Below are 57671 nucleotides of genomic sequence, written 5' to 3' on the forward strand. Positions count from 1 at the left end.
AATACCAGCACACCTTAATAAAATAGTAATGAAAACGCTTAAAAAATCAATTTTATTGACCAAAACCGTTCTTAATTTTTTTGGATTTTTATTCAATCAATCCCTAAACAGAGATAAACTAAGTAAAAAGTCAGGATAAAATTACCCTAACTAAATAACGGAGAGATATTAAAAATCGTGATAGATATTTCTAAACGAACTTCTTAACCCTATTGTGATTAATCCTGTTTTATTCAATCCCAGTTCATTACTTTCTCTTCTATAGGTACCCGCAACTTCTAACCTTAAATTATACTTAGGGTTTAGTAAATAAGCAACCTGCCCTTTCAAATAATATAGGTCTGTACCTATACCTTGCCCGATATGGCTTCCATATTGAACAGATCTGGTATCGTAGCTTTTAAAGACATCTCCACCATAATTCATCCCATCAGGATCTAGACCATATCTGGAGTATAGTGCTTGTCCTTGCAAATCGAACCGCTTATAGCTATAATTTAAAATCCCTAAAAATTCCCTGAAATTTGCCCCACGCGGGTGAGCTAAAGATTGATTGTAATTGGCATAGTTCGAAATACGATCGAAGTGTGCATAGGTATATGGTCGTGCAGTATTAAATTCGGCAAGATAGTTTAATCCCTGTACTTTAAAAAGATCAGATCCCCGTACACCAAACTGAACAGCAAATTTATTTGCCCAATAACCGTTTCCTTTAAAAAATTCTTTTGCAGTAAACTCATCAAACATGAATTGTCCATATAATGCTGTTTTTTCTAACAGTTCATATTTTAGGTTAATTCCTAAACGCATTTTATCTGGCGAGGTCGTATTTGTGCTCTCAATCGGGCGCAAAAACATAAATGGGTGGATATAGTTAAAATCAAATCCACGTTTGCCTTCCGGTTCTGCATCAGCCCAAGTAACCGCCTGAAAGAAACCAACAGAAAAGCGTTTAGTAGCATTCCAATCCACATAATGTGCGGCCATCCATTTCCCACGATCTCCTAATCTTCTGTCGCTAGCTAACTTAGGTGCTCCTGGATCTAACATATAGGCAAAAATGGTTTGATATTGAACGCTCCCTACTGTTGCTCTTAACCTAAAGAAAGAGTAGTTAGAGGAAACGTCTGATAATAACATCGATCGATAACCATCACCAATAAAGTTTTTATCGTAACCTAAGGCAAAATTTAAATATTTACTCGGCGTGTAAGACAATAGGGCAGTAACATAAGACCAATCTTGTTTATCTGCTCCCAATTTTCCATATCCTTGCCCAGGCACTACCTGGTTGGCTACGACAAAGTTATTTACATAGTTTACAAATTTGCCCTGATTTTCAAAACCATTTAAATAGAACGAAAATTGTTTCCCAACATTGCCACCTACCTGAAAACCTCTGGTATTTAGCCATGTTGATCGATCTGAACCAAAGTCTCTACCGATTTGAAAATCCGGTAGAAAATCGGCATAAATATTATAGTCCTCATTTTTAAATTCCAGAAGATGCTCCTGGAATAATTTACGATGTACCCAGCTTCTTTTATTTAAACTGTCTGTCCCTACATTCATCAAGGAATCAAAATGCATTTGCAAGGCACTATCATCCGCATAAAAGCCCTTAATGGCAGAATGGAATTTCAATTGTTGATCGTAAACCGAAGGATTTAGCTTTTGATAAAACTGATAATCATAAGGAATGTTGCAATTAGGGGTAGGATTTTGTGCATCAGCAGTTAAAGCAAAAATGGCCATTAAGGCCATTAAAAAGATTTTTCTCATCATTTTCTATTCGTTAATTAGCTTATCCAGTTCTTCAAATATTGAATTTTTACTCTTAAATTCTGGAACCAGTTTTTTCATATTCATTACCACTTGTCTATTACTATCAGATTTTGCAGATGAAATTAGTTCATAAATCTGTTTTTCTACATCAGCAAATACATACTCCCTTACTTTACCAATCATAATTTTTTCATGATGGGTAGGCATAGTATTTTCATTGTCGTTCAGTAATTCTTCATATAATTTTTCTCCCGGACGTAAGCCAGAATATTCTATTTTAACATCAACGTTGGGTTCCAAACCTGCAAGTCTGATCATCTTTTTGGCTAACTCAACAATTTTAACCGACTTACCCATATCAAAAACAAAAATCTCGCCACCTTTGCCCATACAGCCAGCTTCCAATACCAAACGACATGCTTCTGGTATAGTCATGAAATAACGTGTAATTTCTGGATGAGTTACCGTAACTGGCCCTCCCTTTTCTATCTGTTGCCTAAACCTTGGTATAACAGAGCCATTCGAACCAAGAACATTTCCAAAGCGAGTAGTAATGAATTTAGTAATCGGTTTAACATTCAGCTCGTTTATATATTGCAGACCATTTGTAAAAATAAATCCATCCGTACTTAATGAATTGTTGAGTGACTGAACATAAATCTCCGCAATCCTTTTTGACGCACCCATAATATTGGTCGGATTAACCGCCTTGTCAGTAGAAATCATTACGAACTTCTGAACCCCGTACTTAACAGATTTATCGGCAATGGTTTTAGTCCCCAGTACATTTGCTTTTATGGCTTCTGCTGGATTATCCTCCATCAAGGGCACATGCTTGTATGCTGCTGCGTGATATACATAGTGCGGTTTATAGGTTTCAAACAATTTATCCATGCGCTGCTCATCACGAACATCACCAATAAAAGCGTGAAAGTTCTTAGTCTTATTGGTCTCTTCCAATTCCAGAAAAAGCTCATGAAGGGCAGTCTCAGATTGGTCACATAGAATGATCAGACCCACATTAAATTTAGAAAGTTGACGAACAATCTCACTCCCGATTGAACCAGCGGCTCCAGTAATCAAGATTCTTTTTTTATCTAGCATCTGGCCGATACCGTCAATATCGATTTTGATGGATTTGCGGTTTAATAAGTCTTCGATATTTAACTTTTGAATCTGGGCGGGCTTTAACTGTCCATTGGTCCAAACATCAAGAGGTGGAATATTTAGAACTTTAATGTCATTCTCTAAACACAGATCAACAATTTCGTCCTTTTTCTCATCTGGTATGGTATAGGAGGCAAAAATAATCTCATCTAATTCATGCTCACCGATGAGATATGCAAGATTAGCTGCATCCAAAATTTTCACACCATCAATTGTTTTACCTACTTTTCGTTGATCATCATCAACAAAAGCAACAATATTCTTATTTACGCTTCCATCATGGTCAAAAGTTCTTTTCGTGGCCAAGCCCGCCTCACCGGCACCATAAATGATCACCTTCTTTTTATCAAGATTAAGGTTTTTCACATAGATAAAAAAATACTTAATTAGCACACGATAGGTCATTAATAACAAAAAGCTCGTTAAACCATTTGTAATTAATATTGCAAAAGAAATTAATGGGTACTGAAAAAAAGTTATGGCGATTAGATTCAGTACAAAGAAAGTACCGTTAGAAATAATAACAGATATTAAAATACGAAACGAATCTTGCGCACTAGTATAACGGATAATACCGGTATATGTCTTAATATGTAGGAAAACCCCAATATTAATGGCGCCAATAATCAAGAGATTCCTGGCCAATTCGGGTAAATCGATCGCAGTTAAATCTAAATTATGCTTAAGGGAATAAGCAAATATTAAAGAACATGTGCAAATGATCAGATCCAATAAGAAAATGACCCAGCGAGGAACAATATTAATTTGTGTAAACAAAATACAATAGGCTAAATTTTAGTAAAGATAAGCATTACAATAAGATTAATACAATTCTAATTCAACAACATCATCCCTTTCGAATGCATCTAAAATCTTTGTAAATCTTGCCACGGTAGAGCATGCATCAATACTTACTCCTGTACCAATTACAGCGCCACCACCGATATATGAATTTGGATATATACTACAGAAATCTCCAATTATTGCATCATGATCGATGGTTACATTCGCATTAATCACAACATGTTTACCAATGAGGGCTCCAGATTGAATTACTGCACCTGCTAAAATAACACTGCCTTCACCAATAATCACATCATTGGCAACTATAGCTTTCGAATGGATAACGATTCCAAATTCATGTACAATATACCTAGAAATATTTCTTCTTACTTCATTGTTACCAATGCCAATGACCATTTTGGCCTCCTGCTCTACACTCTCATGATAAGGAAAAACAGGAATATCATTAATGGAGGCTAAATCTTTATTATCATCAAAATAAGTAATTAACCGATCACCCCTCAATTTAATAGCATCGCCAATTACTCTTGCGTGGCCTCCGCCACCGTAAATTACCCAATCACTCATTACTTAACTTTAAGTTAAACAAATGTTCTTTACCCTCAATTCTAAACCGTAGAGTAACAAAAACAACCAGACACACCATCAACAATAATAATGCCGATAACAAATTGCCCTGAATAATGAAAAGAATTAAAAGATTAATTAAAAGCTGTACCACTAGGTAAAGTGCGACCACAGCTAATTGTGGCCATTTTTTTTCATTGGCCAAAAACTGATAAAAATGTGAGCGATGTGCCTTAAAAATGTTCTCCTTTCTTACTACTCTGAAGAAAATAGTGGTCACTGTATCGAGGCCATACATAAGAAGAAATAAAATATAGGCTGGATTCTGGGTTTTAAAAATAAGTTGCCCTAAAACAAATACAATGATAAAAGCTATGCTTACACTGCCTACATCTCCGGCAAAACATTTAGCTTTCTTCCTGAAGTTGAAGAAATTAAAAACAACTAAAGATATGATAACCGTTAGAAGCAGTTCGATAGAAGTAAAATCAATTATATATTGATCAATGTAATAGAGAGTAGCTAGTAATAAAAGGCTGTATCCCCCTGTAATCCCATTGATTCCGTCCATAAAATTATAGGCGTTTATGGTCCCTATCACTACGATCACCCCAATGGCTGTAAAATACCATGGAAAATAAATTACGTCTAATTGCGTAAATAGCAACAATACTGATAAACCATGAACCACTAAACGTACTTTATTGTTTAGTGTATGCATATCATCTAAAAAGCTGATTAAAGCAATCAGAAATAATCCGATAGTGAAAAATAAATACTGAAAACCAAAAAGAAAAAAGGCAAGCAGCCCTGCAATCCCAAAAAGAATCCCACCCCCACGGATGGTAACTGCGGAGTGCGAACTTCGATGGTTGGGTTGATCAATTATATTATATCGATCGGCGATTTTGAAATAAATTATTTCAATAATAAAAAGACCGATAAGGATGATTATTGCAAGTATAGCTGTCATAAATCTTAATATTGGCGAAGATAAAGAAAATTAAGAGGGGCTGCATAAAAAAGAAAAAACAGACTTGAATTCAGTCTGTTTACATTAGTATTAACCTGTTTAACTATAAATAGTCGTTTCCAAAAATGCTTACCATGCCAGCGGCAACCTGCTTAATTTCTTGCTCATCTGATTTTGGGTAAATCAGCAACACTTTCCCATCATCCACAATAATATAATTTTCCATTCCTTTAATAACAGCGGCCTTATTATCTGGTAACTGTATTATACAATTAGAGGTTTTATCTAAATGTAAAAAAGCACAATTTACAGCATTCGCATTAACATCCTTGTTGGCTACAGTATGTAAGGATGCCCAGGTACCTAAATCAGACCAACCAATATCAGCAGGAATGGTATATACGTTATCGGCTTTCTCTAATATAGCGTAGTCAATAGAAATATTTGGCGCTGTGGGATAGTTTTCTATAATATAATTCGTTTCTTCTTTGGTATTATAGAAATTATCACCTCGTGTAAAAATCTTGTCTATATCAGTTGCATACTTATTAAATGCTTTTTTTATTGCTTTAACCGACCAAATAAAAATGCCAGCATTCCAAACGTAATCGCCATTGGCTAAGTATTCTTCTGCTTTCTCCAGAGAAGGCTTTTCCATAAAAGCTTCAACTTTTTTTACTTCCGATAATCCATCTTGATATCTAATATAGCCATAGCCTGTATCTGGTCTTGTTGGGCTAATACCGAGTGTAAGTAATGCATCGTGTTCAGCAGCAAAAGTTAAGGCTTGATCCACTTTAGTTAAAAATTCTTGCTCTTTTAAAATAAGGTGATCTGATGGTGCAACAACTATATTTGCATCTGGATTGATTTGAAAGATTTTATAACTGGCATAAGCGATACAAGGCGCAGTATTATTGCGACTAGGTTCCAACAATATATTATTAGCTAAAAGGTTTGGTAACTGATCCGCCACCAAACCAGAATAACTTTCATTCGTGAGAATATAAATTTGTTCTTTAGGACAGATGTTTAAAAACCGCTCATATGTCAGTTGTAATAAGGATTTACCTAATCCCAATATGTCTATAAATTGCTTAGGAAAGTGGTTTCGACTTTTTGGCCAAAAGCGGGAGCCAACACCTCCCGCCATGATTAACACATAAGTATTATTGTTAGTTCCAATCATTATCTTTAATTTCTTGGTATACTTTGGAAACCCCTTCTTCCAATTTTATTTTTGCTTTCCAACCCAGCCCGTTAATTTTATCAACACTCATTAACTTCCTAGGAGTACCATCAGGTTTTGAAATGTCTGTCAAAATATTACCTTGAAAGCCTACCGTTTTTTTAACCAATTCGGCTAAAGCTAAAATGGAGATATCTTCTCCAACACCAATATTAATTAAACCTGGTTCATCATATTTTTCCATTAGAAAAACACAAGCTTCAGCTAAATCATCAGCATGCAAAAATTCTCTTTGAGGCGTTCCACTACCCCAAATAGTAACTGACTTTTCTGCATTTTTCTTAGCAATAATAAACTTGCGAAGCATGGCGGGCAATACATGCGAGTTATTTAAATCATAATTATCATTTGGTCCATATAGATTTGTTGGCATAACTGAAATAAAGTTACAGCCATACTGCTTACGATAAGCATCGCACATTTTAATGCCCGCAATTTTTGCTATTGCATATGGTTCATTGGTAGATTCTAATTCACCTGTTAACAAGTATTCCTCCTTTAGTGGTTGAGGTGCTAATTTAGGGTAAATACAAGACGAGCCTAAAAACATCAGTTTTCTAACTTTATTTACATAAGCTTGGTGGATTACATTATTCTGGATCATCAAATTCTCATAAATAAAATCAGCTCGATAAGTATTATTTGCAACTATTCCACCAACCTTAGCTGCTGCTAAAAAAACATAGTCAGGCTGCTCGTTTTGAAAAAAACTCGATACAGCCAAGGTATCTCTCAAATCTAAGACGGAGGATGTTGCAGTTAATATATTGTCAAAACCGTTGCGTTCTAAATTTCGAAGTATTGCTGAACCGACCATTCCTCTATGTCCAGCAATGTAAATTTTATCGTTCTTATTCATTTTATATTGATGATGGCAGCCTACAAAGCCTCTTAATACATTATTTTGTTACTAATGTTACTCAAATTGGTTTTTAACACTGTATCCTGCGGCCTTTAACATCAACTCTTTTTTGAAGTGGTCCACATCAGAAACCATCATTTCACTAACTAGAGCAGGTAAATCATATTTAGGTATCCAACCTAACTTAGTTTTCGATTTTGTTGGATCTCCAATTAATAAATCAACTTCTGTAGGCCTAAAATAGGCAGCATCAACAGAAACAACTTCTTTTCCAATTTCTAATTGGTAATCTGGATTAATACACGATACAACGTACGCTTTCTCATCAGCTCCTTTCCCCTTAAATTCAAGTTCAATTCCCACTTCTTTGAAAGACATCTTTACAAAATCTCTTACTGTTGTTGTAACCCCGGTTGCAATTACATAATCTTCTGGAGTATCTTGTTGCAGAATTAACCACATTGCTTCAACATAATCCTTTGCGTGCCCCCAGTCACGTTGCGCATCCAAATTGCCTAAATATAGCTTATCCTGTAGCCCTAATGCAATTTTAGCAGTACCTCTTGTAATCTTTCTGGTAACAAAAGTTTCTCCCCGTAAAGGGCTTTCGTGGTTAAATAAAATTCCATTACAGGCAAACATACCATATGCTTCGCGATAGTTAACGGTAATCCAATAAGCATACATTTTTGCAACTGCATATGGAGATCTTGGATAAAATGGTGTGGTTTCGCTTTGAGGTACAGCTTGAACCAGACCATATAATTCTGAGGTAGATGCTTGGTAGATTTTAGTTTTTTTCTCTAAACCAAGTATGCGTAATGCTTCTAACAACCTTAAAGTTCCTATCCCATCTGCATTAGCTGTATATTCTGGTGTATCGAAACTTACTTTCACGTGGCTCATTGCACCTAAATTATAGATCTCGTCTGGTTGAACTTCTTGTACAATACGGATAAGGTTGGTAGAGTCGCTAAGATCTCCATAATGTAACTTAAACCTTACATTACTTTCATGTGGATCCTGATATAAATGATCTATACGATCTGTATTAAATAAAGAACTTCTTCTTTTTATACCATGTACTTCATATCCTTTTTTCAAAAGTAAATCGGCAAGATATGCTCCATCTTGACCTGTAATACCTGTTATTAGAGCTTTTTTCATTTTATAAATATTATTCATTAACATCAAATGAGGTTGCTGTTTTTACCAATCCTTCATCACTTTTAAGTGGTAAGTTATCTTTAATTACCTCTTTTATTTTTTTATTATTTACTATATAATTTTCTGTTAGTTTATTTAAACGTTCACTATTTAGGGGCATTTTAGTATAATCTCCAATTTTAGCCAAGAATTTAACCAAATTTATATTAACTCTCCATAAAACGGCCTTTTTATCTAAAGCGCCTGCAAGTATTTCAACAACTTGATTGGTTGATAAAGCTTCATCATCAGCTACATTATATATACCTGAAGGCACATTTTTTTCTAGCAGGTTGCTAATTACAAAACAAAGATTATCAACTGAAAGGAATGATCGTTTATTTTTAAAAGCGGCTAAAGGATATGGGATTCCTCTTTTAACGAATTGAAACAATAGATTCAAATTACCTTTATTTCCTGGACCATGTATCATACAAGGCCTTAGGATATAATAAGATTTTCCTGCTGGCAATTGTTGGTTCATTATATATTGTTCAGCCAGAAGTTTGGATTTGCCATAGTGTGTTTTTGGCGAAGGAATAGCATTTTCAGTTAGTTCTCCATCTACTATATCAGCAACAGCCTTTACTGAACTTATAAAAATAAATTTCTGAGCGTCAGACTTTATAAATGCATCATACAGTTTTTTTGTAAGCTCAAAATTTACTTCATAATATTCATTTGCGCCGCTCACATTCTTTAAATCATGTGCTTTACCAGCTAAATGAACAATTGCTTCTGTTCCATCTGGAAACTCGATATTAACGTTTTTCAAATATACACGATCCAATGATGTAATTTTGTAATTAACATGTTTTGTTAAGTAATTAGTCAAATTTTGACCTACAAAACCAGATGATCCAGTCAATATTAAATTATGTATCATGTTAAAAATTACTTAGATCTCATTTGGTGAGCTTGTGTTATTAAAGAAGTTATCCGATTTATTTGTTTCTATTCCTAATTTTTCTTTTCTCTTGCCAGTAAAGCCTTGGTATTATTTTCAGATATGGCATTATTCTGGAAAGCTGTTTTTTCGGTTCACTAAAAATCCGACTGATCCATATAAATTTAAGGGCTCCAACATTTGCATCAGGCAAAGCAATTTTTCCTATATAAAAATTAAATGCTGCTCCGATTGCAAACAATATTCCACTATTTAAATAAGGAATTAAATTTGCTATAAATAACTCCTGTTTAGGTGCACCTAGTGATACCCAAATAATTTCAGGCTTTAATATGTTAATTTTTTCTGCAATTTCGGCATAGTTGAAATCTTCAACTTTTTCAAATGGTAATGGCATTACATCTAAATGCGAATTGTCTACACCGTTTTTCTGGAGCGTAGCTTTTATTTGATTGGAAGTTTCTTCATCACTACCTAATAAAAGTTGTTTGTATTTTTTCTCTATATAATAAGCAAAAATTTCGGGGCCATTTAATGCTCTTAATCTCTGTTTATGCACCATGCCCGCCAGCATAGCAATTGAACTTCCGTCACAGGTATTAATTAATGCTCCATTTAACACATTCCTAAATTGCTCATCTTTTTGAGCAATTGTAAGCACATTTGCATCTACCACACACACATACCCTTTTTGCGAATTTGTTATTGCTTCTTCAATGGTACTTTTCAGTAAATGATGATCAAACTCAAGGAAAACATTGAAATATTTTTGCATTTTATATGCCATTCTAAATCCAATTAACTATTTATTGCTCCAATAAGGAAAGAAAGGTTTACCCTCGGTTTTGATCCAGCTAATAGTTTCTTTAACATTTTCATCCAAATTAGGATTAGATAAACCAAAGTTATCGATTGTTTTCTGCATTGGAGTTGGATAGTTATCAATCATATTGTTAAATCTCTCAGAATGTAAAGGGAACGGAATTCCTATTTTTTTAAGAATATCTCCACCATAAGAAACTAATTGCAGTAAAAATTTTGGGAAAGTCCTTAATTTTTTATTGGTCAGTTCCTGACTAAATGCACTTATCCACTGGACCGAGTTCATTGGATTATCTCCTACATAATATACCTGTTTATCAACAAGTTCTATTGGAGAAATTATAATCCCATAAATCTGATGTACAACATTTTTCACATACGCATACGATTTAACAGGATCCACGCCTTTTGGATGAAAATATAAACCTTTATCTATAATTTTAAAAAATTCGTTTGGATAGCGCATATTCCAAGGCCCCCATACATTGGTAGGTCTTATTATGGTCCAAGCACACTGCATAGATGAGTTAGCGGTTGCCTCTTCACTGATTTTTTTACTAACACCGTATGCAGTATGGGGCTTAAAATCTTTATCGTTTGAAGGCAATGGTAACTCGTTCGACTTGTAAACATACTGGGTTGAAGTAATCACGACGTGCTTAATTGACTCGCAGCTCTCAATTACTTTAATCAAATTTGCCGTTCCCTCTGTATTTTCATAATAATCTTCCAATTTATCACTTGCAGTATCAGTTCTGGCTGCAAGGTGCACCACATGAGTCGGTTTAAATTCATTAAAAATTTTAGCCAGTTTATCTTCATCCATGATATTGCCCTCTACCCAAAATTTATTATGTATTGAGTTTAGGGGTTTTTGTTTATCAAGGTTTATAAAATTATCTATTTCATTACTCAACAACAAGTCAATAAAATTTGATCCAATAAATCCTGAGCCACCGGTTATTAATAATTTTATATTCTTCATATTTCACCAAAAACGTTATCCATATTTTTTAAAAATGTATTTATCGAGTAATTATCGACATATTTTGCCCTGCCATTATCGCCTAATGTTTTACGCAACTCTTTGTCATTAATGAGTAGTTCCAATTTAGCGGCAAGATCACTTGCATTATTTGGTTCAACCAGGATTCCATTAACTTTATCATCTACTACATATGGAATTCCATTCCATCTGGTAGCAATAATTGGCACCTTAAATTGCATTGATTCTACCAGCACAATTCCAAATGTTTCAGAAGGAACTCTCGTTGGAAAGCAAAAAATATCCGCTTCTCCAAAAACCTTCCATTTTTCTGCCTCTATTTTTGTACCTAAAAAAAATACATCGCTTGTTAAATTATACTTTTCAATAAGCTGTTCTATCTGAACCTTAAATTCTGCTGAGATAAAAATCCCCACAAGTTGAAGACAAAATGGAATGCTTTTTTCCTTCAGTATCCTAACTGCCTCTATAAGCTCAAGCATTCCTCTTTCTTCATACATTGCCCCAACATAGAGTAAGTTTGGTATTTCGTTTTTTACCGATCCAAACTTGGCGTGATATGATGGGTACTCATCTTCAATACCATTAGGTACTACAAACAACTTTTTAGCTTTTAAAACCACTTCATCTCCATGACTGTAGTTCGTAAGTGTGATTAAAATATCAGGTTTGAAAAATGCAATTCTATAAAAGAATTTTGCCACTGGATTCAAGTTGGCATAAAGCCTAGAAGAGCCACCTGCATGAGTATGAAGTATTGTTTTTTTAAAGATAAACCGGATAGGCGCAAGCAATAACATATCTCTATACATCCCGAGCTTATTTGGCCCAGCCGGACCATAATACAGGATATTTGCATTATAATAGAAACGGTAAACCCAAGTTAATATAATTGCTTTGAATAAGCCCCAAAACTTATATAACTTGAAACTTCCCATATCATCAAAATCTCTTGAAAATTCAAGCCTTACATGAAATAGTTCTGCATTTTTATATTCTCCATCCAAAAGTGTTTGAAGCATTAAAGCTTGTCCACCATAAGGAGGAGGGGTCTGTCCTAAAACCAAGATCCTTTTCTTTCTTAACATATATTATTACTTAAATGATTGTTGGCTGGCGTGAGGCTTGTCTGTAATTGCGATTTTGTACTTATAAGCGAATCACTATAGGAATAAATGGCAAAGAAAAACAGAAACATTAAGTAATAACTAAAAACCATATCTGCATAAAATCCGTAGCCTAGAAAAATTGCGAAAAAATAATAGTTCTTCTTATTAACTTTTGGTCTTAAAAAAAAGAACAAAAAATATAGCCCCCCGAAAACTCCAAAGTGGGCGGTAAGCATAAAGTAGAAATTATCAAAAGTAGGCTCAAGCCCCATACTCTTTATATCTACCCCGGTAAATAAGTAAGAAGCCGAGCTCGTTTCGAGTACTCTATTAAGAAGTTCTACCCTACCATTAAACGTACCGTATGCCAACATCCTGGTTGTCTCTTCCTGAGAATTAAATATTATAGGGAAGACAAACACCAAACACAGAAAAATTGTGAGAGAAGCTAAAAAGGCAAGAAATAAATACCAAGAACTGTACCTTTTAACAAAAAAGGTAAAGAAATAAGCAATTAAAGTTGAAATAAACACCCCCCTTGAACCCGCAATATATAACATTATAACAGCAAATATTATATACCATCGTTTCTTTTCTATGGTAAAATAATATAAAAAAATAGCAATAAAAAGCGTAAATTCAGGCATGCTGGCAAAGGTTGAAAAGGGCCTAACATCACCTCCGCCAATAAATTCTCTTTCATCAGCAAAACTTAAACCAGATTGAATCCAATTGATTTCTACAGGGGAATAGCCAAATATCTTCTGTGAAATTCCGTACAAGCAAACTACAATAAAAAAAGGGATAGATTTATTAACAAGTTCGTCAAAATTCGCTCTCTTAAACATTGGAATGGCCAGAAGCAACAAAAAATACATTATAAAATTTCCGTATGAATTAATATTTCCGGTAAAAAAAAGTATTATGGAAATAATCAGCACAAATAAAATAGAGTTTTTTGATATACGAGGTGTTAAAACTGTTAATAATGGAATAAAAACAATTGTATTGTATATGCCTGCATTGAAAGCAAAAAATCTCTTGATAAATGAAAAAACATTAACTAAAATAAATCTGAAAAACATTTTTTATTATTGGTTAAGGTTTTAAACAATTTATTGAGGCACAAAAGTAAGGTTTTCGTTTTAATAATTCCATGCGAAATGAAAACTAGTATTGATACAAAAAATTGTAAGTTTAGCGTACAAATTCTGTTACCAAAAAAAGGTTTATGTAATCAATTACTAAATACTCCTTATTAATTTCGCCGGATTACCAGCATATATGCTTTTATTTTCAACGGCTTTCACCACTACGCTACCTGCTCCAATTACACATCTTGTTCCGATATTAGCTGTTATCACAGCATTACTCCCAATCCAAACATCAGAACCAATCGTTATTGTTGATCTGCCAGCTGCCTTTTGGGCACTAATTGTTTGATTGGGATCGTCGAATGCATGTTGACTTGTTCCACTGATAAAATTTACGAAGCCACCAATTATAACATCGTCTCCCATATTCACCTCACCAATAGCATTATATAATCCGATCAATACACGGTTTCCAATTCTAGCTGTTGGATATTGACAAAAACTCCCATACTTAAAAACTACATCGGTACCTAAATGGGCTAGAGTGGCCTTATAATAGAAATATCTTAATTTTTGCCCAAATAAAAACGGAAACTTTGACACTACTATAGATACTTCTGTATAGGCTCCCGCATAGATAGCCAATTTACCAAAAATTATAAAAAGCAATGAAAAAGGTAGCGCCATCAGCGAAATAACTCCGAAATATGTGTTTTTAAGAATTTTAAAAATAACATTCATAGTCAAATATTAAATCCTAATTATTTTTCATTGATTACCTCTTCAAATACTGAGGTCAACCTGCCTGCTAGGCTAGTTCTAAGATATTTTGAGATATTTAATCTTTCTATTGGGACGTTATCCTGATGTCTTTTATAAATTTCTAAAATAACATCAGCAATCTTTTCCGGATCCTCATTCTCGGTTAGGATTATTTCTTCAATTCCATTAACAACATCCGCTATCCCTCCTTTTTTAGCAGCTAAAGCTAAAATTGGCCTTTTGCAGCCTAGGTAATCGAAAATTTTCCCAGTCTGCTCTGTCTCCTGACCACTACCAATAAGAATTAATGCATTAGAGCCCTTCATGTAAGAAACGGTATCATAATAAGAAAGATATCCTACCGAAACAAAATGATCGGAAAGTTCAAGATCGGCTACAATTTTGTTAATTTCAGGATTAATCTCGCCAACGTAATTGAATATAATATCAATACCCTTTTGCTTTAGTATTTTTATTGCCTTTAGAAAATAGGTTGGGTTGCGGAAAGATTTACCACTTAGAAATTTGCCAGCGTAGGTAATTGTAAATTTGCTAAATGGTTTTGCAGGGATCGGGTCATAATCATCAGGATCATAACCATTCGGAATAACAATAAAGTCTGTAGCTGGCCTATTTGGATAGGCTTCGCGATATTGTTGCGCCATTTTTTCTGAAACGACAATTACACGCGATGCCTTATTGAGCACTATTGGCTCCAGAAAATTATTTAGTGGTCCAAATATCTTACCCTTTAAACCTTTCAGTGGATTATCGACTACTGCCAATTTCCAGGGATCGCGTAAATCTATCACATACTTTATACCATACCGTGATTTAGCAAAAGGCGCTACAAGTAATGGAAAAAATGGATCACCAGTAGCAAAAAGCAAATCAGGCTTCTCTTTTTTTATGATCGATCCAATCGTTGTAAACAATGGTTTTAACCATCTGGTTGGTAATCCTTTCCGCAAGCCTTTTAAAAAAATAGGTTCAGTAGAAATCCCTGTTCTGTATATTATTAAGTCGTTAGGAACATCTTTTAATAAGCTCGTATCAATTAAGAAATTGCTTTCTTTATAACATTCTTCTTTTACAGTTACCACTACAGGTTTCCAATTAAAATTCGGAATGTATTTTACAAATTTAGTTATACGAAAAGTACTTATTCCACCAGCAGGAGGGAAATAAGTAGCAAGCATTATCACTTTTTTCATATCAACTATCCCCTATGTTTTACTGCCCTGTACAACTTTCTGAGCACTCTGTAAAGTAAAGTTCTGTATACTCTACCATAAGGAGCGTAATCCCAATATGATTTTCTTGGTGCATTTAAAATGCTGTCTAACTGCTCCTGAGTAAGATCGAATTTTTTCAAAACATAAGCAGTATCTTCCTTTTGCAGGTCTTCAGGATAGGTAGATTTTTTAAGCTCTTCTAATGCTGAATCTCTTGAAATTTCTCCGGCACAAATAAGACTTGAAAGATGGGATCGTCTTTTATCATAACCAAATTTTGTAGGTAACCAATATCCCTGAAACCAACGGGTATAAATAGATTCGTAGTGCTTACCTCCATAATAACGCCATCCAATCTCTTTTTCTAAAATAGGCATCGCATCTTTCTTAGAAAAATCTATATAATCCAGAATGTTAATAAATTTTTTACTATAAGGTGGAAACAGAAAATTAGCCAGATTTAAGTGTGGGAATGTTTTCAACTTCACTTTCCCAAATTTCTTATGGATATTTTTTATATATCCCCAGTCGAAATGCCCCTGAGACCATTCTGCAGGTAGATGCGTTTCTGTTTTAACATTATATCCTGTTAAAATATTATCCACATTTATCATTTTCGCTGTTCTAAGCATCGAAACCACAATAGCGTGATCACTTGGAATTTCGGAATCGGGAGTTGAGGCTTTTAAGAAAGCCAATTGCAGATCTCTAAATTCATTCCAATCTAAAACAATAGTATGTAAATCAATTTCTAATTTACGGCATATATTTTCTACATTTTTAATTGCTAATTCCGAATCCCAGCCATTATCGAGGTGTACAGCTAAAGGCCTTAAGCCAAGCTGTTTTACCTTATAGGCAACGTAAGTACTATCTACACCACCACTAACACCTATTACGCAGTCGTAATCATTATTCTTATTTTTATCTTTTATTCTATCTACAATTTCCTTAAGTTTTTTTTCACCTTCTTCACCAGAAAAAACTTTTCGCTTTATCTGCAAATCGTGGGTATGGCAATGATTACATACTCCTTGTTCATCAAATACAATATCCGGATCTGATGTATCCATTACACACTTCGTACATATTTCGTATGGTCTTGTCATAATTTACTTGGTATTAAATAAGGTTAATAATTCTTGGTATTGCGGATAGGTAATCAAAACAGCACGATGAGGACCATGAAAAACAAAAAAAGCACCCGCAGCAACTGCACTAGCACCGGCATCTACAGCATCTTTAATATCCTTTAAACTGCCAATTCCTCCTAATGCGATAAGGGGAGCAGATATTTCTCCACTGGCCTGTTTTATTAATGTTAAATCAGATCCTTGTAAGGTACCGTCTTTATCTACAGCATTTAACAAAATTTCCCCTGCACCTGCATCAACTGCCTGTTTTATATAACTTATCCAATTTTCATTAGCATTTTTTCCTTCACTTGACTTAAAAAGCTTAGGTCTTTGAAGCCAGTCTTTTTTAACATCTACTGAAACAACAATAGCAGAGCTGCCAAATCTTGCGACCAAATCCCTTACCAAATCGAGGTCTTCTAAAACTGCTGTCTGCAGGCAGATTTTTTCAACTCCTAATTTGAAAATTTTATAGGCTTGGTCAATTGTTTTAATCCCACCACCATAACACAATGGCATAAAACATTCACCTGCAAATTGCTCTATAAGACCGTAATTTGGCTCGCGTTTTAGTTTGCTTGCATCAATATCGAGCACCATCAACTCATCTACTTCTTTTGTATTGAAAATACGCATTGCATTCAATGGATCACCAATGTATTTCGGAGCAGCGAATTTGGTTGTTTTTACAAGACCACCATGTTGATTTAGTAACAGGGCAGGTATAACTCTATGTTTAAGCATTTATATTGATAAAAAATTTTTCAATAATTCCATTCCAAATCGATGACTCTTCTCCGGATGAAATTGAAAACCATAAATATTGTCTTTTTGTACCGAAGCAGTAACATCAGAACCATGATAGGCTGTTGCTACAACATGATTAGCATCTTCACAGACAGCATGATACGAATGAACAAAATAATAACGTAGTTCTTCATCCTGAATAGGAAATAACCCATTAGATTTATACACCTTTATAGCATTCCAACCCATATGAGGAACCTTGATTGGGTTTTCGGGTTGTGATACAAACTTTATTAGCTTTCCAGGAATCCATCCGAGTCCTGGCAGTACTCCTTCTTCACTTTCATCAAAAAAGAACTGCATACCCAGGCAAATTCCCAAAACCGGTATTTTTTTTTCGAGTGCTACAATATTTAAAGCCTCAACCCAACCGTGTTCGTTCAACTCCTTCATGCCCACATCAAAAGACCCCACACCTGGCAATATTACTTTTTTTGCCTGAAGTAAATCCTCAGGTGAATTAGCAATAATTACTTCACCACCCAAACGATTAATCATATTTACCACCGATTTAGTATTCCCTAACGATAAGTTCGGTATGTATATCTTGTTATTATCCATTGCACTGAATCTAATATTTCTTTTCTATCTAGATGAAATTACCTCAAGAATGCGTTGACCTGTTCTACCATCACCGTAAAGACTTAAACCAGAATCTATTGTTTTTCCATGCATTGCTTTAAAAGCACTTACAATATCAGCATCTACTGGAGAGGCTAACATATTTACGCCAGCTTCAATGAGTTCAACCCACTCCGTTTCATCGCGAAGCGTTAAACATGGCTTTAAATGGAAAAATGCTTCTTTTTGTACGCCGCCACTATCCGTCATTACCAGCGAACAATTTTGCAACAACCAGTTCATCTCTAAAAATCCAACAGGTTCAATTATTTTAATGTTTTGATGTAATTTTATACCATCTATTTTTTTAATCACACCTGCAGTCCGCGGATGAATTGGAAGTATAATTTGATGATTTGCAGCAATTATATTTAAAGCATCGATTATATTTCCAAGTCTTGATAAATCGTTTGTATTATCTGCTCTATGAATGGTACATAGTACAAACTCTGATTCAATATTATCAACTTGAGGTCGTTTCGCTCTTTCCTTGTAAAATAGGGTTGCATCGTACATTACATCTCCAACCTGATAAACTTTATTATCAGTAACCCCTTCATTTTTGAGATTATGAATAGCTGTGATTGTTGGAGCAAATAAAAGATCAGACGCATGATCCGTCAGAATTCTATTAATCTCTTCGGGCATCTTACGGTTAAACGACCTTAGGCCAGCCTCAACATGGGCAACAGGAATATGTATTTTTACGGCCGCCAGCGCACCAGCTAAAGTCGAATCAGTATCTCCATAAACCAATACCCAATCTGGTTTTTCGGCTAAAAGCACTTCTTCAATTGCCTCTAACATTCTACCCGTATTCTGTCCATGGCTGCCACCACCAATTTTCAATTGAAAATCAGGCTTACGAATATCTAGTTCTTCAAAAAACACATCAGACATATTAGCATCAAAATGTTGCCCGGTATGGATCATAATCTCTTCTACACCTTCTATGTCTCTTATTACCCTTGATATTACCGCAGCTTTTATAAATTGTGGCCTAGCGCCAATGATTGTACAAATTTTCATATTTTTCAAATTAAACTAACAAAAAGTTAAATTAACCTCTATTAATCATTAATTTTTAATTTCTGTTGTTTAAACTTTTCAAACTTATTATTAGGAATATATCCATTATATTTATAAAGACTCTCGTAACCAATGCACTTTTCTTTATCTAAAAACTTAATGATTTTTGCTGGATTGCCACCAATAACACAATAACCATCAGCAAAAGACTTTGTCACTACTGATCCCGCACCAACAATGGTAAAATCTCCCAGTTCTACATTAGGTAAAATGACTGAATTCATACCCACCCAACAATATTTTCCAATCTTTACAGTACCTTCCAAATGCTTAGTTGTATCATAAATATCATGATTACTGCTAATAATCCCAACATTCGCAGCAATTTGAGAATAGTCTCCTATAATTATCTTTCCCATGCCCTGAATATAACATCCAGGCATCATCCCAGGTGATGTTTCAATTCCTGCTTCAATATTTTTAGGATAAGTAACAATACTTGTAAAGTGAACCTGCCAATAGGCAGATCGGTTGAATCCTAATATTTTTTGAAAAAAGAAATACCTAAAATTAATAGGGGTCTGTGTATTTCTTGTTTCATAGATACACCTTGTAAATGGGAGGGTTTTGATTATACCCCAATATATATTCTTTATTATCCTTTTCATATATCTGATACCAAAGCTCTTTTTTTGGAAAGTTGAAATGACCGCACTAAATAGATGATATATATTATCGAAAAATTGATCGCATAAAGTTTCACTGTAAGTAATATATCTTTATAAATAACTGCTCCAGTATATAAAACTAAAGCAGTGCTAAATAAGATATAAATATGCCAAATAAAGTCTTCTTTCTGTTTGTGTACAATATAAAATATAAAGCTTAGCGGGCTTGATATGAATTTGAAGAAAAACATGAAAAGTAGGATGTCTAGGAATTTCCCCGCTGGAGCCCATTGATTTCCAAATAGCAAAACTATGAAATGATCTCCAAATAAGTATAATAAAATAAAAGGAAATACTGAAATCGCTAACATCTTTTTCAAAGTACTCAGATACGCCTCCTGGCAACTACCAGTCTCTCTATAATCTTTAGCAGCTCTTTCTTTAAACACATCAAGAATAGCTCCTGCCAATAATGAGATTGGAATATTCAAGAGTGTAAGAATAAATGAAAAATATCCTGAATCTTTTGGATTAAACAACCATAGAAAAACAAAAACTGGCATTTGTGCACAAAGTACATTCATCAATTCAGCAGGTAATATATACATTGGGAACTTAGCATATTTTTTTCCAACATTCTGATACTGCGCCCTCTGTTCTGTGCTTATCGACAATGATGATTTCATCTCGATAGTCTTTATCTTGTATCTTAAAAAAAGATTTGAAAACAAATGGCTCAAAGTTAACGCCGAGGCTAAGAAAATTGCTGTTGGAAAGAAGAAACCTATCGATACGGCAAATGCCCCAAATAACACGCTCCTCAAAATCTTATTGAGAGAAAGTACTGTAAACTTCTTTTCCCTAACAAGCCAATAGTTTAATATCTGAAATGAGCTTAATAAATATGTTGCGATTGGGATAATCAGAAATATCCATCTGTGCTTATCTTTAATCCCAAATATTGAATTCAAAAAATCAAGTGGCAAGGCGATCATAAAGATTGCTATGATACCGCAAACAGCAAGATTAATCCAATTACAGAGATGCATCAGGTCGATAACTTCATTCTCTGTATCCGGAAGCATTATTGCAAGTTCGTACTTACCTGTTGATAAAATGCTCAAAATGCTAATGGATGCCAAAAAGCCAGCATAAATACCATATTCTGCCGGTCCAAATTGTTTTGCGATGACTGGAATAATCAGAAAAGATATGGCCTGTGCCATTGCTGTGCCAGAAAATAATTTAAGAATATTTTTGTCATATTCTCCAAGTCGTAATCGCATTTGATTTAGCTTAGTTTCCAGCCTTATATATTCTTTCGATAATATCTACAACCTTTAATCCTTCTAAGGCATTTGTAGTTATATTCCCATTTCCATTAATCACATCTACAATATTTTCATAAATATAGTGGTGATTTGCCGCCGAACCTTTATAAGGGCCGTAATCATTTGGTGGATTACTTTCTTTTAATACAGGCATTTCATAATCCTTAATATGGCAATACTCTACTTCATTCATATATTGCCCGCCTACTTTAAGCGAACCGTTTTCAGCGATAACAGTGATTGAGCTTTCCAAATTCTTATTCCACACTGCTGTTGAATAGTTTAAAGAACCCATTCCACCATCTACAAAGTCGAAACTAACAAAGCCCGAGTCCTCAAAATCTGTACTTGTATGGTGACTAAAATCATTGAGTTTTCCTTGAATATTATGTATATCGCCAAAGTACCAATACATTAAGTCAATAAAATGAGAAAATTGTGTAAACAAGGTACCTCCATCTAATTCTTTCGTTCCATGCCATGAGCCTGGTTTGCCCGTTTTAGGATCTGGTTTATAATATCGATCATCTCTATTCCAATAACAGTTGATCTGAACCATAAATATTTTGCCCAGTATGCCCGCTTCTAAAATGCCTTTTAACCATTCTGATGGAGGCGAGTAGCGATTTTGCATTACGCAAAAAACTTGCTTATGTTTATGTAATGCCTTAAATATAACGCGTTCACAACCAGCTTTAGTTAAAGCCATTGGTTTTTCAACTACGATGTGGCAATTACGATCTAATGCTTTAATTGCCTGTTCTTCGTGAAATCCGTTTGGCGTAGCAATAGAGATTACATCAATCTCTAAATTAGATTTTATTAATTCATCAATCGAAGAGAAAAATTTAGCTTCTTTATATGCTTCAATGCCAAGCTCTTGTGATGATTTGGTATCACATAATGCAACTAGTTCACAATTTTCATTGCCTTGAATCATACTTGCATGACGTTTCCCAATATGCCCACAGCCTATTACTGCAAATTTTATTTTTTTGTCAGTTTTCATTCTATTTAACTCTGATTACTAAATTATTTTCTAACTTATATTCTTGTCCACTCTCTTCACATATTGCGATGCCACTATTATCGAAATTTAATCGATGTCCGTACTCGCTTACCCAACCTATTTGTTTAGCAGGATTACCTACAACTAATGCATATGGAACTATCGTTTTGGTAACAACAGCACCAGCCCCTATAAAAGCAAACGCGCCAATATCGTGGCCACAAACAATAGTTGCATTCGCACCAATTGAGGCACCTTTTCCAACATGAGTTTTTGAGTATTGCCCTCTTCTATTTACTGCACTTCTGGGGTTAATCACATTTGTAAAAACCATTGATGGCCCTAAAAAAACATCATCATCACAAGTAACGCCCTCATAAATTGAAACATTATTTTGAATCTTGACGTTTTTACCTAACTCAACCCCTGGAGAAATCACCACATTTTGACCTATATTACAATTTTCACCAATTATACAGTTTGACATCACATGCGAAAAATGCCAAATTTTAACTCCTTCTGAAATATTTGCCCCCTCATCTATCACAGCTGTTTCATGTGCGAAAAATTTACTATCCATCTATTTAAAAAAGTTAATTATATTTTCAATAATGTAGTCTTGAACTTCAGTTTTCATTTCGGTATGGATAGGAAGAGAAATCACTTCCCTGCATAATCTTTCCGCAACTGGGAAATCTCCTTCATTATAGCCATAAACCAAATAAGCTTCTTGTAAATGTACCGGAACAGGATAATAAACCATTGTGGGGATGCCATTATCCTGAAGATATTGCTTGAATTCATCCCTTCTTCCATCCTTAACTTTACAGGTATATTGATTAAATACATGCGTAGAATAACTTGCTCTGGCCGGAATAACAAGGCCATTCAGACCTGAAATCATTTCATCATATTTTTTGGCTACCCCTTGTCTGGCAAGGCTGTAGTCATCTAAATATTTAATCTTCACATTAAGTATAGCAGCCTGCACAGTGTCTAATCTCGAATTAATACCAACAACTTCATGATAGTATTTTTTTCGCTGACCATGATTGGCAATGATATGAATTTTTTCACCCAAGGCTTCATTTTGGGTCAGCAAAGCGCCACCGTCGCCAAAACAGCCCAAATTTTTTGATGGAAAAAAAGAGGTAGTGCCAATATTACCAATGGTTCCTCCAAAGGCTTTTGAGCCATCCTTAAAAATGTATTGAGATCCCATGGCCTGAGCTGTATCCTCGATAACAGCAATACTATACTTCCTGGCGATAGCTAAAATCGCTTCCATATTGGAGCATTGACCAAATAGGTGAACAGGAATAATCCCTACAGTTTTATCTGATATCAGTTCTTCAAGTTTCGTATGGTCTAACTCGAAAGTATCTTCTGTAACATCAATAAATTTAGGGATAAGCCCTAATAAGGCAATCACCTCGACAGTTGCAATATAGGTAAAGGCAGGAACGATAATTTCATCACCGGGTTTAAAGCCCAAGGCCATCATAGCTATTTGAAGTGCATCAGTCCCATTTGCACATGTTACCGCACTGTTAACATTGTTATATTCTTTTAGGCTATTGCTGAATTGCTTTACCTGTGGCCCGTTTATATATGCTGCTCCTTCTACTGCCTCCAGCAATGCCTGATCAATTTCTGATTTGATTTTTAAATATTGACCTTTAAGGTCTACCATTTGGATGGCATCTTTCATAACTTTAATTTAGAATTTTATCACTGATTAATTTCCCAATCGACAATGATGAAGTTGCGGCGGGAGAAGGTGCATTCCTAACATGAATGATATTTGCATTTTGAAGAATATTAAAATCATCTATTAAATTTCCTTTTTTATCACAAGCCTGCGCTCTAACACCTGCTCCACCTTCAACCAAGTCACTCTGATTGATCTCTGGTATTAGCTTTTGTAAGGAACGGGTAAATGCTGCCTTTGATAAAGACCTATAAATTTCGCCCATCCCAGTTTGCCCATATTTCGCAACAATTTTCCAGAACCCGGGCCAGGCTAATGTATCACCCATATCTTTCAAACTGAAATCACTGAATTTATATCCTTCTCTTTTAAAAGCCAGAACAGCATTTGGTCCAGCTTCAATTCCACCGCCAATCATTCTGGTAAAATGAACACCTAAAAATGGAAATTCCGGATCGGGAACTGGATAGATTAAATGTTTAACTAAGCTTTCGCGCTCAGTTTTCAATTTGTAGTATTCGCCCCGAAAAGGTATAATTCTAAGATTATTGTCATCCTCCGTTAAAGAGGCTATGCGATCAGAAAATAGTCCACCACAACTTACTAGTTTAACAGTACTGTATACTTCAAGATTAGTCTTAACAATTATGCACTTACTATCTTGTTGAATCTTATTAACTTCCTGGTTAAAAGATATTTCCCCACCAAGTGCCATAAAAAGTTCTAAAATCTTTTCTGCCATTTTCGGATAGTCAATGATACCTGTTTGTGGAACGAAAATTGACTCTAATGCAGCACAGTGTGGTTCAATCTCTCTACTCTCAGCAGCTGAAAGTCTTTTCAAACCTTTTAAGCCATTTTCAATCCCCCTCTGATAAATGTTGTTTAAACCAGGTAGCTCTTTTTGATCTGTAGCGACAATAATTTTCCCACAAATATCATAAGGAATCTCATGTTGTTGAGCAAACTCAATTATAGATTGATAACCCGAAATACAATTCTGAGCTTTCAGACTTCCTGGTTTATAATAAATACCACTATGTATAACACCACTATTATGGCCAGATTGATGCTTTGCAACACCATCTTCCTTATCTAAAATTAAAACATTTAACTCAGGTTGAGCAATTTTTAATTGATAGGCAGTAGATAAACCAACAAGCCCTGCACCAACAACGATGATATCATATTTTTTAATTGACATGAAAATAATTATAATCTACCATCAACAATATTCCTATCAATAAATGATTTAGTATCAAAAATTACTGCCCCCTTATCTTTATAAGTCTGAAAATCGATAGATAAAAACTCATTGTGCGATACTGCCACAATGATGGCTTTATAATCAGTTCCATTTAAACGATCAATAATTGGCACGTTATATTCATGTTGCACATCTTGCGGATCAGCCCATGGATCATAAATATCCACATCCAATCCAAATTGTAATAATTCTTGATAAATATCAATTACCCGCGTATTCCTCGTGTCAGGGCAATTTTCTTTGAATGTAAAACCTAGTATTAAAGCTTTGGATCCTTTAATAAGATGTCCCTTACCTATCATTAATTTAATAACCTTGTTTGCGACGAACATGCCCATGTTATCATTAACTCTTCTGCCAGATAATATTACCTGTGGATGGTAACCTAAAGACTCTGCTTTATGCGCCAGATAATAAGGATCTACACCAATACAATGCCCGCCTACTAAACCAGGTTTATATTTGAGGAAGTTCCACTTTGTTCCAGCGGCCTCAATTACATCTGTGGTATCTATACCTATTCGATCAAAAATTAAAGCCAGTTCATTAACAAAAGAAATATTTACATCTCTCTGTGCATTTTCAATAGCTTTACTGGCTTCAGCAACCTTTAAACTTGGAGCTTTATGTGTGCCGGCAGTTATAATGCTACTGTATAAGTTGTCAACAACTTCAGCAATTTGAGGTGTAGAACCAGAAGTTACCTTTTTTATTTTAGTTAATGTGTTTACTTTATCTCCTGGATTGATTCTTTCTGGAGAATAGCCGCAATAAAAGTCCTCGTTAAATTTTAGCTGGCTAAATTTTTCCAGTACTGGCACACATTCCTCTTCTGTACAACCAGGATATACAGTTGATTCATAAATCACGATATCACCCCTCTTTAATATTTTGCCAAGCATTTCTGATGCTTTTAGCAGAGGCGTTAAATCTGGAGCTTTAAATTGATCAATAGGGGTGGGAACTGTTACTATATATATGTTACTGCTTTCTATGGCACTAACAGCTGAGGCAAATGACAATCCTATACCATTCTTAACGCGTACACTTCTAAGCGTTTCTAAATCGGCCTCTTGTGTGCGGTCTTCGCCATTATTCAGTTCTTCAACTCGTTCCTGGTTGATATCAAACCCAATAACTTCATATTTTTTAGCAAACTCTATAGCAAGAGGTAAGCCTACGTAACCTAAACCAATAATAGCAATCTTATGTTTACTCATTTATAAATTTTTATTAAAATCTAAAGCATATGTGCATTTAAGTACACTAAAACATTTATTTGATCTTCTAGTCTTACAACAACAAAATCAATTTTCTACTTAAATATCTTTTGATACCATTTTAAGTCCGCACTTTGTCCATAATTACCATAGCCATAACCATAGCCATAATATTTACTGACAATATCATTTACCACTATTCCAAGGTTCTTCATTTTCTTTGTCTGATATAGGTCTTCAACGATTTTCAACTGATCCTTTTGCGTAATTTTTTGTCTAACAAGGTATAGCGTTACATCAGCATACCTTGAAAGTAATTGCGCGTCAGCTATTATACCTACTGGCGGAGCATCCATAATGATATAATCAAATTCCTTCTTTAATTCCTCAATAAGCTTTGGTACATGCTCATTCATTAAAGTCTCAGCCGGATTAGGTGGTAGCGGCCCCGATGAAACAATATATAAATTTTTATTAATCGATAAAGGCTTAACTATATCGGTCATCTTGATTTCAGAATTTATAGTAAAATTACTAAAGCCCATATCATTGCGAACAGCCAGTTTAGCGGAGAGACCTGGTTTACGTAGATCCAATTCCATTAACAGCACTTTTTTACCAGCTAATGCTAAAATATTACCCAAATTAATTGCGGTGAATGACTTACCTTCCCCGCTCATGCTTGAAGTTAAAAGAATAACTTTTTCATTTTCTGTCTTTAAGTAAAATGAAAGATTGGTTCTTAACGCCCTGAACTGCTCTGAAATGGCAGAACGGCTCTGATTCGCAACAATTAAATTATCTTCACTCAAATTATGACTGATTTCACCAATTACAGGAACATTAGTAAGGGCCGCAATCTCCTCCTTTGTTTTAATACTGGTGTTTAACAACTCTTGGCCGAAAATAAATGCTATGGGAATAACTAACCCCGCGAGTAGTCCGATCAGGTAAAAAAGACTTTTCTTTGGGCTTATTGGGTTAACATCAGATTTCGGGGGATCGATGGTCTTCGCAATTGAGATATTAGAAGTTTTAGAAATATTAGTTTCTTCAGCTTTTTGCATCAAAAATATATACAATTCCTGTTTAATTTGCTGATTTCTGGCTAGTTTTAAATAATTCTTTTCAATTTGTGGAACACCAGAAATTTGATCCTCTGCAGTGTTTAATTGCTTTCGAAGTTTATCTCTTGTAAATAAAGCAGTTTTTTTAGTACTTTGGATATTGGAAAGCATATTGCCACGCAGCTCTGCAATCTGCTTGTCTATATTTTGAATAAATGGACTTTGCTCTGTTAAACCTAGCAACTGTTTTTCCCGTTCAATGAGCAAAGAATTATAATGCTCCATAATATTGGAAAAAACCATATCCTGAGGGATTAGTGCCGAAGGAAATACTTTTTTATTGTCTACGTTATTTTTCAAATATTTTTCAAGTTCATTGATCACAGTAACCTGAGTTTCGGCCTTGGCTAATTCTGCAGCAAAGCCCCCAGAGTTTTGAACCAATAACTTACCCTGCTCACTCATATCAGACAACCGATTCCGTTGTTTAAAGGATTCTACTTCATTTTCAACATCACCCAGTTCAGAAGCAATCACATTTAATCTTTCTTTAATGAAACGGTAAGTGCTGTCAGCTACAGCATTTTTATCGTTCAAATTGGACTGTGTATATTTTTTTATCAAAGTATTTAAAATATCTTCCCCTTTATTAGGTAGCGGATATGAAAGTCTTAAATCGATGATACTTACCTGCTTATTACTTGCAGCAACAGCCAGTAATCCCATTAAGGAAGCTACTCTGGAATCTATAGAACTAATGGTAACATAATATTCACTATTGTCTATTTTATAGTTTTGGTTAGGCTCAATTTGTAATATTCCTATTCCATTAACTTTAAAAGGTTCATTCCATCCAATCTCCTTTTTAAAATCCTGGGCGCTTATTAAAAATTTATTTGCTGATACCTTAACTACATCTAATTTAGTGGTGCTAATCGTATCTACCCCTTTAATTATATTAATTTTAAATGGTGCCTCGTATAATTCCCGGCTAACAAAATCTGTTTTTTTTGAGTATACAATGTTTAATTGCATTTCCCGGACTACCTGTTCCATCAGAAATCTTGTTTTTAAGATCTCGATTTCATTGTCAACAGAGTTTTTAGAGCCCATTAATCCACCTAGGTCCATCAGTGCCGTATTCTGCTTTGCAATTCCACCGCCCTTCTGATCGTCATTTACAATTAGTTTAGCTTTGATCTGATAGCTTGGTGCTGTATATTTCCCATATATAAAAGCAAATAGCAGGCAAACGAAAATACTAACTAGACACCAAACCCATTTGTCTAAAAGTTTACTAAAAATATCTTTTAAATTAAGCTCAAGCTCATCCCGGCTTTGCACTGTATTCATTTCTGGAGGGTTATTCATTAAAGATTGCTATTATTTAAAACTAGAAATGGCTAGAACAATTACAGAAATTACCGAAGCGATTAAACCAATGGTTTGAATCTGGGCTGAATTTGTTGCTGCAACTTTTCTTTTATTGGGTTCTACATAGATAACGTCATTCTGTTTTAAATAATAGAACGGACTGCTAAAAACACTACTGGAATTAAGATCCAAACGAGCAAACTCTTTTTTACCATTGTTATCGCGAACAATTAATACATTTTCTCTTCTCCCGTAAATGGTTAAGTCGCCAGCTAAACTTAAAGCATCCAAAATCGTAACCTTTTCATTAGGTAAGGTATATGCGGAAGGCGCGTTTACCTCACCCAATACACTCACTTTAAAGTTAGCAAAGCGGAGTTGTACATTTGGTTGTTTGTAAACATCAGATGCTTTTTCGCGAATGAGCTCTCTTGCTTGGTAAGTAGTTAAACCGACAACCTTTAATTTCCCGATAAGGGATAATTCGATTTCGCCATTTTTGTCGACTAAAAAGCCTGTATTTTGTGTCGATACACTGTTATTGGTATTGCCTCCTAAGGTAGGTGTTGCTGCGGCTTGATTAATAATTGCTCCGCTCTGAGGATTAAGTGTGAAAATATTAATACTTAAGATATCGTCAGGTTGTATTATTGGCTCTGTGAAAGCGATTGCACTATCTAAGCTAGCTTGTTTAACAGACTGAATGTCCTGAAAATAAGCAATTTTTTTATTGCTAACACAGGAAAAGGAAAGGGTAATCGCAAAAAACAGAACTGCCAACTTCGATCCCTTATTCACATTATTTCTTTTATTCATAGGTATAAATCTGTCCTAATAATATTGTAGATTATGAACAGTTTGCAAACTTAATCATTTAATTGTAATATCTAAAAGGCATAATTTCAGATAATCTTGATATAGTTTAATTGTGAGCGTTAATCATAAAAATAATGCCAGAATTTTAATCCTGATTAGAAGTAATTATTCATGAGGCTAAAACCGATCCAAAAATTTCTTGATTTTTAAAATCATAAAAACCAATCAAATCGTAAAGTCTTCCAGACTGGACTGCTTCTGTTAATGTATTTAAATGTTTATCATGATGTAAGTCAGTACCTGCAAAATCATACATTTTTTCCTTCAAAAGCAATTCTGCCAGATGTTTAACATCTTTACCATAGTAGCCTAATACCGAAAGTAAATTAAGCTGCAGTAAACACCCTTTTTCTTTAAATCGTTTTAATCGGCTTTTATCTTTAAAATAAAAAGTATAACGTTCTGGATGGGCCAATACTGGCCGATATCCTTTAATTTCAATATCAAAGATCGTTTGACTAATGCGAGGACTTTCTGATAAGTATGACATTTCGATCAATAAATGTTTTTGATCTAACGTACACAAATGTCCATCTAAGGTAAAATCCTGATCGACCATATATTCTGCCCCAGCACCCAATTTGGTTATTATATTGGCTTGATTAAGTGCTGTTTGTAAATTCTGCTTGGCCTTGGCTATACTTTCTGGTGTATTGGGATAAAGTTCTTTTAAGATATGTGGCGTAGCGATCAATTGCTCAAAACCCAGTTCAGTCAGTGATTTCACAAATCGAACAGAAGTTGCCACATCTGGAGAACCGTCGTCAATACCAGGTAAAATATGCGAATGCATATCCACCCCAAGCCAGGAGATATCGGTAACTTTATTCTTTTTACTAAAAAAACTTAACATATAACTTAACGGGTGATTGGGCTATAGTACTAAAAACATCATTTAACTCCTAAATGCCCTCATGGTAAAGGTCAGCATATTTATATACCTTAACAGAGACAACAATATTCGTACATACTTAACTGATAAAAAACAAATTTATTACGCAATATGCATCTAGGCATCCGGATTAAAAATAAAGGTAGTAATTAGGATTGTAAAAGTAGACGAAATAAGACAATAAGTAGATCTTTTTGAAATTTTTAATAAAAAATTAATCTGCTTAAACTAAATAATCTAAACAGTAGATAATTCGATGCATTAATAGCTTTTCCTTAACAAAATCATAATTATTAGGATCAATGCCAGCAATTGAAATATACTCCAAATTCAAAATAAATTTTACTTCTCCAAGGATAATTTGTTCATAAGTATTAACATAGATTACCTTTCGGTAATAACAGTGTAGCCTATTGTTTTTCCAGTATTTTATCTTTCGTTAAAAGGTGCTGATAAATGGATTGAAGCATAAGCTCAATACTATTTAAAGTTTTATAGTTGCCCCGTTTTTAGATATTCCATCCTTTTTCATTAAATGAGAATCAGATATCACCGTAACTTTTGCCTTTAAGTAAGTGATAGGCGATTCAAGGTACAGAAAAAGAGAAGTTATCAAAGGGCTACATAGTATAGAGAAAACCTAACGTTAAAGTGAAGCCTGTATCAATCCTATCTTATCTTTGATTTTCGCAATATAAAGATTCTTTGATTAGGGCAAAAACGACAAACGAAACACCCACGCACAACTCCGCTCTTTTGGCGAAAAACTAGAAATCTCCAACAAATGTAGTTGTATCTATTAAAAACCAATGAAAATATGACATAAATAGACTTACTTAATTTGCTTAAGCAGATAACTGCCATAACCACTTTTAACTAGTGGAGTAGCAATAGCCCTAAGCTGTTCTGCATCGATAAACCCCATGCGGTAAGCAATCTCTTCGATACACCCAATCTTTAAACCTTGTCTTTCTTCGATAATCTGTACAAATTGTCCAGCTTGCATTAACGAGGTAAATGTTCCGGTATCTAACCATGCAGTGCCTCGGCTCAATACACCCACTTTTAATTTACCACGTTCCAAATAAACACGATTAACATCAGTAATCTCATATTCACCACGGGGAGAAGGTTTAATATTCTTGGCAATTTCAACTACCTCATTATCGTAAAAATATAATCCAGGTACCGCATAACTTGACTTTGGTTGAACAGGTTTTTCTTCAATGGAAATAGCTTTGTTGCTTCCATCAAATTCAACCACACCGTAACGTTCCGGATCTGCCACCTGGTAAGCAAATACCACCCCTCCATCAGGATCGGAACTGGCTTGTAACAATTTAGCCAATCCGTCACTATGAAAAATATTATCGCCCAGCACCAGCGCCACTTTATCTTTACCGATAAACTCTTCTCCGATCACAAAAGCCTGTGCTAATCCATTGGGCTCTGCTTGCACCGCATAACTGAATTTACAGCCCAATGAAGTGCCATCACCCAATAGCTTCTGGAAATTAGGAAGATCATGCGGAGTAGAGATAATCAGAATTTCTTTTATTCCAGCCAACATCAAGGTAGAGAGCGGGTAATAAATCATTGGCTTATCGTAAACCGGCATCATCTGTTTACTACAAGCGAGTGTTAAGGGATGCAAACGGGTTCCGCTGCCACCAGCTAAGATTATACCTTTCATATTTTAGTCATTAGTTCATTAGCCATTGCTTCATTGGTCATTACAGACCTAAATGAATAATGATGCCTATTTATTGTATTTTAATTTGTTTTATACACTCCACCAAGCTATCTCTCCAGTAAGGAATTTCAATATTAAATGTACTTTTTATTTTAGATTTATCCATTACTGAAAATGCGGGACGAGTTGCATTTGTCGGGTAAGCAGATCCAGGTATCGGATTTACCTTAATTTCTGTTTTACTGATATCAAATATGGCTTTCGCAAAGTCGAACCAGGACGTTACTCCTTCATTGCTATAATGGTAAAGGCCATAGCTAGTTTGACCGGATTCAATAATATCATAAATAGCATTAGCCAGATCGATTGCGTAAGTTGGTGTACCTACCTGATCGGCTATGATATTCAGTTCATCACGTTCAGTTCCCAATTTCAACATGGTTTTTACAAAGTTATTGGCATATTCTGAATACAACCAGCTCGTACGGATAATAAAGTGAGCTGGTAATCTAAACGCTACTGCATTTTCACCATCCAGTTTCGTTAGGCCATAAACATTGATGGGCCTAGCCTCATCATCTTCCTTAAGCAATTTCACTTCATTCCCTTCAAAAACGAAATCGGTTGAAACATGAATTAAAGTCGCTCCTTTTGCTAAACAGGCCGAAGCCAGATAAGCGGCACCAGTCTCATTAATGGCCTTGGCCAGATCAGCTTCATCTTCAGCCTTATCAACAGCGGTATAGGCCGCACAATTGATTACAAAGGCAGGTTGTTCCCTTGCTAATAGTTTATTTAAGCCACCCTCATCCAGAATGTTGGCATATTGTTCGGCAGGAAAAATAACTTCAGCTATCCCCCTGCGTTCGGCTACCGTTTTTAAACATTGACCTAATTGCCCGCCAGCACCAATTACTAATATTTTGTTCATATATACTGTAAAGCTGAGAATGGTTTTAGAAGTAAATCTTTATCAGACACGGCCTGATCCTGTTCAGGGATTAGCCAATCGATATTCAGATCAACGTCGTTATAAATTACCCCTGTTTCTGAAGCTTTATTAAAAAAATTATCGCATTTATATAAAAATTCTGCCGTTTCGCTTAATACTGAAAAGCCGTGAATAAATCCTCTTGGGATATATAACTGTAATTTATTCGCTGCGCTTAAACGTATGGCAAAATGTTTACCATAAGTTGGCGAGCTCGGGCGTACATCTACCGCAACATCGAGTACTTCTCCTTTGGTTACACGAACTAGCTTAGCCTGTGCAAATTCTCCGGCTTGGGCATGCAAGCCCCTAATTACACCGTATGAAGAATAAGATTCGTTGTCTTGGACAAACCTGCCCGACAAACCCGTTTTTTCTTCAAAGGTATTTTGATTAAAACTTTCAAAAAAATAGCCTCTTGGATCTTCAAATATCCTCGGCTTAATAATCAGACAATCTTTTAATCCTGTTTGTTCAATTTCCATTATTTATGACTGTACTGCTGTTCGTAATAAGATTGATAATTACCTGAAGTTACATTATTTAACCAGTCTTCGTTTTGAAGATACCAGTCTACTGTTTTGGCCAAACCCTCTTCAAACTGTAAACTCGGTACCCAATCCAATTGTTTTTGGAGTTTACTAGAATCAATGGCATAGCGCAGATCATGCCCGGCCCGATCGGTTACATAAGTAATCAGTTTAGCTGATTCACCAGCTTCCCGACCCAATTTTTGATCCATAATTGTACAAAGCAGATTAATCAGATCGATATTTTTCCATTCGTTATGCCCACCAATATTATAAGTGTCACCGGTTTTCGAATTGTGGAAAATCACATCAATTGCCCTGGCATGGTCTTCTACCCATAACCAATCACGTACATTCTCTCCTTTACCGTATACAGGTACCGGTTTGTTATTTTTAATATTATTAATCGCTAATGGAATCAGTTTCTCTGGAAAATGATGAGAGCCATAATTATTAGAGCAATTAGAAATTACACAATCCATACCATAAGTATCATGGTAGGCCCTTACAAAGTGATCTGAACTCGCTTTCGAAGCAGAATAGGGGCTATGCGGATCGTAAGCGGTGGTCTCGGTAAACATACCTGTTTCTCCTAAAGCGCCATAAACCTCATCGGTACTTACGTGGTAAAAACGTTTTTTATTATAGTCACCTTTCCAATATTCGCGGGCTGCATTTAATAAATTTACAGTACCAATAACATTAGTAATGACAAAAGCTGTAGGGTCAGAAATAGAGCGATCTACATGGCTTTCTGCCGCAAGGTGAATCACTGCATCGAAGTCTTCTGATTTAAACAGATCAAACATCGCATTAGCATCTGTGATATCTTCTTTTACAAATCTATAATTTGGTTTATTTTCAATATCGCTTAAGTTAGCCAGGTTACCTGCATAGGTAAGTTTATCTAAGTTTACGATCTCATATTGAGGATAGTTATTTACAAAGCGACGGACTACATGAGAGCCTATAAAACCAGCCCCTCCAGTAATTAAGATTTTTTTCACGGTATAAGAGATTTATAAAATGCTAAAATAGTTTACATAAACTAAAAAATCACTGTTTTTTAAACTAAAAACAAAAATGAACAAATTTTGTAAACTCATTTGCACTTTTAAATACTGAATAGGATCTGTATAAGCCTATTAGCATACCATTTAATTTAAAGACGGCTATATATTGTACTATGAATTAAAACAGAATTGCTTCAAATCGGATTAGGCCAATAATTGAATGAAATAACCACCAAGATTTAAGAAAGAAATAAAACTACATTGCCGCTACTGAACTTTCAAGCTCCTTATACCACTCTTCGCCGTATTTACGGATCAGCGGTCCTTTCAAAAAACTGTATACAGGAACTTTCAATTCGCGGCCAAAGGTACAGGCATCGTGGCAGATGTGCCAACGGTCGTAATTTAACACATCAAATTCCGGATATTTGGTTATCCGGATAGGGTAGAGGTGGCATGAAATCGGTTTCTGCCAATCTACAATACCTTGTTCATAGGCTTTCTCGATAGCACATTTGGTAATGCCACCTTCGAACAGTACATAAGCACATTCTTTATTTTTATCTACGCAAGGTGTAGTTAAATCGCCATCTTCATCCACTACATATACGCCCTGCTCTTCTATGGCCTTAATGCCTTTTTCATTTAACAGGTGTTTTATCTTTGGATAAATCTCTTCTAAGATAGCCTTTTCATCATTATCCAGCGGTGCACCCGAATCACCTTCCACACAGCAGATCCCTTTGCATTTGCTTAAATTACAAACAAAGTTTTCTTTCAACACGTCTTCGTGCACTAGCACCTGTTCAACTTCTATCATCATTATTCTTTTGCTAAAGCATATTTCAGCCCAGTGGCCGATTTTAATTCCATGGTTACCGCCCCCACCAATATCTCTACCTGAGCCTTTACGGGTACGCGGTTTCCATCGTCAGTTACCCAAAGGTATAAGCGGCTATCTTTTTTAAATATCCTGCCAGGTTTTATCGACGGACTAAATTTTAAGCAACGGATATTCCCTAATTTACTCTTAATGGTTTCTTTACCCACATATTCAACCTCTAAGGCAGAAATTTCATCGCCTAAAAAATAGTTCAACTTAAACTTATCACCAACTTTGATTTTACCAATATCCAGGCTTCGGGCAAAGTAATAAGCCGAAACCAAATCAAAAGTCTGATCAGTCGGTGTCGTAAAGGTTCCCCTGTTCGAAACTACTTTTTTAGCATTTTGTGTAAAACGTGCCTTATCCTGGCGCCTGTAGCTAGCCTCTCGTATATTTTCCTGGTAGAAGTATGGCAAGAGACTGGTTTTATCGATATACGAATCGTAATGATCTCTTATCTTGTAAAAAACATCAAAAGTTCCTGAAGTCTGCGCGTCGACTGTAAGTTTATAGGTAGACCTGTTATCAAACTTTAAATCAGAGTTTGTTACCTTAATGGTGGCCTCTGCCGCGGTAATAAATCCGTACCTTAATTTATATTGTAAAACTTCGCCTTCCTGAAACACTGCTTCTTTCTTCAGGGGAAGTTCCTGAGCCATTGTGATCAGACTGCATAAGCCTGCCGTGAGGGTTATCAATAATTTTTTCATTGCTTTTGTACTCATTTGTGTGTGTTGTTGGGAAAAAACCATTTCCTAAAAAATACAGTTAAATTCTTTCCTCTATGAAGATATACAAAAAGCAAACCAAAATTTAATCTTTTCTTTTATATACAGGAACGGTAGAGCAGGGCTCGCCAAACATAATGCTTTTTACTACTGGGGTAAGCAGGTTGGTTACCTCTACATAGGCTGAAACCGGAACTTCGATATCGCCACATCCTTTTACCACTACACGTTCGTTAGCATAATCCTGGGGATTAATTTTAGCCAATGCCTTGGTAAATAAAACCGCTTCTAAAGTATTTAAGTCGCCAAATACCACTTCATTGGCATATGGTTTTAATTTATTCGCCAGCAGCATGTAAGCCCAGGTAGGAACAATTGCGTCAGCCGAACAGATAATGGCTACATTCTTATCCTGATATTGCGCCCAATCGTGATTTTTAATAAACTCTCTAAAATCCTTTTCCCTTAACATTAAACCATGAAATAGATTATCTACAATATCATAAACCACTCTTTCGCCTTTATGATAAAAATCCTCCAGATTTAAGGTTATTAAACCGCTGTTAGCTACTTTATTAATGATGTTTTCCTGAATTTCCATGGCCTTAAATAAAAAAACCGTTCCGACTAATCATCGGAACGGTTACAAAATTACGTATTTTCTGCTTAATAGAATTTCACGCGATTGTCTTTTATCTTCGCATTTTCCTGTAAAGCCTGGAAAGCTGATCCTAATGAACGTTGTCCTAAACTTAACATCATGCTTTCTTTCTGTTTAAACATGTTGGCAATTGGTGCAGGGCTTGTAAATCCATCAACTGAAAACACATAAACACCACGCTCACCCTGAACAGGAGCAGATAATTTACCTGGCTGTGAACCGAAAACGCTTCCTACTAAAGCATTTTCCTGTGCTACACCTGGAATTACCGGATTGGCCATAACTACATTCTGTACTGGATTAACCGGACGTGCTACTTTAGCTGCAACCTGCTCGATACTTCCTTTACCTGCGTTAGCTAATTTTTCTTTTAATTGTTTTGCTTTAACGGCATTAATTACCATCGGCTCAATTTCTTTCTTCACATCAGCTAAAGATAAAATACCTTTTGGACTGATTGTAGTTAAACGGGCCACCACATAAGCATTGCTCATGGTATAAATTTCAGGTAATACATCACCTTTATCTGCTGCGTAAGCATCTTGAATTAATTTACGTGGATTATCCAGTCCAGCCGCAAATCCTTGTGTTGATGCCACCTTATCAGCAACCGCAACCTTTAATCCTTTTTGTGCAGCAAATTTGCTAAAGTCGTTACCTTTTACTTCAGTTAAGAAATTGCTTGCAGCTTTGTAAGCCGCTGCCTGGGTTTTGCTACTTGCATTTAATGCTTTTTCTACGTAAGCTAATTTAGCCACTTTAGATGAACCGATTTGTTTTTCGATTTTAAGCACGTGGTATCCGAACTGAGATTTTACTACTTTAAGATCTCCTGTTTTGCCATCAAATGCTGCATTCTCAAACTCAGGTACCATAGCACCACGGGCAAAAGCCGGCATTTCACCACCTTTATCTTTTGAGCCATCTACACTGTAGGTTTTAGCCAGTTCTCCAAAGTTAGCACCTTTTAAAATTAATGCTTTTAATGAATCTGCTAACTTCAATGCTTTATCTTCACCACCTACTTTAGCCGGATCGATTAAGATATGGCTTGCTTTTACGGAGTCAGGAGAGATACGGGTAGAAACTACCTTTACAATTTTGTATGAATTACCTGTTAATTTAGGACCATAAAAACCGCCTGCTGGTAACGCAAACACTGCTGAATCAACCGCAGGATCTAATTTACCTTTTGTGATATAAGTAAACGGAACTTTTACGTCTGAATTGATTGCTGCGAAAAGCGAATCGTTTTTAGCTACCTGGAAATCAGCAGCAATTTTATCCACCTGAGTTTTGATGGCTAATGAATCGGCTTTTGTTGGACTGATACTGAAAGTAACATATTCGAAAGCACGTGTTTCTTGTGGATTGTTGAAACGTGCTTTGTTCTGATCGTAATATTCAGAATAATCGCCATCTGTTAATTTAACTGAGGCATCTGGAATAGAAGTATAATCTAAACTTACATATTTAAAGTTAGCCAGTTTATTGCGGTTGGTATACTCATCTGTAGCTTCTAAAGAAGTTACGTAAACCGAATTACGGATTAAATTAGAATATTTTGTTTGCAGGGCCTGATTTTTAATTTCTTCCTGTAACATATTAGACTGTTGCAAAGCCTGAGGTTCTTTCGATTTTAGAAAGTTCATCAAAGTAGCACGGTCTAACTGTCCTGTTTGCGGATTAGAGAAATATTGTTTGATTAGCGGGCTAGGGTTTTGACCTTGCAATAAATCTAACAATTCATCTTCAGAAACGGTTAAACCTAAACGGTCATATTCTTTAGTTAACAAAACTTTCGCTAACTCTGCATTCCATGCCTGATCAACAGCCATAGCAGTCATCTGTGCATTTGCACTGCCGCCATATTGTTGTTTCATTTGGTTTACACCTTGATCAACCTTTGGTCCGAATTCATCAATATTGATATCCTTACCATCAATAGACCCTACAACTTTTTGATTTGCCGACCAAAAAGGTTTACCCACGTTAATTGCATCACCTACTAAAAATGCAACAATTGCAAAACCGATGGCAAAGACCAGAATATAGCCTGCACGGTTACGCAAAAATGTCATTAATCCCATATTGTAATTATAAATTTATTTAGTTCTTTTTTAAGAGGGCGCAAGATACAAATTTGCCTCAAAAAAGAAAACACAAAATTTTATTTATCAAGCGCTTAATTATTAGGGCAATGGATGAGGTAATATGACCAGGAAAAGATGATGGATTTAAGGTTAAAATTGGCTTCAAAACTATGGAGATTTGATCAGGTTCTTCATACCTTATCCATCTTACCTCCCACATTTTACATCACGTTAAGGCGCTACACCTTCCTTCATATTCAATTCACCGTTTCCGCTATCCATTTCATAAGTGCTAAAATCCTGCGGAGCTTTGAAGTTAATACCTTCGCCAATGCTACCATCTACCCCTTTCACATATACCCTTTGATTGGAATAAAAAATCTTTTTCGATTCATCCCAGATTAACTCTTGTGATGAAAAAGTATCGCCCTTACTGTTTTTTACCACCACATTCTTCCTGAATTCGGTTTTGAGCTCATTATCTTTCCGAATGGCATAATCGCAAACTAGGTTTCCATCAACAGTTCCGTTCGGATTATAAAAATCGATGCTCACCCCTTTAATCATTTCCTGGTAAGTACTTCCATTACTAGGGGTAACCTTATCCATTATCGGGGCGTAACCTTTCGCCTTAATTCTGGCCGAATCGCTATAAGTAATGTCGACACCGATGGTTCGGTCTCTGCTTAAGATTACTTTATTTGAAGAAACTGCATTGGCATTTTTTAGATCGTCGTCTCCACAGGAAGCCAGAAAAAAAGGCAACATCAGAAACAGACCATATAAAAATGTTTTCCAATTCATTAGTCTACACGGTACTTACGGAACCAGGTATCATTCAGGGTAAAACCTAAGTGGAAATTAATATACTGCTCTTTAACCAGATTATTATTTAATGTTCCTCTTTGTCCGAGTTCTGTTGTAAAGTTGATTTTATAAAATGCTGTACCACCGTTGGCAGTAGGTAAAGGGAAGCCAAAACCTAATGATGCACCCATTTGTTTAATATCCTGATTACCGATTTTAATGTAGGTTTTATCGTAATTAAATCCAATGCGATAGTCTACACGTTTCATGTAACTGTTATAAGAAAACGCATCTGGCGTCCACTGGCCACCTAATGATGCTCCCCAGCTATCCTGCAAACCCTGGTTTACATTATTGATGCTGGTTGCAGCCCATTTGCCCATTCTAAAATCGGCACCAATCATCCACTTATCATTTTGCTGGATAGAGATCCCAAAATTGTGGGTCAATGGTAAAGTAAGGTTAGATCTTCCGTTATTCACGATATTTAAGGTATCGGCTGCAGGGTTTTCATTACCGCTTTGATCTCGGGTGTATAAGGTAGCAAAAGAAGTTTGTGTTGAATTTATTTTCCCTGAGGTGCTTCCAGAATAACCCAGGGTCATGATTGTTTTCTTACCGATATTAAAATCGTACTGGATACCATAAGAATAATTAATTCCACCAACACTGTTTTTATTCTGAAGTTTGGCGTTATAAGCACCTACCGATTGAAATTCGGTAGCCCGCGTAGTTTGGAGATTACCAAAAATATATTCCAGGTTACCACCAATTCTTAAATGATCGCCAAAACGATAACCATAACCTAAGTAGGCTTTTGATAAACCACCCTCGCCTTCATAAAGCTGATCTAAAGTGGTTGTATCTACTTTGGTCGTGTTTCGATAAGAATAACCTAAATCCGAATAAGGTAAAATACCAAAACTCAGGGCCGATCTTCTGGTAACAGGAGCCGCAAATGCCAAATGGCTAAAAGTAGAGTTGAAACTCGTTTCCTTTAAATTGTTTCGCGACAGACTGGTTAAACCAGCACTCATGCCCACATCAATAGTGGTTAAAGTTATTCCCGCATACGATGAAGGGTTTTGCATATTGATATAATTGAACCCTGTTACTTTACCTACTGCGGTAGAAATTCCACCCATTGCTCTAAGCTGGGGCAACAAAGATCCCTTTATATTTCCAAGTCCATATCTTGAATATGGTGATGAAGTGGTAACCTGTGCCTGAGCACTTAAACCACAAACTAGAAAGAGTATGGCTGCAATATAATTTATTCTTTTGTACATTTTAATCTGCAATAGCTTCATTTAATCCTTTTAATACTAAGTAAGGATCTTTTATAATTTGAGGCGCAAAGATGCTGTTTTGTAATTGTTTATACAAAAAATTAGCATCACCCCCCGTTATAATTACCTTCAGAGCACTTTCTTTTTTATTATTTAGGGCAATAAAGCCTTCAATTTCGTTTATTATTCCTTGTAAAACGCCGTTCTTGATTGCCGATTGTGTATCAGTACCTTCCACAATATCTTCATTTGCATCCCACTCAACCAAAGGTAAACGGCCGGTAAATTCGTGCACAGCCTTAAAACGCATTTTAATACCAGGGCTTATACTTCCGCCAAAATATTCCTTTGAGCTGGTTAAAACATCGTAGGTAATACAAGTACCGGCATCAACCACTAAACTTGCATTTGCCGGATGTAAGCCATTTGCACCTAAAACAGCAGCCCATCTGTCTAATCCTAAAGTAACCGGCGTTTTATATCTATTTTGTACACCATTCGTTAACAGGGTTGAAAAACGGATATAACCAGTATGCTTTTTTAAAAATACTTCTAAGGGCCCAATTTCCTGGCTAACACTACTGATGATGGATTTTGCCGGCGAAAACTTCTCGATCAATTGAGCCAAATCAAGTATTCCAATTTTATTGAAACGCTGATGATGAACAATTTCCTTATTTTCAAAAACAGCAACCTTAACAGCAGAATTTCCAATATCAATGCTTAGCCTACGCATTTAAAATCTCCCACTGCAAATAATATGTTCTTAGAAATTCCAATGATTCCATTTTTTATCCATCTTAATTAAAACTAAAAAAGCTTTAATTCTAAAATCATGCACAAAGCTATTAATCTTTGTCAAGTTTCGTTCTAGTTATTTGTTAAAAAAGGTTAAACAAACAGAAAATACTGTATCGAAAGCACAAATAAAACGAACAATGTTTCGTAAAACCAGCGTTTTTTGGCATTGCTAAAATAGTAGGCTAACAGTACCGATCCGGGTGGTACGCACAGCAAAAAATGCCAGGTCCTGAAATCGGGTTTAAGGTAAAAACTAGCTGCTGAAATAATAAACATAAAAAACAACAGCTGAAAACTTTTCCTTGTACTGATAAAACTCCTGAAGAAATTTTCGCGGAGCTGTAGCGACGCCAGTATGATAATTACCGTTACCGGAATCAGCACCAGATAATCGTTATAGTTGATTTTAAAAACCGAAGGGAACTTATTGCCTAATGGTTTCCAGATTTGATAAAACGAGCTTAAATTATCTTTCCAGTAATAAAATACGGCCAGAAAAAAGAAAACCGTAATAAAGCCAATTAAACCCGCCACCCATTCGCGCCAGTTAAACGACCTGAAAAGCAACAGCGCTAAAAAGATCATAAGCAACATCGTCATAAACGGAAAGTAGATCAATGTTCCAACCCCTATAATCATCCCGATATCGAAAACAGTGGTAATGGAATTCGCACTTTTACCCAGCTTTAAAAACTTATCTATAATCCAGATTAACAGAAAATTACACAACAATGCCGGACTCAGAATCATAAATGGCATAAACAAGCTTGTTCCTGTGATAAACATCAGCCCCGGAAGGAAACTCGGTTTGGTCAGTAAATTATGGTTATTAACAACCCGGTTGAAAATTAGGGCCTGAACATAAACCAAAAGTGCTGCAATAAAAATATTGGTATAGGGCGTAAAGGCGTTGTCTAAATCTATATTGATCAGTAACCGGGCAAATGGCTCCAAAAAATCAAAGTTCAGCTTATCGTGCGTTTCATGAAAAATGGCAATACGCAAAAAGAACGTGTATGCCAGCAAGAATACGAGGTTAATTGGATTTAGCTTTCTAAACTGATTAATCATGCCTTTTTAAAGAGTAGGCAAAGTAAAGAAAATAATTTAACAGTAGCAGAAGAAAGATGAAGCGCGGAGAACAGTAAGCGTTGAGCGCATAGCAGAAAGATCAAAGAGAGGATCTACATTGTCATCTTAATAAATACATCCAAATGCTGGTCAGTCTGAGCGGAGTCGAAGACCTTTTGCAGGCAAAACAAAATGAGTTTTTTAGAAAAGCAGGTTCATGTACTTTTCGGTTAGGGTAGTCCTGCCATACGCTTTACCTCACTACGTTCAGTGCCCGCTCTTGTCAGGTTTAGATTACGTAGGATTGTACCACGGATTAGAATACATACACCGAAATATCAAAGCAGATAGGCGTCTAAATGGTCCTCGTTTGTAACGAGGATTAGCTAGATCCGCATTTGTAATGCGTGATACCAGCACGATCTGCAACAAACCATGCCCAAATTGTTGCTGTACGTTAAATAACCCTGGGAGTAGCTGCTACCCGCATTCATTTCCAAAATCAGACCAGTAACTCAATTCATCGTAAAGATCCTTCGACTACGCTCAGGATGACAATAATGAACTTTGGACTCAGGACTGAAGACTTAGGACTAAAAACTAAACCCTCGCATATTTCTTCACCATATCATCAATAATCTGAGCCGTCTCATCCGGAAAATTAAACTCATGCTGTTGAGGATTTTCTACCCAGTTTTTAATAATTGGCAACCAGTTTCTGGTACTTCCCCATATTACAGGCAAACCAAACTGCTTTAAGGCATAGGCGTTACACTGCTGTTCGAACTGGAAGCGCATCGGTGCCACGAGCAATTTTTTCTTTAAATAAAGTGCTTCTGCGGGGCCTTCAAAACCACCGCCGGTGAACAAACCTTCGCAGGTGGCCAGACTTTTATTAAATTTTTCGTTGTTAACCGGCTCTACAAAAACATTCCCTTCCCGGTAGGCAACTTTACTGTGTTTAGAGAAAACCTGCCAGGTAACATTTGGTAGTTGTGTAAAGAGCTTGACCAAACGTTTATCATCAATGGCTGGAAGATAAACGGTATAATGTCCTAAATTTTCACTTTTCAGATTTCGGATTTCTGCCCTGATTACGGGTGTATGGATAAAAGTATCATAACGATCGAAATGAAAGCCAATGTGGTATTTAGTTGGTGCATAACGGCTCAAAATAAGCTTTCCCCAGTCTAAAGTTCTTGGACGTGGCACTTTTTTAGATTTAAATGCCGCCTGGTGACTCAACGATACACATTCTATGCCCTGCAGTTTACAGGCCCAGGCACTTACAGGTTCAAAATCGTTAACGATTAAATTGTACTCTTTAAGCGGTAACTGCTTCATATCTTTCCTAAAGCGGAAAAGATTCATGTTCAGCCATGTTTTAAAGTGATCTACTCCACCTTTTTTTCCAAAGATAAAACTGAATCCATGCAATTGGTATTTCACGGGCTGACTGAGTTTCACATCGGCCTGTGTTCCACTTACTAAAATATCCAATTCGCCATATTGTTGTAACAAAGGAATGATTTCCCTTGCCCTGCTGATATGACCGTTACCTGTTCCCTGTATTGCGTAAAGTATCTTCATTTATGCCCGAATATCTAAAATTATTGGGCAATTTCATATTTTATATTCTGTAAAAGAATATTTATGTCCAGTTTACTTTTTAAATCCTCGGCATCAGAAAGGATTCCTTCGTCTAACTCATCTTTCGTAAAATGTTGGTGCTCGTACTTAAACACTGTCCATTTTTGGTTTTCATATTCTAAAGCGGTTAAACTTTCTACCCAATCGCCGCTGTTCAGGTAAACCACTTTCCCGTCTTCGGTGGCAATTTCACGTTGTTCAGCCTGATGGATATGACCACAAACCACATAGTTATATCCCTTTTCAATCGCCAGTTCAGCTGCAGTTTGCTCAAAACTATTGATGAACTTAACGGCATCCTTAAATTTAGCTTTGATTTTTTTCGAAAAGCTCATCTTTTCCCTGCCAAATGCGGTAAGTACCCAGTTTACAAAACTATTAATGAGGATCAGTGTATCGTAACCAACCGCACCAAGTTTGGCCAGCCATTTAGAGTGCTGCATGGTTACATCGAAAACATCGCCATGAAAAAACCATGCTTTTTTACCGTCAAGTTCTAAGATCAATTTATTCTGGAGGTGGAAAGTCCCCATTTCCATGCCGTCGAATTTACGGAGCATCTCATCATGATTTCCGGTCAGGTAGTGAACCTGCACCCCTTCTGATACGAATTTCATCAGTTTACGGATCACTTTCATGTGCGATTCGGGCCAATAACTTTTGCTAAACTGCCAGATATCGATGATATCGCCGTTTAAAATCAAAATTTTGGGCTTTATGCTCTTAAGGTATTTTAGCAATTCTTTGGCATGGCAACCATAGGTACCTAAATGTACATCGGAAATTACGACTACATCGACAGTTCTTTTATCCATAAACGGGAAATTTAGGGGGGAAGGATTTTGTTACCGCCCGGTTAAAGCAGTTCAGAGATAAATTAGTTGGGTTACCACTCCTCTTCCTCATCGAGTTTTACCTCAAAGGGGCTAAAGAAATAAAGTACAACAATTAATAAGCATACGGCAAAGAATGATTCTAACATATCATCTGATTTACATTACAAAGGTAAGACTCTGTATATCAAACAAATGTTACGACATTGTTAAATTATTATTCCATTTGATAAAGAATGTTAAAATGACATGTTAAGGCTTTTGGTTCAATAGTTCATTAGTCATTGGTTCATTAGTTCATTACTCACCGTCGCCATTGCAAAGATGGTCTGTAAAGTGGAATGCAATAACGCATTGGTGTCTGTCATGCAAGAAGTAAGTATATCTATTGTCAGTCTGAGCCTGTCGAAGACCTTTACTTGTCGAAAACAAAAAAACATTTGTCCTTCGACAGGCTCAGGATGGCAATCGAGGTATGGAAATCGACTTTGGACTGGAGACTATTGACTAAGGACTCCTTAATAGATCCTGAAACAAGTTCAGGAGGACGATCGCAAGTGTGAATGCTCAGAATCGCATGATGCGCAGTGAATTTATCTTAAAAGTCCTTCGACTCCGCTCAGGTTGACAAATCGAGGGATGGAAATCGACTTTGGACTGGAGACTATTGACTAAGGGCTCCTTAATAGATCCTGAAACAAGTTCAGGAGGACGAGTCCGAGGGAATATTCTGTATTTCCTTGGCAAAAATACACAGGCAACAAAAAACCCCGCAAGATCAAAATCCGCGGGGTGTAAATCTATTTGAGAAATTACTAAGCTTTAACGGCTTTCTTTTTCTTCTTTTCTTCTGAGTAAAACCCAAAACCTAATCCGGCCAGTAACAAAATCGATCCTGCCAAAGAGATTTTCTCTCCGGTGTAATACGATGTCGGGTGGAAAATAAACTCAAGTTTATGGTTACCTGCTTCTAATTGCGCTGCACGTAAAACATAATCTGCCCTGAAATAAGGCTTTTCAACACCGTCGATGTACATTTTCCAGCCTTTATCATAATAAATCTCTGAAAACACCGCAATTACATCCTTAGCGGTTGAGTATTCGTAAGTTAAATGATCAGGGTTATAGTTGGTTAATTTAATAAAACCTTCCTGACCAGTTCCTAAACGTTTGGTATCGATCGAGCTTTTGAAACTTTCGTCAACAATCGCTTCCTTCTTAGCATCAAAACTGCTAATGGCCTTCATTTCTTCATCAGCGTTTTTAGCAAACTGCACACTTTGTACAAACCAGGCATTACCCGCAGCCGTTGCATTACGCTGCATTTTATACGATCCGTTTTGGGGATCCTGCGTAATGATATACTTCGTATTCAACATATCCAGCACATCCTGGTTAATGCTTTTGGTTAACTGGTTATCAACCAACTCCTGAAAACGCTTTAATCTTGCTGAGTGGAAACCACCAACTGTTTTATGGAAATAAGAAGTTTCTGCGCTTTTAAACGGATCGCCCAACGACATATCGAAAACCCTGAAATTTGGATCTTTATCGGCTGAGATAAAATTATCTACGTCTCTTGGCTGATAATGATTATCTAAATCAGATTTACTTACAAAATTCTGGTTGTTTAAATAACGGCGGTCTACCTGCCACAAATCAATTAAAACAAATAATGCCAATAAACCAAAAGCCAATTGCATGTTCAATTTTTTGGTAATGAAAGCCCAGGTAATTCCAAAACCAATAGCAACGAACAATAAAGAACGTAAAGCATCAGCACGTGCTAAAGCCACACGGTCAGCAACTATGCCGTTCAAAATCTCCATTGCAGCGCCTCTGTTATTTTGTAATGCCTGTGTTAATGCCTCTAATAGTTGTGGTTGGTTAGCCTGTGTGAAACTAAAGAAAGCAGTAGGAATAGCTGCAATAATTAAGGCAAATCCACCGGTTATACCAGCTGACCATGTTAAACGTTGAACCAAATATTTTTGATCATATTTACCTTCCTGTGCTTCCTTAACAGCTAATATTGCCAGTAATGGCACTAACAAGCCAACTACGGCCAAAATGGATTCTACTGCTCTAAATTTATTGTAGCCTGGTAAGTAATCGAAGAATATATCTGAAATAAATGGCAGATTACTTCCGAAAGAAAGGAACAACAACAAAATACTCGATCCTAAAATCCACCATTTCCAACGATGTTGTACAATAAACAATCCGAAAACAAATAGGAAGCAGATAATTGCACCGAAGTAATAAGGGCCTGCAGTACCTGGCTTTTTACCCCAGTATTGGTTAGCGCCAAGATTCTGTGCAACATAACCAATTGCTTGCCTTGGATCTACACCAGAAAGATTTTTTTCAACTGCTTTATAGGTATTGCTTTCAGGTTTAATAATTTCGTCGATACTACTTGCTCCTCCATAAATATTTGGAATCAAGAAAGAGAAACTCTCTCCAACCCCCTGACTCCATTGATAAGCATATTCTTTATCCAAACCATTTGCAGGTTCAGCTTTATCGGTAGTTAAATTAGATTTTCCTCGAATGGTTTCTTTGCCATACTCGTAGGTTGTCCATAGGGTACCTGCATTTACCAGAACTGATAGAAAAATACCTGCAACAATATAAGCGACAGACTTACCAAATGCTGGAAGCTGTTTTGCTTTAAAGGCATGATAAAGTTCTATACAGCCTAGAATAAACAACGCTATAAATAAATAATAGGTCATTTGGATGTGGTTAGAGCGGATTTCTAAAGCCATAAACAGTGCAAGTAAACTTCCACCAACCAAATACCGGCCCCTTAAGATGAGAATAATAGCGGCTAAAATAGGAGCAAAAAAGCCAATTGCTAATGCCTTATTGCTATGCCCAGCTGCAATAATGATAAAATTATAAGAGGTAAATGCAAATGCAATTGCCCCCGCAGCAGCAAGCCAAGGGTTTATTTTTAACACACAAAATAATAGGTAAGCGCCTAAAAGGTATAATAAAACTGTTCCAACAGGATCAGGGAATATGCCCTTAATTACATCGATGCCGTATGTTGTGATATTAAGGGGGTACTGTACCCAAATCTGATAAGCTGGCATACCGCCGAACATTTGATTGGTCCAAAGCGGGCCCTTACCATCTTTTGCCTTAATATCCATAATTTCTTTTTGCATGGCCTTAGCCTGCAAAACATCGCCCTGTTGTGGTGCTTTACCCTGCAAAACAGGACTGAAGTAGGCAAAAGTAATGACTACAAAAAATGCAATAATGGCTAAGTGAATGCCATTTTTATTAAACCAGTTATTCATTAAGGTTTGTTTAAGTTTAAACGAACGTCAAAAATAAAAAAATGGGCGGTATAAAAAAGTAATAAATTAAATGCATGCTGAATAAAAAATTAGATTTGTAACCAGGAATAAAAATTCAACCTATTTATTATGAGAAAGTTTGTCGTTACAATCGCTCTTGCATTATTATCTTTTTCTTCGTTTTCGCAAATTGTAAGTTTGAATACCAATGAAATTAAAAAGCTGAAAAGGCAGCTCAAAAATGATGGGGAAACCAAAAAACTATACTCAGGCTTTGAAAAATCAGCATTAAATTATCTAAACGAAAACCCCAACCCAATTGATACCATCAGAACTGAAGGATTATTAAAAGGAAATCCAAAAAAGGAAAAAACCAGATTAGCCCTGGCTGACATGAACAAAATGTTTGCATTGGCCTTACAATACCGGATAACGGAAGATCAAAAATATTTAAACAAATGTGTAGAATTTCTGAGTGCATGGGCGAAAATCAATAAACCCAATGGCGATCCTATTGACGATACCAATCTCGATAAAGCCATTGAAGCTTACGACCTGATTAAAAAAGATATCCCAGCAGCTGATAAAAAACAGATTGAACAATGGCTTACTGAAACGGCTTTAGCAGAAATTAACAGCAAACGCATGAAAGCGGGGAGAGCTACTGCCATTAATAACTGGAACGCTCACCGTCTAAAAGAGGTTGGCGAAATTGGTTACACCTTAAACAATCAGCATTTTATTAAATGGACCATCGACAATCTGAAAAGCCACATCAATATCAATTTATATCCTGATGGAACAAGTTTGGATTTTAAAGAGCGCGATGCCATGCATTACCACATTTACGACCTGGAACCAATGCTGAAACTGGCCATCATGATTGATCGGGCGAAGGGCACCAACTTTTATACCTATGAGTCGCCTAAAGGATCATCGATCAAAAAATCGGTAGAATGGATGATCCCATACATCAATGGCGAAAAACAGCATGAAGAATATGTAAATACGACTGTTAAATTCGACCGCGACCGGGCAAAGAATAATGAACCTGGATTTGCACCGGGAACGATGTTTAAACCAGATTTGGCTTTACCTGTATTAAAACTATCTGTCTATTTCGATAGGGCACAGGCTGAGCTGTTAAAAAAAGTAAATAACAATGAAACCAATTGGCAAATGCTGCTGGATAAAATACAACGAGAAAGCCAATAAATCCCAACAAATAAACTTTCAATAATTCTTGAAAGTTTGAAAATAAATTTATCTTTGTGTATGGAATTAGCAGCAGCGAAATTAAAATTTATAGAAGCATGGGGTAAATTAGGCTCTGAATGGGGAATTAACCGCACCATGGCCCAGGTACATGCATTATTGCTAATTTCTCCCGAAGCGCTTACCACCGAAGAAATCATGGAAGCGCTCAGTATTTCAAGAGGAAACGCCAACATGACCCTCCGCGACTTAATCGGATGGGGCTTAATTGAAAAACAACACAAAGCCGGCGAACGAAAAGAATACTTTTTTGCAGATAAAGATGTTTGGAATATTTCCCGTCAGGTAGCCAAAGAGCGTAAAAAAAGAGAGCTAGAACCGGTTTTAAAAGTTTTAAATGAGCTGTCAACGGTAGTGGGCGATGAAAAGGACCCCGCGTTTAAAACCTTCAAAAAATCAGTAAACGATATAAATAAACTGGCCGTCAATGTAGATAAAACCTTGGAAACGATGCTTAAAGCAGAAGAGAGCTGGTTCTGGGGCTCGGTATTGAAGGTGTTCAAGCCATAACTATTTATGCCTTGCACTATCATTAAATTGCCAAAGCACATTAATAATTTTCCAGGTGCCATTTAATTTAACCAGGTGCATATAATCGATCCATTCATCTGCAATTAATTTAACTGAAGCTGTTTTCTCTGAGATATCAAGCATTTTAACTTCTTTTTTAGGAACAGCGGGGAACTTGTCTTTTTTGCGGTTGTAGTTTTCGGCTAAGATAACCATCGATTCTGCAGAGGTTTCACGAACATAATCTTTATTGGTTTCCTTGTCTGTCCAAAATGTTCTTTTAACAAGCCTCGGATGCAAAGCCTGCTCCATTTGTTTAGGATTTGGGTTATGTTGCGATTCTATGTAATCAAGAGCAGCACGTTTGATTGCTAAACTATCCTGTTTGGTCTGGCTAAAGCATTTCTTACTGATGATCCATAAGGAGATAAAAACAATAAAATATTTCATAACTGAGCGTGTATATCTGGTTTTCGAGTTGAGGCATTAAACTTAGACTATATATTTTGAATTTTAAACAAAAAACCCTGAAACAAGTTCAGGGTTCTTTTTATTTCACTTCTTCGTAATCTACGAAGTCGCCGAGTTTATCTGTTTTACTTTGATCAGGCTTTGGAGGCATATAATCTATCGAAATAGAGCCTTCAGGTTTTGATCTTCTTTGTTGTTGCTGCCCTGTTGCCTGACTTTGCATTTTGCTGGCCAGGTTATTAAACAGCATTGGCAGAATTAACCTAATCAACATTCTGATCAGCCAAAGTACCAATATTGCGATGAAAATGAATTTTACTAATGCCATTCTTTAAATTACTGTTGTTACAAATATAGACGTCATAAAATTTATTTTGTTACTTATTTAGCCTTTAATTGCATTTTGATTACAAATATAATACGCAAATAAGCCTGCAAAGGTTTTAATAACCTCCCATTTAATCTTCAATAATTTCAGCTACACGGCCTACCTGACCATCTTCGAGCCTCACTTTTATCCCTCTGGAGTGAAATGCGGATGAAGTAAGCAGATCTTTCACTACACCATAGGTGATGTTTCCCGATCGCTGATCTTTCTTCAAAATAATCCCGACTTCTAATCCTGGATAAATGTCTTTTCTGTTTTGCCCGTCCATTCTGCTGTAATATGATAATAATTAAAGCTTCAAAATTCCATAATTATTTTCAGTGTTAAGGTAATTTACTGAAATCTATTTCAGGTTTTTTACCGGCAGTGCTTCTGGTAAAGATTTTTCTTGGTGTGGTATAGTTGTTAAAAAAGCCACTGTTCTTCAAATAGAAGGCGCCTTTATCTAACCCACCCTGATAATCCATCCGGTATCCTTTTGCTCCAGTGTTGTCAGTCGTAAAGCGGGCAGATTTTAATTCAGTCCAGGTTCCTTTATCATCGCAGATCCATTGGTTATCAAACAAAACTTTACGCGACAGGTCGCCCTGTACAGGTGAGAAGTTTTCTAAAAAGGAATGGAAACGTTTTAAATAAGTTTTAGTTTGTGGCCTGGTAAAACTGGCTATTAATTGCCATTTGTTGGTTTCGGGTGCGAAGAAATAAGCGGTATAAGTGGTTAGGCTATCTTTTCCGGGTACGCCATGCAATAAAAATTTATAGGTGTTTCCTGCTTTCCACATATAATTCAGGTAGCTCTGTCCTCCAGCGCCTTCATTCCCAAATTCTCCTGTGTGTACACCTTCGCCTTTCTTTAGCATTCTAATCTTATGTGATTCGGGAATACTTTTAGGGTCATCAGTACTGAAAGGGCTCCATACCGAAAACAAGATGTGTCGTTCTGTAGGGCTATTTACCTGCATACCGAAATAACCCTCGCCAAATCCATTTGCCATAAAGTAAGAACCTAAAATATCTTCTCCTTTTGGTACGGTTACCTCATTGTAATACCACTCTGCATTTACATTTTCTGGTTGCTGATAGTTCAGGTGAACCGATGGCCCACGTCTGCCCCAATGAAAAAAGTTGCCTTCATTGTTTTTAACGTAAGCGGTTTTGCCTTCAATAGCTGTACCGCCGATGGATAAAGTCTGTATCGAGGGAAATTTGCCGGCACTTTTGCTTATTCCTTTAATGGTTAAGGCTACGTAACCTGTGTCTTTAATGCTCCATTCGCCAATCTTACCGTCAAATGGCTTGGTTTCATCAAAATTTACCTTTTTGGCTTGGTTGTTAATGGCAAATTCCACCACCGATTGCCCATCTAAAACAGGTTTGTCGCTTAGCGATACCGTTACTGTACCAGGCTTGGAAACCCTAAAATAAGCTGTAAAATATTCTTTCGGATTAGACCAGTTAACAATTCCTCTGTTAGAAAGGGTTCTTTCAGCATCTTCATGTAAGGAACTGTAAGCATTGCCTGCAAGTGGGAGGGATATTGTTGTCGCATTTTGGGCATAACTTTTAAGTCCCAGGGCGCCGAGTACGATCAGCGTGACTAGTTTTAGAGATTTCATTTGATGATTTTTAGATAACTTATTGAATTGCAATTCTAAGTCAAATTATCTAAAAATCAATCTTTAAAACCAAATCGTTACTTACCGAATTTTTCGTTGAACATTTTCTCCAGGGCAAACATTTCATCACGCAATTTTGCGGCCTGCAAAAAGTCCATATCTTTTGCTGCTTTCTGCATGTCCTTACGGGTAGTATCAATTGCCCTTTGCAGTTCCGCTTTACCCATATATTGAACAATCGGATCTGCAGCAATACTGATTTCTGCATTTTCGACATAGGCCCTTGCTTTATTATCACTTGCCTTTTGCGAGAAATCGAGCACCGAGGTTTGCTCTAAAATGGCTTCTCTTGATTTTCCAACTGTTTTTGGGGTAATACCATTTTCGAGATTGTAGGCAATCTGTATATCTCTACGCCTGTTCGTTTCTGATATTGTTTTCTCCATACTATCTGTAATGCCATCAGCATACATAATTACACGGCCTTTATCGTTCCGGGCCGCACGGCCAATGGTTTGGATGAGCGATTTCTCCGAACGCAAGAAACCTTCCTTATCGGCATCTAAAATAGCCACTAAGGTAACTTCGGGTAAATCTAATCCTTCACGCAGTAAGTTAATTCCCACTAAAACATCGAATTCTCCTAAACGTAAACCACGAAGAATTTCTACACGTTCAAGGGTTTTAATTTCAGAATGGATGTACCTGGTTTTGATATTTAAGCGATCGAGGTATTTTGTCAGTTCTTCAGCCATACGTTTGGTTAATGTGGTAACCAAAATACGTCCGCCATCTTTTATGGTAATGTCTATTTCATCTAAAAGATCGTCAACCTGATTAATAGCAGGTCTGATCTCAATAACAGGATCTAACAAACCTGTGGGTCTGATTACCTGCTCTACTACCACACCTTCTGATTTTTCCAATTCATATTCGGCCGGAGTTGCACTTACATAAATGGTTTGCGGCGCAAGGGCTTCAAACTCGTTAAAGTTTAAAGGTCTGTTATCAAGTGCCGCCGGCAAACGGAAACCATACTCCACCAAAGATAATTTCCTCGATCTATCTCCACCATACATGGCCCTGATCTGCGGAACGGTAACGTGACTTTCATCGATCACCATTAAATAATCTTCCGGGAAATAATCCAACAAACAGAAAGGACGCATGCCAGGTTGCCTTCCATCAAAGAAACGTGAGTAGTTTTCAATTCCAGAACAATAACCCAATTCCTTCATCATTTCGATATCGAAGTTGGTACGTTCTTCCAAACGTTTTGCTTCCAGCAAATGTCGGTCTGCAATTAACTGGTTTTTGCGGATTTCCAGCTCTTCCTGTATTCCCCAGATCGAAGAATTGAACCTATCTTTCGGTGTAACGAAAAGATTGGCAGGATAAATAGCCATATCTTCTAATTTCTCGATAGTTTTTCCGGAAACGGGATCAATTGAAGACAGTTCTTCAATGTCATCACCGAAAAAAGAAATGCGGTAAGCATGGTCAAGATAGGCTGGAAAAATATCAACGGTATCGCCTTTAACCCTAAAGGTTCCGCGTTTAAAGTCTGTTGTGGTTCTGGAATATAAAATCTCCACCAAGCTATGCAAAAATGCATTCCTCGAAATCCGTAAACCCACGCCAAAACGGAAAACCATGCGCGAAAAATCTTCGGGATTACCCATACCATAAATGCAGGAGATAGAGGATACCACGATGATATCCCGTCTGCCACTCATTAATGACGATGTAGTACGTAAACGGAGTTTTTCAATCTCCTCGTTTATGCTCAGGTCTTTCTCGATATAAGTATTGCTCGATGCAATAAAAGCTTCAGGCTGATAATAATCGTAATATGAAACAAAATAATTAACCGAGTTTTCAGGGAAGAAATTTTTGAACTCACCATAAAGCTGGGCCGCCAAAGTTTTATTATGACTCAAAATCAGGGTAGGTTTTTGCGTCTGCTCAATTACATTGGCTACCGTAAATGTTTTTCCCGATCCGGTAACCCCTAATAAAGTTTGATAATGTTCGTTGGCATTTACGCCATCTACCAATTGTTTTATAGCGTTGGGCTGATCTCCGGTAGGTTGATATTCTGAGGTGATTTTAAATTTCATGGGTAATCAAACTTAGTTAAAATTGATCTTTAAATCAATTTTAATGTTCTCTCCTCCGCTTATAAAACATAAACGGTTGGCAGGAAATATACGGTTTAGGCTGCAAAGTCTAAAACAGGAGAAAGTCAGAAAAGTTGGCGTAATAAGAAATTTATTCCCATCAGAATTTTATAACCTTCAATACCCAGATAGCCTTTCAGATAGATTAAAGACATATCAACCTAGTAAATCGAAAGTTTAACTTCTGATTTACTAGGTTGATTCTTAGTATTACACCTCAATAAAAATCCCCATTGAAAAAATTCAACGGGGATTTCTCAATCCTTTCGACAAGCTACGATTGACAGATTCTAAAATCGGCGTCATCTCGACCGGAGCAAAGCGCAGTGGAGAGATCTTTGAGCTATATTAAAAGATCTCTCCACTGCGGTCGCTTAGGATGGCGACATGATTATTTACCCGCAGCAGCTTGCATTGGGTTTTTACCAACCGATTGGCCTCTTACTGCTCCGCCAGCTTTGGTTTTATATACTTTAAACTTGCTTTCTTTTGCCTTGCCACCCCAGCTGTTATTTGAGGTATCGATATCTGCAGTTTCGCGCAGTGGATCGATTAAAATAGAGGCTACTTCTTTATTTTTAACATAAAACTTAGCTGTTTTCAATTCATTATGTCTCCAAATCTGCGCCGGAATACGGTCTATTTCTTTTGTTCCGTCTTTATAGGTAAACTCAACAATTACAGGCATTACTAAACCTCCTTTATTGCTAAAACTCAGTTCGTAAAGAAATTTATCTCCATATTTGTCCTGCTCCGCTGAAGGAACAGCTTCCTGTGTTGCAGCGGTTTCCGTTTTAACAGCTACAGTGGTATCAACAGCAACCATTCCCCTATCATATTTATAGTAGAAATCTTGAGCTGCAGGCGTTTTATCTACATAAAAATTAATTTTCTTATCCTCACGGTTCCTGATTTTCGAAATATCCTCAAAGGCATTAACAGCAGGTTTATCAATTTTAACCATTTTCGATTTGGCTTCCGGTAAATCTTTCGGGAAATCGGCTTTCGCAAATTTTACGCTATCTAATGATATGTCGCATGGATCGGTTCCATAAAACCAACCTCTCCAAAACCAGTCTAAATCTTCACCACTGGCATCTTCCATCGTACGGAAAAGATCAGCAGGTTCAGGGTGTTTAAAGGCCCATCTTCTCGAGTATTCTTTAAATGCATAATCGAAAAGTTCTCTTCCCATGATGGTTTCGCGAAGGATATTTAAACCAGTAGCAGGTTTAGAATAGGCATTCGGACCGAAACGGGTAATATTTTCAGAGTTGGTCATAATTGGTTCCAGTTCATCCTTTGGCAATTTCATATAATCAACAATGGTATATGCAGGCCCTTTTTTACTTGGAAATTTGTTATCCCAAAGCTCTTCGGTTAAATACTCCACAAAAGAGTTTAATCCTTCATCCATCCAGGTCCACTGGCGCTCATCACTATTGACAATCATAGGGAAGAAGTTATGTCCCACCTCGTGAATAATTACACCTAACATGCCATTTTTAGTGCTTTCGCTGTATGTTCCGTCAGTATCTGTACGGCCGTAGTTAAAACAGATCATCGGATATTCCATTCCGTTTGCGGCTTCGATACTTTGTGCAACCGGATAAGGATAAGGGATAGTAAAATCTGAATAGGTTTTAATGGTATGTGCCACCGCGCGGGTAGAAAACTTGCTGTAAAGATTGTATGCTTCTTTTCCATAAAAACTCATACACATTACCGTGTTGTTATTGGCCTGAATTTTTTGAGGCATGGCATCCCAGATAAACTTGCGGGAAGATGTCCAGGCAAAATCGCGGACATTATTCGCATTAAAAACCCAGGTTTTTTTAGCGGTAGATTTTTTGGTTTCTGCAGCTTTAGCCTCAGCCAAGGTTTGGATTTCTACAGGTGCTGCTGCAGTTTTGGCCGAATTATACCTGCTTAATTGTGTAGGATTTAAAACAGCGCTATAATTGATACACTCTCCTGTTGATCCCACGAGGTGATCAGCCGGAACTGTCATTTGAACTTTAAAATCGCCAAAGGTTAAGGCAAACTCGCCTCTACCTGTAAACTGATGGTTCTGCCATCCCTGAAAATCGCTGTATACACATAAGCGTGGGTACCACTGCGTCATGGTAAACAGGTAATTTCCGTCTGTTGGAAAAAACTCATAACCTCCACGGCCACCTACACTCATCCGGTCAGAAATTTTATAGTTCCAATCGATGTTGAAGATAAATTTTTGACCACTTCTCAGCGCTACAGGTAAATCAACCCTCATCATGGTTTTGTTAACCGTGTATGGTAAGTTTTTACCGGTTGCATCG

At 36.4% G+C, this 57671-nt stretch carries 51 protein-coding genes (1 of these 51 running past the window's edge); 2 read left to right on the top strand and 49 right to left on the bottom strand.

Translation table 11 applies throughout. The annotated features are described in order from the left end of the window. Nucleotides 1–168 precede the first annotated feature (168 nt). From AC07YT_RS20355 to AC07YT_RS20565, 43 genes are all read right to left on the bottom strand, one after another. The gene (locus AC07YT_RS20355) at nt 169–1785 is read right to left on the bottom strand and encodes a gliding motility protein RemB (RefSeq protein WP_494945500.1); all 1617 of its coding nucleotides are present in this window, start codon (nt 1783–1785) and stop codon (nt 169–171) included. Between the two features lie 3 nt (nt 1786–1788). After that, nucleotides 1789–3729 carry a polysaccharide biosynthesis protein gene (locus AC07YT_RS20360; protein ID WP_086548116.1) on the bottom strand — a complete coding sequence of 647 codons (1941 nt, stop codon included), beginning with the start codon at nt 3727–3729 and terminating at the stop codon, nt 1789–1791. A 45-nt stretch (nt 3730–3774) separates the two neighbouring features. Next, on the bottom strand, nt 3775–4323 hold the full coding sequence (locus tag AC07YT_RS20365; protein WP_086548117.1) for a PglD-related sugar-binding protein: 549 nt from the start codon (nt 4321–4323) through the stop codon (nt 3775–3777). Next, a complete protein-coding gene (locus AC07YT_RS20370) occupies nt 4316–5296 on the bottom strand; it encodes an MraY family glycosyltransferase (protein WP_086548118.1) in 981 nt (326 codons plus the stop codon). The genes AC07YT_RS20365 and AC07YT_RS20370 overlap by 8 nt, the downstream gene beginning before the upstream one ends. A gap of 103 nt (nt 5297–5399) precedes the next feature. Further along, complete coding sequence (locus AC07YT_RS20375; protein WP_494945501.1) at nt 5400–6485, bottom strand: mannose-1-phosphate guanylyltransferase; 1086 nt, start codon at nt 6483–6485, stop codon at nt 5400–5402. After that, complete coding sequence (locus AC07YT_RS20380; protein ID WP_086548119.1) at nt 6472–7404, bottom strand: GDP-L-fucose synthase family protein; 933 nt, start codon at nt 7402–7404, stop codon at nt 6472–6474. Before AC07YT_RS20380 ends, AC07YT_RS20375 begins: the two co-directional genes overlap by 14 nt. 57 nt (nt 7405–7461) lie before the next feature. Continuing rightward, complete coding sequence (gmd, locus tag AC07YT_RS20385; protein ID WP_086549445.1) at nt 7462–8574, bottom strand: GDP-mannose 4,6-dehydratase; 1113 nt, start codon at nt 8572–8574, stop codon at nt 7462–7464. 10 nt (nt 8575–8584) lie between these two features. After that, the gene (locus AC07YT_RS20390; protein WP_494945502.1) at nt 8585–9499 is read right to left on the bottom strand and encodes an NAD-dependent epimerase/dehydratase family protein; all 915 of its coding nucleotides are present in this window, start codon (nt 9497–9499) and stop codon (nt 8585–8587) included. 58 nt (nt 9500–9557) lie between these two features. Beyond that, nucleotides 9558–10295, bottom strand: a complete 738-nt coding sequence (locus tag AC07YT_RS20395) for a WecB/TagA/CpsF family glycosyltransferase (RefSeq protein ID WP_494945503.1) — start codon at nt 10293–10295, stop codon at nt 9558–9560. Between the two features lie 27 nt (nt 10296–10322). Continuing rightward, nucleotides 10323–11327, bottom strand: a complete 1005-nt coding sequence (locus AC07YT_RS20400; RefSeq protein WP_086548121.1) for an NAD-dependent epimerase/dehydratase family protein — start codon at nt 11325–11327, stop codon at nt 10323–10325. Beyond that, complete coding sequence (locus AC07YT_RS20405) at nt 11324–12436, bottom strand: glycosyltransferase family 4 protein (protein ID WP_086548122.1); 1113 nt, start codon at nt 12434–12436, stop codon at nt 11324–11326. Before AC07YT_RS20405 ends, AC07YT_RS20400 begins: the two co-directional genes overlap by 4 nt. Further along, on the bottom strand, nt 12430–13542 hold the full coding sequence (locus AC07YT_RS20410) for an O-antigen polymerase (RefSeq protein ID WP_145954282.1): 1113 nt from the start codon (nt 13540–13542) through the stop codon (nt 12430–12432). The genes AC07YT_RS20405 and AC07YT_RS20410 overlap by 7 nt, the downstream gene beginning before the upstream one ends. Nucleotides 13543–13701: 159 nt before the next feature. Continuing rightward, nucleotides 13702–14292: an acyltransferase gene (locus AC07YT_RS20415; RefSeq protein WP_086548125.1), complete on the bottom strand. Its 591-nt coding sequence runs from the start codon at nt 14290–14292 to the stop codon at nt 13702–13704. A 20-nt stretch (nt 14293–14312) separates the two neighbouring features. After that, nucleotides 14313–15527 (bottom strand): glycosyltransferase, encoded by a 1215-nt coding sequence (locus AC07YT_RS20420; RefSeq protein WP_086548126.1) that lies wholly within the window; start codon nt 15525–15527, stop codon nt 14313–14315. Nucleotides 15528–15532: 5 nt separating this feature from the next. After that, nucleotides 15533–16657 (bottom strand): N-acetyl sugar amidotransferase, encoded by a 1125-nt coding sequence (locus tag AC07YT_RS20425; protein ID WP_086548127.1) that lies wholly within the window; start codon nt 16655–16657, stop codon nt 15533–15535. A 3-nt stretch (nt 16658–16660) separates the two neighbouring features. After that, nucleotides 16661–17428, bottom strand: a complete 768-nt coding sequence (locus AC07YT_RS20430; RefSeq protein ID WP_086548128.1) for an AglZ/HisF2 family acetamidino modification protein — start codon at nt 17426–17428, stop codon at nt 16661–16663. Continuing rightward, a complete protein-coding gene (gene hisH / locus AC07YT_RS20435) occupies nt 17429–18052 on the bottom strand; it encodes an imidazole glycerol phosphate synthase subunit HisH (RefSeq protein ID WP_086548129.1) in 624 nt (207 codons plus the stop codon). Between the two features lie 24 nt (nt 18053–18076). Beyond that, nucleotides 18077–19141 carry a non-hydrolyzing UDP-N-acetylglucosamine 2-epimerase gene (wecB, locus tag AC07YT_RS20440; RefSeq protein ID WP_086548130.1) on the bottom strand — a complete coding sequence of 355 codons (1065 nt, stop codon included), beginning with the start codon at nt 19139–19141 and terminating at the stop codon, nt 18077–18079. Between the two features lie 41 nt (nt 19142–19182). Then, nucleotides 19183–19809 (bottom strand): acyltransferase, encoded by a 627-nt coding sequence (locus AC07YT_RS20445; RefSeq protein ID WP_086548131.1) that lies wholly within the window; start codon nt 19807–19809, stop codon nt 19183–19185. Further along, nucleotides 19806–21095 (bottom strand): lipopolysaccharide biosynthesis protein, encoded by a 1290-nt coding sequence (locus AC07YT_RS20450; RefSeq protein WP_086548132.1) that lies wholly within the window; start codon nt 21093–21095, stop codon nt 19806–19808. Before AC07YT_RS20450 ends, AC07YT_RS20445 begins: the two co-directional genes overlap by 4 nt. Nucleotides 21096–21105: 10 nt before the next feature. Next, nucleotides 21106–22149, bottom strand: coding sequence for a Gfo/Idh/MocA family protein (locus AC07YT_RS20455; protein ID WP_086548133.1), 1044 nt, complete (start codon nt 22147–22149; stop codon nt 21106–21108). Nucleotide 22150: 1 nt separating this feature from the next. Beyond that, the gene (locus tag AC07YT_RS20460) at nt 22151–22729 is read right to left on the bottom strand and encodes an acyltransferase (RefSeq protein ID WP_086548134.1); all 579 of its coding nucleotides are present in this window, start codon (nt 22727–22729) and stop codon (nt 22151–22153) included. Then, nucleotides 22730–23860, bottom strand: a complete 1131-nt coding sequence (locus AC07YT_RS20465; protein ID WP_494945504.1) for a DegT/DnrJ/EryC1/StrS family aminotransferase — start codon at nt 23858–23860, stop codon at nt 22730–22732. Nucleotides 23861–23864: 4 nt separating this feature from the next. Further along, entirely contained in the window at nt 23865–25064 is a 1200-nt protein-coding gene (gene lhgO, locus AC07YT_RS20470; protein ID WP_086548135.1) for an L-2-hydroxyglutarate oxidase, read from the bottom strand. Nucleotides 25065–25072: 8 nt separating this feature from the next. Further along, nucleotides 25073–26347, bottom strand: coding sequence for a nucleotide sugar dehydrogenase (locus AC07YT_RS20475; protein WP_086548136.1), 1275 nt, complete (start codon nt 26345–26347; stop codon nt 25073–25075). Nucleotides 26348–26442: 95 nt separating this feature from the next. Beyond that, nucleotides 26443–28785: a GumC family protein gene (locus AC07YT_RS20480; RefSeq protein WP_086548137.1), complete on the bottom strand. Its 2343-nt coding sequence runs from the start codon at nt 28783–28785 to the stop codon at nt 26443–26445. Between the two features lie 12 nt (nt 28786–28797). Next, nucleotides 28798–29604, bottom strand: coding sequence for a polysaccharide biosynthesis/export family protein (locus tag AC07YT_RS20485; protein ID WP_086548138.1), 807 nt, complete (start codon nt 29602–29604; stop codon nt 28798–28800). A gap of 169 nt (nt 29605–29773) precedes the next feature. Beyond that, nucleotides 29774–30517, bottom strand: a complete 744-nt coding sequence (locus tag AC07YT_RS20490; protein ID WP_086548139.1) for a tyrosine-protein phosphatase — start codon at nt 30515–30517, stop codon at nt 29774–29776. An 871-nt stretch (nt 30518–31388) separates the two neighbouring features. Continuing rightward, entirely contained in the window at nt 31389–32249 is an 861-nt protein-coding gene (gene rfbA, locus AC07YT_RS20495) for a glucose-1-phosphate thymidylyltransferase RfbA (RefSeq protein ID WP_086548140.1), read from the bottom strand. Between the two features lie 70 nt (nt 32250–32319). Next, complete coding sequence (rfbD, locus tag AC07YT_RS20500) at nt 32320–33180, bottom strand: dTDP-4-dehydrorhamnose reductase (protein ID WP_086548141.1); 861 nt, start codon at nt 33178–33180, stop codon at nt 32320–32322. Continuing rightward, nucleotides 33177–33725, bottom strand: coding sequence for a dTDP-4-dehydrorhamnose 3,5-epimerase (gene rfbC / locus AC07YT_RS20505; protein WP_086548142.1), 549 nt, complete (start codon nt 33723–33725; stop codon nt 33177–33179). Before rfbC ends, rfbD begins: the two co-directional genes overlap by 4 nt. Continuing rightward, nucleotides 33725–34777: a dTDP-glucose 4,6-dehydratase gene (rfbB, locus tag AC07YT_RS20510; RefSeq protein WP_086548143.1), complete on the bottom strand. Its 1053-nt coding sequence runs from the start codon at nt 34775–34777 to the stop codon at nt 33725–33727. Before rfbB ends, rfbC begins: the two co-directional genes overlap by 1 nt. A gap of 262 nt (nt 34778–35039) precedes the next feature. After that, nucleotides 35040–35603, bottom strand: a complete 564-nt coding sequence (locus AC07YT_RS20515) for a DUF3109 family protein (protein WP_086549448.1) — start codon at nt 35601–35603, stop codon at nt 35040–35042. 2 nt (nt 35604–35605) lie between these two features. Then, a complete protein-coding gene (locus AC07YT_RS20520) occupies nt 35606–36379 on the bottom strand; it encodes a DUF3108 domain-containing protein (RefSeq protein WP_086549449.1) in 774 nt (257 codons plus the stop codon). A gap of 103 nt (nt 36380–36482) precedes the next feature. Further along, nucleotides 36483–36998 (bottom strand): DUF2480 family protein, encoded by a 516-nt coding sequence (locus AC07YT_RS20525; protein ID WP_086548144.1) that lies wholly within the window; start codon nt 36996–36998, stop codon nt 36483–36485. A 65-nt stretch (nt 36999–37063) separates the two neighbouring features. Then, on the bottom strand, nt 37064–39148 hold the full coding sequence (locus AC07YT_RS20530) for a peptidylprolyl isomerase (RefSeq protein WP_086548145.1): 2085 nt from the start codon (nt 39146–39148) through the stop codon (nt 37064–37066). 234 nt (nt 39149–39382) lie between these two features. Then, on the bottom strand, nt 39383–39955 hold the full coding sequence (locus AC07YT_RS20535) for a hypothetical protein (protein ID WP_086548146.1): 573 nt from the start codon (nt 39953–39955) through the stop codon (nt 39383–39385). Continuing rightward, nucleotides 39955–41247: a BamG family beta-barrel-assembly machinery protein gene (gene bamG / locus AC07YT_RS20540; RefSeq protein WP_494945505.1), complete on the bottom strand. Its 1293-nt coding sequence runs from the start codon at nt 41245–41247 to the stop codon at nt 39955–39957. The genes AC07YT_RS20535 and bamG overlap by 1 nt, the downstream gene beginning before the upstream one ends. Nucleotide 41248: 1 nt before the next feature. Then, nucleotides 41249–41983 carry a type III pantothenate kinase gene (locus tag AC07YT_RS20545; protein ID WP_086548148.1) on the bottom strand — a complete coding sequence of 245 codons (735 nt, stop codon included), beginning with the start codon at nt 41981–41983 and terminating at the stop codon, nt 41249–41251. A 155-nt stretch (nt 41984–42138) separates the two neighbouring features. Then, on the bottom strand, nt 42139–43119 hold the full coding sequence (locus tag AC07YT_RS20550; protein WP_086548149.1) for a DUF6427 family protein: 981 nt from the start codon (nt 43117–43119) through the stop codon (nt 42139–42141). A 600-nt stretch (nt 43120–43719) separates the two neighbouring features. After that, nucleotides 43720–44709, bottom strand: a complete 990-nt coding sequence (locus tag AC07YT_RS20555) for a glycosyltransferase family protein (protein ID WP_086548150.1) — start codon at nt 44707–44709, stop codon at nt 43720–43722. Between the two features lie 20 nt (nt 44710–44729). Further along, complete coding sequence (locus AC07YT_RS20560) at nt 44730–45584, bottom strand: UDP-2,3-diacylglucosamine diphosphatase (RefSeq protein WP_086548151.1); 855 nt, start codon at nt 45582–45584, stop codon at nt 44730–44732. Nucleotides 45585–46417: 833 nt separating this feature from the next. After that, the gene (locus tag AC07YT_RS20565) at nt 46418–48913 is read right to left on the bottom strand and encodes a YfhO family protein (RefSeq protein WP_086548152.1); all 2496 of its coding nucleotides are present in this window, start codon (nt 48911–48913) and stop codon (nt 46418–46420) included. A gap of 129 nt (nt 48914–49042) precedes the next feature. On the opposite strand from AC07YT_RS20565, the gene AC07YT_RS20570 reads away from it, so the two are divergent. Continuing rightward, nucleotides 49043–50128, top strand: a complete 1086-nt coding sequence (locus AC07YT_RS20570) for an alginate lyase family protein (protein ID WP_086548153.1) — start codon at nt 49043–49045, stop codon at nt 50126–50128. Between the two features lie 60 nt (nt 50129–50188). Then, nucleotides 50189–50698 carry a GbsR/MarR family transcriptional regulator gene (locus tag AC07YT_RS20575; RefSeq protein WP_086548154.1) on the top strand — a complete coding sequence of 170 codons (510 nt, stop codon included), beginning with the start codon at nt 50189–50191 and terminating at the stop codon, nt 50696–50698. Here AC07YT_RS20575 and AC07YT_RS20580 read toward each other — a convergent pair whose 3' ends face one another. From AC07YT_RS20580 to AC07YT_RS20605, 6 genes are all read right to left on the bottom strand, one after another. Next, entirely contained in the window at nt 50699–51148 is a 450-nt protein-coding gene (locus AC07YT_RS20580) for a nuclear transport factor 2 family protein (RefSeq protein ID WP_086548155.1), read from the bottom strand. Nucleotides 51149–51248: 100 nt separating this feature from the next. Next, entirely contained in the window at nt 51249–51497 is a 249-nt protein-coding gene (locus AC07YT_RS20585) for a DUF4834 family protein (RefSeq protein WP_086548156.1), read from the bottom strand. A gap of 130 nt (nt 51498–51627) precedes the next feature. Further along, nucleotides 51628–51825, bottom strand: coding sequence for a YwbE family protein (locus tag AC07YT_RS20590; protein WP_086548157.1), 198 nt, complete (start codon nt 51823–51825; stop codon nt 51628–51630). A 55-nt stretch (nt 51826–51880) separates the two neighbouring features. Next, nucleotides 51881–53173, bottom strand: coding sequence for a DUF3472 domain-containing protein (locus tag AC07YT_RS20595; RefSeq protein WP_086548158.1), 1293 nt, complete (start codon nt 53171–53173; stop codon nt 51881–51883). Nucleotides 53174–53250: 77 nt separating this feature from the next. Beyond that, nucleotides 53251–55293 (bottom strand): excinuclease ABC subunit UvrB, encoded by a 2043-nt coding sequence (gene uvrB / locus AC07YT_RS20600; RefSeq protein ID WP_086548159.1) that lies wholly within the window; start codon nt 55291–55293, stop codon nt 53251–53253. 451 nt (nt 55294–55744) lie between these two features. Further along, nucleotides 55745–57671: the 3' portion of a M1 family metallopeptidase gene (locus tag AC07YT_RS20605; RefSeq protein ID WP_086548160.1), read on the bottom strand. The gene runs 446 nt beyond the window's last position; 1927 of the gene's 2373 nt are visible here — the last part of the coding sequence; the start codon falls outside the window, past its right edge; the stop codon is at nt 55745–55747.

The sequence above is a fragment of the Pedobacter sp. GW460-11-11-14-TSB4 genome, from assembly GCF_059423705.1.

What these genes read in the sequence shown, in the direction of transcription:
- AC07YT_RS20400 (WP_086548121.1), bottom strand. Translation starts at nt 11,327, where the DNA reads ATGAAGAATATAAAATTATTAATAACCGGTGGCTCAGGATTTATTGGA.
- AC07YT_RS20555 (WP_086548150.1), bottom strand. Translation starts at nt 44,709, where the DNA reads ATGAAGATACTTTACGCAATACAGGGAACAGGTAACGGTCATATCAGC.
- uvrB (WP_086548159.1), bottom strand. Translation starts at nt 55,293, where the DNA reads ATGAAATTTAAAATCACCTCAGAATATCAACCTACCGGAGATCAGCCC.
- wecB (WP_086548130.1), bottom strand. Translation starts at nt 19,141, where the DNA reads ATGAAAATTTGTACAATCATTGGCGCTAGGCCACAATTTATAAAAGCT.
- AC07YT_RS20375 (WP_494945501.1), bottom strand. Translation starts at nt 6,485, where the DNA reads ATGATTGGAACTAACAATAATACTTATGTGTTAATCATGGCGGGAGGT.
- lhgO (WP_086548135.1), bottom strand. Translation starts at nt 25,064, where the DNA reads ATGTCAATTAAAAAATATGATATCATCGTTGTTGGTGCAGGGCTTGTT.
- AC07YT_RS20580 (WP_086548155.1), bottom strand. Translation starts at nt 51,148, where the DNA reads ATGAAATATTTTATTGTTTTTATCTCCTTATGGATCATCAGTAAGAAA.
- AC07YT_RS20465 (WP_494945504.1), bottom strand. Translation starts at nt 23,860, where the DNA reads ATGAAAGATGCCATCCAAATGGTAGACCTTAAAGGTCAATATTTAAAA.
- AC07YT_RS20450 (WP_086548132.1), bottom strand. Translation starts at nt 21,095, where the DNA reads ATGCGATTACGACTTGGAGAATATGACAAAAATATTCTTAAATTATTT.
- hisH (WP_086548129.1), bottom strand. Translation starts at nt 18,052, where the DNA reads ATGGATAATAACAAGATATACATACCGAACTTATCGTTAGGGAATACT.
- AC07YT_RS20405 (WP_086548122.1), bottom strand. Translation starts at nt 12,436, where the DNA reads ATGTTAAGAAAGAAAAGGATCTTGGTTTTAGGACAGACCCCTCCTCCT.
- AC07YT_RS20565 (WP_086548152.1), bottom strand. Translation starts at nt 48,913, where the DNA reads ATGAATAACTGGTTTAATAAAAATGGCATTCACTTAGCCATTATTGCA.
- AC07YT_RS20370 (WP_086548118.1), bottom strand. Translation starts at nt 5,296, where the DNA reads ATGACAGCTATACTTGCAATAATCATCCTTATCGGTCTTTTTATTATT.
- rfbD (WP_086548141.1), bottom strand. Translation starts at nt 33,180, where the DNA reads ATGAACAAAATATTAGTAATTGGTGCTGGCGGGCAATTAGGTCAATGT.
- AC07YT_RS20365 (WP_086548117.1), bottom strand. Translation starts at nt 4,323, where the DNA reads ATGAGTGATTGGGTAATTTACGGTGGCGGAGGCCACGCAAGAGTAATT.
- AC07YT_RS20480 (WP_086548137.1), bottom strand. Translation starts at nt 28,785, where the DNA reads ATGAATAACCCTCCAGAAATGAATACAGTGCAAAGCCGGGATGAGCTT.
- bamG (WP_494945505.1), bottom strand. Translation starts at nt 41,247, where the DNA reads ATGTACAAAAGAATAAATTATATTGCAGCCATACTCTTTCTAGTTTGT.
- AC07YT_RS20425 (WP_086548127.1), bottom strand. Translation starts at nt 16,657, where the DNA reads ATGACAAGACCATACGAAATATGTACGAAGTGTGTAATGGATACATCA.
- AC07YT_RS20590 (WP_086548157.1), bottom strand. Translation starts at nt 51,825, where the DNA reads ATGGACGGGCAAAACAGAAAAGACATTTATCCAGGATTAGAAGTCGGG.
- AC07YT_RS20585 (WP_086548156.1), bottom strand. Translation starts at nt 51,497, where the DNA reads ATGGCATTAGTAAAATTCATTTTCATCGCAATATTGGTACTTTGGCTG.
- AC07YT_RS20570 (WP_086548153.1), top strand. Translation starts at nt 49,043, where the DNA reads ATGAGAAAGTTTGTCGTTACAATCGCTCTTGCATTATTATCTTTTTCT.
- AC07YT_RS20560 (WP_086548151.1), bottom strand. Translation starts at nt 45,584, where the DNA reads ATGGATAAAAGAACTGTCGATGTAGTCGTAATTTCCGATGTACATTTA.
- AC07YT_RS20520 (WP_086549449.1), bottom strand. Translation starts at nt 36,379, where the DNA reads ATGAAAAAATTATTGATAACCCTCACGGCAGGCTTATGCAGTCTGATC.
- AC07YT_RS20390 (WP_494945502.1), bottom strand. Translation starts at nt 9,499, where the DNA reads ATGATACATAATTTAATATTGACTGGATCATCTGGTTTTGTAGGTCAA.
- AC07YT_RS20430 (WP_086548128.1), bottom strand. Translation starts at nt 17,428, where the DNA reads ATGCTTAAACATAGAGTTATACCTGCCCTGTTACTAAATCAACATGGT.
- AC07YT_RS20595 (WP_086548158.1), bottom strand. Translation starts at nt 53,173, where the DNA reads ATGAAATCTCTAAAACTAGTCACGCTGATCGTACTCGGCGCCCTGGGA.
- AC07YT_RS20550 (WP_086548149.1), bottom strand. Translation starts at nt 43,119, where the DNA reads ATGATTAATCAGTTTAGAAAGCTAAATCCAATTAACCTCGTATTCTTG.
- gmd (WP_086549445.1), bottom strand. Translation starts at nt 8,574, where the DNA reads ATGAAAAAAGCTCTAATAACAGGTATTACAGGTCAAGATGGAGCATAT.
- AC07YT_RS20355 (WP_494945500.1), bottom strand. Translation starts at nt 1,785, where the DNA reads ATGATGAGAAAAATCTTTTTAATGGCCTTAATGGCCATTTTTGCTTTA.
- AC07YT_RS20535 (WP_086548146.1), bottom strand. Translation starts at nt 39,955, where the DNA reads ATGAATTGGAAAACATTTTTATATGGTCTGTTTCTGATGTTGCCTTTT.
- AC07YT_RS20455 (WP_086548133.1), bottom strand. Translation starts at nt 22,149, where the DNA reads ATGAAAACTGACAAAAAAATAAAATTTGCAGTAATAGGCTGTGGGCAT.
- AC07YT_RS20420 (WP_086548126.1), bottom strand. Translation starts at nt 15,527, where the DNA reads ATGAAAAAAGTGATAATGCTTGCTACTTATTTCCCTCCTGCTGGTGGA.
- AC07YT_RS20485 (WP_086548138.1), bottom strand. Translation starts at nt 29,604, where the DNA reads ATGAATAAAAGAAATAATGTGAATAAGGGATCGAAGTTGGCAGTTCTG.
- AC07YT_RS20460 (WP_086548134.1), bottom strand. Translation starts at nt 22,729, where the DNA reads ATGGATAGTAAATTTTTCGCACATGAAACAGCTGTGATAGATGAGGGG.
- AC07YT_RS20525 (WP_086548144.1), bottom strand. Translation starts at nt 36,998, where the DNA reads ATGGAAATTCAGGAAAACATCATTAATAAAGTAGCTAACAGCGGTTTA.
- AC07YT_RS20575 (WP_086548154.1), top strand. Translation starts at nt 50,189, where the DNA reads ATGGAATTAGCAGCAGCGAAATTAAAATTTATAGAAGCATGGGGTAAA.
- AC07YT_RS20515 (WP_086549448.1), bottom strand. Translation starts at nt 35,603, where the DNA reads ATGATAGAAGTTGAACAGGTGCTAGTGCACGAAGACGTGTTGAAAGAA.
- AC07YT_RS20545 (WP_086548148.1), bottom strand. Translation starts at nt 41,983, where the DNA reads ATGCGTAGGCTAAGCATTGATATTGGAAATTCTGCTGTTAAGGTTGCT.
- rfbC (WP_086548142.1), bottom strand. Translation starts at nt 33,725, where the DNA reads ATGGAAATTGAACAAACAGGATTAAAAGATTGTCTGATTATTAAGCCG.
- AC07YT_RS20380 (WP_086548119.1), bottom strand. Translation starts at nt 7,404, where the DNA reads ATGAATAAGAACGATAAAATTTACATTGCTGGACATAGAGGAATGGTC.
- AC07YT_RS20530 (WP_086548145.1), bottom strand. Translation starts at nt 39,148, where the DNA reads ATGGGATTAATGACATTTTTGCGTAACCGTGCAGGCTATATTCTGGTC.
- AC07YT_RS20410 (WP_145954282.1), bottom strand. Translation starts at nt 13,542, where the DNA reads ATGTTTTTCAGATTTATTTTAGTTAATGTTTTTTCATTTATCAAGAGA.
- AC07YT_RS20490 (WP_086548139.1), bottom strand. Translation starts at nt 30,517, where the DNA reads ATGTTAAGTTTTTTTAGTAAAAAGAATAAAGTTACCGATATCTCCTGG.
- AC07YT_RS20445 (WP_086548131.1), bottom strand. Translation starts at nt 19,809, where the DNA reads ATGAAAAGGATAATAAAGAATATATATTGGGGTATAATCAAAACCCTC.
- AC07YT_RS20415 (WP_086548125.1), bottom strand. Translation starts at nt 14,292, where the DNA reads ATGAATGTTATTTTTAAAATTCTTAAAAACACATATTTCGGAGTTATT.
- AC07YT_RS20475 (WP_086548136.1), bottom strand. Translation starts at nt 26,347, where the DNA reads ATGAGTAAACATAAGATTGCTATTATTGGTTTAGGTTACGTAGGCTTA.
- rfbA (WP_086548140.1), bottom strand. Translation starts at nt 32,249, where the DNA reads ATGAAAGGTATAATCTTAGCTGGTGGCAGCGGAACCCGTTTGCATCCC.
- AC07YT_RS20395 (WP_494945503.1), bottom strand. Translation starts at nt 10,295, where the DNA reads ATGCAAAAATATTTCAATGTTTTCCTTGAGTTTGATCATCATTTACTG.